The organism is Martelella alba (assembly GCF_006516955.1).
In the GTDB taxonomy this organism is placed as follows: domain Bacteria; phylum Pseudomonadota; class Alphaproteobacteria; order Rhizobiales; family Rhizobiaceae; genus Martelella; species Martelella alba.
Window position 1 is genome coordinate 1 of record NZ_VHLG01000004.1, and the last position, 57,671, is coordinate 57,671.

The window sequence follows — 57,671 nt, forward strand, 5'->3', positions numbered from 1 at the left end:
GCTTATAGACCTACCTAACCAATACCGTCAACGCATATTCCAAACTTTTTCCTAAAAATCGAATAACGCATTGGTTTTAAATCTTATTTTTGAGATCCCGGTCATGTAAAGCCCGCTATTGACGTTTACGCAAGCAGCGGCGAACCGCTTGCCTGGCCCTCGCCTGGCTCATCTGACTGTGGATGTCGGGAGCAAAAAAAGAAGCTCGCCTTCAAACCGCCTTTTTGGCATCCTCTTTTTGGGTTGGTATAGAGATTGCGCGCGCGTGATCGCCCGTTATATGGAATTATCGGGGGCCCGGCATGGGCGGTCGCATGGGCCTGGCAAGCCATGCGGTTTGACTTTCAGGGTTATTTTAGGCAAATGGGGCGTCAATCGATCCTGTTCGAATGACTGGCCACAAGACGGCAGCTAAATGAAAAAGAAGAAGAATCCGGTCCGTACTTTCGGCACGCAGCGGCCCATCCTTGCTGACGGGCGCCGTGTTCCGGATCGGCGTGAAATTTCGTTGCGCTGGCTGGCGGGCGCCTGCCTGACGGGCGTCACCAGCACGGTCCTGATGGCTGTTGCCCTTTCGGCCGCCGTTGACGGACGGCAACGCCTTGCCGCGCCTGCGGCCGCCTTTGCAAAATCCCGCATCCCGGATGCGGAAATTGATGGCAATGGCCAAACGCGTGGCAATCGGCTCGTTGCCATTCCCGTCTATGCCAAACCGTCCAACAAGCGCATTATCAACGTGCCGACCGTGGTGAAACAGGCTGATCGCGATGTTATTCATTACGAGCCTTTTTCCGAAGTGAAGATGGCACTCGCCGCCAACTACGGCGATATCCCGGATTATCCTGCCTTTGATCCTTTCGCGGTCTTTTCCACCGGCAACAAGACACCCTCTGCCTCGAGCGGTGACGTGATCTACGATGCCGACGTTGAAGGTGAGGTCGAGCTGAAGACCGTGGACTTCCCGCTTTCGGGAAGCGATATGCCCTTCGCTGGCTCGATGAGTGAGGACGACATCGCCGCGGTCATCACGCAGAACGAGAATGCCATTAGTGATGCTGCTGACGACGTATCGATGCTGGGTTATGTCGACCCCGACCGTTTTGATCCGGTTCCGGCAAGTGTCACGGCGATCGCGCCCGGCCTTGCCGCTCATGTCGTCAATGAAAACGTATCGGTCAGCCCGCTCCAGACGGTCATCACCCAGGATTTCAGCGATGACGTCCTGGCCGTCCGGCAACCGATCGACGCCAGTACCTTTTTGAAGGCGGCCGGCTATCCACCGCAACAAGCCGATGACATCGCCAGGATGTTCAAAACCCAGATAAGCTCATCGCAGCTTGCTGAAGGCGATGTTGTGCGGATAGGCCTTATCCGTTTCGGCAGGAATGTGCGCGTCGCCCGCGTCAGCCTCTACCGAAAAAACCGGCACGTCCTGACCATGGCGCTCAATGACAAGAACCAGTTTGTACGCGGAACCGAACCGGCTCTTTCAGAGGCCGTTGCCAATGCGGCAAACAGCCCTGATGACTTTATCATCGGGACGTCGCAAAAGCCCGTCAAGGTCTATGACGGCATATACCGTGCAGCCCTCTCCTATGGCCTGACGGACGACATGATCGCGGAACTGATCAGCCTGCTCGCCAGCAAGGTGGATCTACAGGCAACGGCCGGTCCTGACGATCATATGGAACTGTTCTTCTCGGACGCAGACCCCGAAGGCCGGGCCAGCGCGTCATCGGAACTTTTCTATATTGACGCACGCATCGCCGACAATGACATCCGGCTCTATCGCTACCGCGACCCGAAAACCGGCGAGGTCGACTATTTCGACCAGAATGGCGAGAGCATCAAACAATTCCTGCTGCGAAAGACCGTCCCCAACGGCGTCTTCACTTCAGGGTTCGGCATGCGCCGCCACCCGGTGCTCAAATATGCCCGCATGCATCCCGGCGTCGACTGGGCCGCTCCGGTCGGTACGCCGATCATCGCCGCCGGCGATGGTGTCGTGGAAAAGGCCGGCTGGGATGGCGGCGGTTATGGCAACCAGACCATCATCCGCCACGCCAATGGCTATGAGACGTCCTATAATCACCAGAGCAAGATCGAGTCCTGGGTCAAGCCCGGCGTGAAGGTTAAACAGGGTCAGGTGATCGGTCGTGTGGGCGCAACAGGCCTCGTTACCGGCGCACACCTGCATTATGAAGTCATCGTTAACGGCACGAAGGTGGACCCGATGAAGGTCCGCTTCCCCAATGCCGACCCGCTGACCGGCGATGCGCTGGTCCGCTTCGATGCCGAACGGGATCGGATTGACGCCCTTCTCGGCAATCAGAGTGACAACAAACTCGCCAGCCGCTGATCCCGTCGTCAGTTCTGCCCCCGGCACGACAGAAATATCTTACAGCTAAAGACGGTCTCAACCGCGCCTTCGCGCGATAGACCTGTGCCAAAAACCTGTTTTTATCTTTTTGTTTCCCGATTATGGCCAAAGATTGCCAGAATTTAATAATCGCAACCTCACTTTATTTGAACGCCCCCACCCCTTGAAACAATTGATTTTGTGAGCGGAACGCGTCTTCCCGCACCGATCAAGATGAACACTTGTTAATATTGTGGCCGGACTTTCGCCAAAATCTCGTCACGTAAATTCCGGGCGACGTCGCAGTCAGAAACGCCATGGCATCAGATCCAAACGCTTTCACCAGAAGAAGGGGAAGAAGCGATGAATAAGTTTTGCCCGATGCTGGCGGCCACAGCCGTCGGTACACTCATGCTTGCGTCCACGGCGATGGCCGACAACATGCAACCGACCGGCCTGTGGCTGACCACGGATTTTCCCGCGATCACGGAAAGTCTCGGCAAAGACGCTTCGATGGAGCTTTCGCTCACCAATTCCAACCTCCCGCCTGCCCGGGTCAATTTCGATGTTTCGGGACTTCCCGCCGGCTGGAATGCCGAATTTGACGGTTCGGGCAAGCCGGTCAACGCCGCAATGGTGGCCGAGGGCAAGAGCGAGAACGTCACGCTCAAGGTGTCCCCGGCTGGCGATGCCAAGGCCGGGACCTATCATTTTACTGTTGAGGGCAAGACCGATAGCGGCGAAATCCTGAAACTGCCGATCGCCATGACGCTAGCTGCGGGTGAACCCGACCATATCGATCTGTCGGCAAAGCTTCCGGCTCTCAAGGGCACGCCGACGTCCAATTTCGATTATGACGTCACCATCGACAACGACAGCGCGGAAGCAGCAACCCTGAACCTCGTCGCCGATGCACCGCCCGGCTTCACCACGGTGTTCAAGGAACAATATGGCAGCCAGGAACTGACCAGCCTGCCCTTCAAGGCTGGTGAATCCAAGACCATCAAGGTTTCGGTAAAGCCGCCGCGCGGTGCATCTGCCGGCCAGTATCCGGTGGTCATCAGTGCCGCAAGCTCGAAGACAGAAGGCAAGACCCAGCTGGAACTTGATGTCAGCGGCCAGCCCGAAATCGCACTTTCCGCCAAGGACGGCTTGCTTTCGGGCCGTGCCGAAGCCGGCAAGGAGCAGACCTTCAACTTCACAGTCGCCAATTCCGGCTCCGCCCCTGCTCAGGATGTCAAGGTCGCAGCCTCTGCCCCGAATGGCTGGAAGATCACCACCACGCCAGCCTCTGCCCCTGAAATCGATCCCGGCCAGTCGCAGGATTTCACTGTCGCCATGACACCGGCCGACAAGGCGATTGCCGGTGACTATGTCGTCAATATCCGTGCCGCGGGCCAGGGCGTCAATGACAGCCAGAAATTCCGCGTTACCGTTGCCACCTCCACCGAGTGGGGCATTGCCGGTCTTGGCCTGATCGCCGCCGCAGTCGTCGTGCTTGGTGCCGCCGTCACCCGGTATGGCCGCAGATGAGCGCGCCCGTCATCGAGGTTGAAAACCTCACAAAGCGCTACAGGAATACCGTCGCTGTCGACGGTATCAATCTCACCATCGGGCGGGGCGAGATCTTCGGCCTGCTCGGCCCCAATGGTGCCGGCAAAACCACAACGATCCTGATGTTGCTCGGCCTCACCGAACCGACCTTCGGCTCGGTACGCATTCTCGGGCATGACCCGCTGCGCGAGCCGCTCGAGGTCAAGCGCCGGGTCGGCTATCTGCCGGATGCAGTCGGTTTTTACGACCAGCTTTCGGCGCGTGAGAATCTGGCTTTCACGGCAAGGCTCGGCGGAATTGGCGCCGAGGATGCAAGCGCCAGGATCGAGCAGGCAATGGCACGAGTGCGCCTCACCGACGTGACAGACCGGCGGGTTTCGTCCTTTTCCCGCGGCATGCGCCAGCGGCTCGGCATCGCCGAGCTTCTGGTCAAGGGCAGCGAGGTCGCCATTCTCGATGAGCCGACGGCGGGTCTCGACCCGCAATCGACCCAGGAACTGCTCGAACTGATCGTCACCCTGTCGCGCGAAGGCATGACGATTGTTCTGTCCTCGCACCTTCTTTCAATGGTCCAGGCCATCTGCACCCGCGTGGCACTGTTCAACAAGGGCAAAGTCGGTCTTCTTGGCCGTGTCCCGGATCTGGCGAGCCAGGTCCTTGGTGGCGCCTATGTCATTGAGGCTGAGATTGCAGATATCGATCCTGAAGCCACGCTTTCCAACCTTGAGGGTGTCACCCGCGTGTCGCCAATGCAGTCGGGCCTGACGCGCATCGACGCCACCGGCGATGTGCGCAGCGCCGTCGCCAGAACGGTCGTCGAGGCAGGCGGAACGCTGAAGAGCCTGTCAATCAGCCGCTCCGACCTTGACGATGTCTATGCCCGCTATTTCGAGGAGGTGTCCCATGCCGCCTGACGCCACCACTGCCGATCAAAGCCCGGCCGTGCTTTCCGGCACCGGCCACAAGCCTTCGAAAGGATCACCCTTTCAGGGGCTCGCCACTGTTGCGCTGAAGGAAGCGGCCGATCATATGACCTCGCCGCGCATGCATCTGGTCATGTTGCTGATGGTGCTGACAGCGATCGGCGCGATCTATGCGGCGATCGGTCAGATCAAGAACACGGTGAGCGAGGATCCTTTCCTCTTTCTCAACCTGTTCACGCTCGCCAAACAGCCCTTCCCTTCCTTTGTCGCCCTGCTCAGCTTTCTCTTGTCGCTGGTCGGCATCACGCTGGGCTTCGACGCGGTGAACGGCGAATATAATCGCCGCACCATGAGCCGTATCCTGTCGCAACCAATCTATCGCGACGGGCTGCTCGCCGGCAAATTCCTCGGTGCATTGCTGGTTGTCGCCATCAATCTGATTGCGCTGTTCCTGCTGGTTACCGGCATGGGCATTCTGATGCTCGGCCTGCCGCCGTCAGGCGAGGAGGCATTGCGCGGTCTCGCCTTCCTGATCACCTGCCTTGCCTATTCCGGTGTCTGGTTGGCGGTGGCGATGCTGTTTTCAACCGTGTTCCGAACGCCGGCCACCTCGGCACTTGCCGCCCTCACGCTCTGGCTGATCTTCACATTGTTCTGGAGCATGATCGCACCGGGTGTCGCCAGCATCATCGCCCCCATCGATCCCTATAATCCGATGACGGCCATTCATCAGGCCGAGATCACCCAGGTGATCTCCCGCTTCTCGCCATCCACCCTGTTCGGCGAGGCGGCGACCGGGCTTCTCAACCCGGCAACACGGTCACTTGGTCTGGTCTTCATGAGCCAGATGCAGGGCGCCATCCCCGGCGCTCCGCTGCCGCTGGATCAGAGCCTGCTTCTGGCCTGGCCGGAGCTTGCCGGCCTGATTGCCGCCATGGTGATCGTTTATGCCATCGCCTATATCGCCTTCCAGCGGCAGGAAATCAGGGCCTGACACCGCAAGCGTCGTGCGATAGCGCCCCGTCGGATCGCGGTCCGGCGGGGCTTTTTTTGCCCGCTAACATTGATGCAAAAAGACCGCGCAGACAAAGCTGCGCGGTCTTCCTTCATTTGGCAAAATCGGCCCTTAAGCGACATCTTTCATGCTGCCGCTGACATAGAAGATCAGACGGTCCGAACCGGCGCTGACCTTCACATGCGCGCCATCCTCGATCTCGCCGCCGAGGATCTTTTCGGCCAGCGGGTCCTGGACGGTCTGCTGGATCACCCGCTTCAGCGGGCGGGCACCATAGGCCGGATCATAGCCCTTGTCCGCCAGCCAGTCGCGGGCGTCAGCCCCGAGATCAAGCGTGATCTTGCGATCGGCCAGCAGCGCTTCCAGACGCTTGAGCTGGATATCGACGATCGCGCCCATATCCTGACGATGCAGCCTGTGGAACAGGATGATGTCATCGACGCGGTTCAGGAATTCCGGCCTGAAGGCCGCGCGGACAACGCCCATGACCTGCTCGCGCGCTGCTTCCGAATCCTCGTTTTCGCCGAGCTGGGTCAGATATTCGGCACCGAGGTTCGACGTCATGATGATGATCGTGTTGCGGAAGTCGACCGTGCGGCCCTGGCCGTCGGTCAGACGCCCGTCATCGAGCACCTGCAGCAGCACGTTGAACACATCCGGATGCGCCTTCTCGATCTCGTCGAACAGCACGACCTGATAGGGACGACGGCGAACCGCTTCGGTCAGCGCGCCACCCTCGTCATAACCGACATAGCCGGGAGGCGCACCGATCAGCCGGGATACGGAGTGCTTCTCCATATATTCCGACATATCCATACGCACCATGGCCGTCTCGTCATCGAAGAGGAAGCGGGCCAGCGACTTGGTCAGCTCGGTCTTGCCGACGCCGGTCGGTCCGAGGAAGATGAACGAGCCGATAGGCCGGTTCGGATCCTGAAGCCCGGCCCGTGCGCGGCGCACGGCGCGCGAAACCGCCTGAACGGCATCGCCCTGACCGACAACCCACTGCGCCAGTTCATCTTCCATCCGCAGCAGCTTCTCGCGCTCGCCTTCCAGCATCTTGTCGACCGGAATACCGGTCCAGCGCGAGACGATCTGGGCGATGTTGTCGGGGGTGACAACCTCCTGCAACATGGCTTCCGCCGTCGTGGAATGATCTTCCTGCTCCGCTTCGGCCAGCTCTTTCTCCAGCTTCGGGATCGAACCATAGGCCAGTTCACCGGCCTTCTGGTATTCACCACTGCGCTGGGCGATCGCCAGTTCGTTGCGGGCTGCATCAAGCTGCTTCTTCAGATCGGCCGCCCGGTTGAGCTTGCTCTTTTCCGACTGCCAGCGCGCCGTCAGCGCGTCGGCCTGTTCGGTGAGCGAGGCAAGCTCGCCTTCGAGCCGGTCCAGCCGGTCCTTCGAGGCCTGGTCCGTCTCCTTCTTCAACGCTTCCCGCTCGATCTTGAGCTGGATGATGCGCCTGTCGAGTTCATCAAGCGCTTCCGGCTTGCTGTCGACCTGCATGCGCACGCGGCTTGCGGCCTCGTCCATCAGGTCAATCGCCTTGTCCGGCAGAAACCGGTCGGTGATGTAGCGGTTCGAAAGCGTCGCGGCCGCCACCAGCGCGCTGTCGGAGATGCGCACCTGATGGTGCTGCTCATATTTTTCCTTCAGACCGCGCAGGATCGAGATCGTGTCTTCCACCGTCGGCTCGTCCACCATGACGGGCTGGAAACGACGGGCAAGCGCCGGGTCCTTTTCGACATGCTGGCGATATTCATCGAGCGTCGTTGCACCGACGCAGTGCAGCTCGCCGCGGGCAAGCGCCGGTTTCAGAAGGTTCGACGCATCCATGGCGCCATCAGCCTTGCCGGCACCGACCAGCGTGTGCATCTCGTCGATGAACAGGATGATGTTGCCGTTTTCGGACTGAACCTCGTTCAGTACCGCTTTCAGCCGCTCCTCGAACTCACCGCGATATTTTGCCCCGGCAATCAGCGCGCCCATATCGAGCGCCATCAGCTTCTTGTCCTTCAGGCTTTCCGGCACATCGCCGTTAACAATGCGCAGCGCAAGACCTTCGGTGATCGCCGTCTTGCCGACGCCGGGTTCACCGATCAGAACCGGATTGTTCTTGGTCCGGCGCGACAGAACCTGGATCGTGCGGCGGATTTCATCATCGCGGCCGATCACCGGGTCAAGCTTGCCGTCTCTGGCCTCTTCGGTCAGATCGCGGGCATATTTCTTCAGAGCGTCGTAGGACTGTTCGGCACTGGCGCTGTCGGCCGTGCGGCCCTTGCGGATTTCGTTGATCGCCGTATTGAGCCCGTTCGGCGTGACACCGGCATTGGCAAGCGTCGTCGCCGTTGACGCGCTTTTTTCAACCGCAAGCGCCAGCAGCAGCCGTTCGACGGTGACGAAACTGTCGCCGGCCTTTTTGGCAGCGTCTTCGGCGGTGTTAAAAACCTTGGCGAGCGGCTGCGCCAGATAGACCTGGCCATTACCACCAGCCACTTTCGGCAATTTGGCAAGCGCTGCATCATTGGCGAAGCGCGCCTTGGCGGGATCACCGCCAGCACGCGTGATCAGCGACGCGGCCATGCCCTGCTCGTCATCGAGCAGAACCTTCAGAAGATGTTCGGGCGTGAACTGCTGGTGCCCTTCACCCAGCGCATAGGTCTGCGCTGACTGCAGGAAACCACGAACGCGCTCCGAATATTTTTCGACATTCATGTCTGCCTCCGTTCCCGCTCCGTCCTTCATCAAGCAACGGTGCGATCCATGAGATTGACCCCCAGTTCAAGCGGCGGGCCGTTTCAAGCCGACGGGCGAATACCCGCCGTTCGGATCAGATATGGTGGCGCGTTTCTGGCGTTTAAAGAGGGGCTTGGCGGATTTTGTTGCCGATATGCAACAGCACTTATTCGTGCCCTTAAGTATGGGCAAAAATGTCATTCTGGTCCCAGCCGGCAAGGTCCAGCCTGGCACGGGTCGGCAGGAATTCGAAGCAAGCGCCGGCAAAATCCATCCGCCCGTCGCGAATCAGCCGTTCCATCAGCTTGTCGCGTAAGCCATGTAGATAGAGGACATCGGAAGCCGCATATTGCAGCTGGGCATCCGACAGCGTCTCTGCCGCCCAGTCGGAGGATTGCTGCGCCTTGGAAATATCGACCTCCAGCATTTCCCGGAGGTTATCCTTCAGACCATGGCGATCGGTATAGGTCCGCGTCAGCTTCGAGGCGATCTTTGTACAGAACACATTTGCTGTCATCACGCCGAAAGTGTGAAACAGAACGGCAATATCAAAACGGCCGTAGTGGAAGATTTTCTGGCGATCCGGATCCGCCAGCATGGCGGTGAGATTGGGCGCTGCCGTCTGTCCGGCAGCAATCTGGATCACATCGGCCGTACCGTCGCCTGGCGACAATTGCACGACACACAGCCGGTCACGGCGGGGGATAAGGCCGAGCGTCTCGGTATCGATGGCGATGGCGCCGGTGTAGCGGGCGGCATCTTCGGCCGTAATGTCTTGTTTATGGACGCGGATTTGTGCTGCCATCCGTCTTCTCCGTTTCAATCTGCCATATTGCTGATCGGGTCATACCCTATCGAGCCCGGGCGCGAAAGCCGACGGCAGGACGTGGGCTTGCGCTTCACCTTGCGGCACGGCATTGTCCGTTCCGCCATTCAACCCCAAAGGGCGGCAGCATGACAGTGAAAGTCTACATGGCGGGTCCGGAAATTTTCTTCGAAAACGGGCTCGAAATCATCAAGATCAAGGCGGATATGGTGCGCGCGGCGGGGCTGGAGCCGCTTTCGCCCGGCGACAGGCCGCTGCCTCCCTGCGAAACGCCCTTCGAAACCGGTATGGCCATCAGCGCCTCGGATGAGGAGATGATGCTCGAATCCGACGCCATCATCGCCAATCTGACTCCGTTTCGCGGTATCTCTGCCGATCCCGGCACCATTTTCGAGGTTGGCTTCATGTGTGCGCTCAACAAGCCCGTCTTTGCCTATTCCAACATCGCCGACGGGCATACCGCCCGGCTGATGGACTATTATCGCAGCGCGGTGACGCGAGCCAGCGACGGATTTCTGCGTGGTCCTGACGGAATGATGGTCGAGGATTGCGACATGACCGAAAACCTCATGGTCGACGGCGGTATTCTGCGGCGACACGGCATCCTCACGGCAGCCGAAGATGCAACGACAGCCGCACTTGACGACCTGACGGAATTCCGTAAATGCCTCGTCAAGGCATCCGCGCGCCTGAAAGCGCTCGCCTGAGGGAGGAAAGCAGGGCAAAATCGGGCGGGACAGAACAGGAGGCATGCGATGACATTTCCGTACAGAACGCTGTGGGTACGCTATCGCGGCCTGTCGATCGCATTTCTCGTCACCGCCCTGCTCACGCTGGTCTTCGGCCTTAAATTCATTCTGTCCGTTTATTACTGGCATAATCCCGAACACCAGAGCATGCAGATCAGGGGCTGGATGACACTCGGCCACGTGGCGATGATGTACCATGTCAGCCCGGACGATCTGGCAGCAGAACTCAATCTGGCGCCCGGCAGTTTTCACCGTCAGACACTGGACCAGCTGGCGCGCGACAAGGGCATCACCACCGGCGCGCTTGAAGAGCAGATCATCATGATTCTGCCCGCGCTTGACGCAGACAAGGACCACCCGCATGAGTGACCAGATCCTGGCGCTGGTGCCACTCTATGGGGTGCCGGTGCTGGCACTTGCGGTGATGTTGTCCTGTATCGGCATTCCGATACCGGCTGCCCTTGTCATGCTGATCGGCGGCTCGATGGTGGCAACCGGGGAAATGAGCCCCGGCCCTTCTTATCTGGCCTCGCTGCTGGCCGCCACGGCGGGTGACCAGATCGGTTTCTGGGTCGGACGGCTCGGCGGCCGGCCAATGATCGAGAAATTCACACGCGACCGTCCGAAACGCGTGGCCATGGTACAGCGGGCCCATGATTTCACCGAGAAGCGCGGCGCATTGGCAATCTTCCTGACCCGCTGGCTGCTGGCGATGATCGGCCCCTATGTCAACCCGGTCGCTGGCGCTTCTGACATGCGCTGGCGAATATTCTCCATCGCCGCCTTTGCCGGCGAGATCATCTGGGTCGGCATCTATATCGGGCTCGGCTACACATTCTCGCACAACATCGTCGCCGTCGCCCAGATTGCCGGCAATGCCAGCGGCTTCGTCGCTGCCGGCCTTGCCACGCTGTTCCTCGGCTGGCGCATCACCCGTGTGCTGCACATGTCTTTGAAAAACGGCAAGCGGCGTTTCCTGAAGCCGCGTGGCCGGCGCTAAACAGCTAAACCGTCGATTTCGCCGAAACATAACCAAGATCGCCAGGATCCTGCAGCCTCCAGTAACGCTGAGGCTGCCGGACGGTTTCTGCCAGAAGCAATCGCCTCCCGGAACGCTCCGATTGCAGTGTGCCCCCCTTTGAAACATCCACCTTGGCCTTCCTGAATAGCGCTTTTTCAGCATCTCCAGGAGTGCTCCGCGCGATCCTCACCGTCTATTCCAGCAACAGGAAAAACCCCCCACCGGTTAGCCAGAGGAAATAATAATACATAATATTATTATCTCTTATATAATATATTTCAGAAAAATTGATGGATATAATAATCAATAAAAATTGTTATTTCGATTTTATACCTGTATTCTGATATCCACATAAGTCACAAGCAAGGAAAAACTGTGGTTATCTCAACCGAAACTCGTGGTATAAAATTACCGCATCGAAACGCACCTGCAGAACCACAACGTCAGGTTGCTTGCAATTCAAGAGGACCTCTCGTCGAGCTTGCCAGACGCGCGGGAAACAAGGAAAATGTCGCCCCCCGTACAGACAACCAGACGGATGCCCTGAGGCTGACAAACAATAACTGCAAGGCAATCGCAAAAGGCGGCTTTGGCCAGGTCTTCAGGGCCTCGGGCACCCCCTATAATAACGGCAATCCAGTCGCGATCAAAGTTCTGCACCGCAACGACGCAAAAGCTGTTGTTGAGATGGACAGGGAGGCAGCGACCGGACAAAAGCTCGGCCAAAGCGACAACATCGTCAAAATCTTCGGTAGAACCAGAGTCGTTCCGCCCGGACACGAGGCGGCATTTGGCCCTGTCGAAGCACTGGTGATGGAACATATTGATGGCCCGACACTCACTGAACTGCAGACACGTGCCAAGTATTTGTATGACCACAACATCATCTCGCACGAAGCATACTGGAGCGCGACCCAGTTCCTTCTGCGCGGCGTTGCCAAGGGCCTTTCCGACATGGCTGAAAAGAATTTTGTCCACACAGACATGAAAGGGGATAATGCAATTTATGACCGCCATAGCGGTACGGTCAAACTGATTGATCTTGGCGGTGCAGTAAAGACGGATCAGACAAACCACATTTGCTATACACCCGTGTTCGCCTCGCCGGAACAATGGAAATCCATGAATCTGGGGCACCCCTTGAGACCGGAAGAAAACCGCACGATCGATTCCTTCCCCGTAGGGCAGATGGCATATTTCGCCGGAGAAGGTCACCAGAGATATTTCGGCATCAGGCCAGACAAAGGTCACCGCAACTTCAAGGCCCAGGTCATGAATGAAATTCAACGGCGCGACGTCAGCCGCTCACATTGGCACCAGCCGTCCATTCCGATTGACCGCAACGCGCAGAACATGAATGGGCAGGTTTTACCCGCGGGCACCCATGGTGCGGATACTGCATATACGAGCTTCGTGAACAACGCGACGGCTTACTCCGCGAGATACCGGCCACCACCGCAGGACCTGGCAAAAGCGAAGTTTCTATCAGATCCGATGCTCAGCGACGACAAGGTCAAAGACGTGATAGAGCGCATTATGACCTTTGCAAACGCCGAAGTGAGGCCGCTCGTCAAGCCAAATCGCGACCGACCCAAAGCCGCAGAACCGGTATTATTCGAGCAAATGGTGCCGCGCCGGAAAAAACTCGAGCTCGCCGCCGTCGCAAATGCTGCTGCCAACAGTGCCCGCGCCAGAACCGCCCGAATTGCCGCGGCCGAACAGGCCCGTGCCGCAATCCCGCGAAAGGCTGTGGCCGAACATGGCCCCGCCAGAGAAATGAGAAATGCCGCGCCTCTCCGCCGCGACACCCCACAGGCGCCACCCCGTCTCAAGCGGGAGACGGTCGTCTAGCGCATGATTGCGAGAGCAGGCCTTGCCGTTCGGCAAGCATGAAATCAGTTTCAAACCCCTGGAACGCGGTGTGCCCGGACGGCCATGCCGCGTTCCTGTTGCTGCCAAAGACGGCAGACCGGCCATTCACCCGGCCCCCGCTCATACGCAGCGGAGAAATGTCTGATCCGCGCGCGGGAAGCGAGACGCTGGCGGCACAGACCGCCCGCACATAGCCGATAAACCTTCTTTCGCTTCCGCGTTTTCACAGGGTGACCGCCGCTTAAGGACACAATGCCGCGCAGTGACGGCCTGTCATCCCTCTGTCACTGCACGGCGCTAACCAGACCGCGCAGCCAAATTTTCAACGCATCCCGGAAAAGGTCATCATGCGCGCTCGTCTCACCCTTCTCGCCGCCGCGACATTTCTCGCCGGCACCGCCAATGCAGCCACCATCTACCCGCTCGACAGGGCGACCGTTCTTGTCGGTTCGCCGTTCGACTTCAAGGTCGAGCTGGACCAGACCTATACGCCAGATCAGGTCGAGGTCACGGTCAACGGCAAGCCTTATGCCGATATCTTCGGTTCTGAAGCCGAATTCATTGCCGATGAAAAAGGCAAAGACGATGCAAGCCTCGGCTCGGCGCTGATCCTGCGTGACCTGAGCCTCGCCGAAGCCGGAGACTACACCGTTGCCGTCAAGGCAGGTGATGAGGAAAAGACCGTGACCTGGACGGTCTATGGCACACCGGAAAAGCCCGTTGCCAAGAACATCATCTTCTTCCTCGGCGACGGTCTTTCCGTCGGTCACCGCACCGCCGCCCGCATCATGTCCAAGGGCATGACCGAGGGCAAGGCCGATGGCCGCCTCAACATGGATGATCTCGACCACATGGCCTTCATCGGCACCTCGTCGACCCATTCGATCGCCACCGATTCGGCAAACACCATGTCGGCCTATATGACCGGCCACAAGAGCCGGGTAAACGCACTTGGCGTTTATGCCGACCGCACCCCCCCGAGCCAGGACGACCCCAAGGTCGAGACCATTGCCGAGGCGCTGCGCCGCCAGACAGACAAATCGATCGGCGTCGTCTCCACCGCTGAACTGGAAGATGCAACACCGGCCGCGACCGTTTCCCACACCCGCCTGCGCGGCGACAAGGCCGATATCGTCGGCATGTTCTACAAGGTTCAGCCGGACGTCATGCTCGGCGGCGGCTCTGCCTATTTCCTGAATTCCGACGTGCCCGGCTCGAAGCGCAAGGACGACAAGGATTATATCGCCATGTTCAAGGACGCCGGCTATACCGTCGTCTCCACGGCAACCGAAATGAACACCGCAGATCAGGACGGTGCAACGAAGCTGCTCGGTCTGTTCCATCCCGGCAATATGGATGTGAAACTCGATCGTTCCTTCCTGAAAAAGGGCACTGTCGAGGAATATCCCGATCAGCCCGGCCTGCCGGAAATGACCAAGGTCGCGATCGACAATCTGTCAAAGAATGACAACGGCTTCTTTCTGATGGTTGAAGGCGCTTCCATCGACAAGATGAGCCACCCGATGGACTGGGAACGCTCAATCGTTGACGTTATCGAATTCGACAAGGCGATCGGTACGGCAATGGAATTTGCCAAGACCCATCCCGACACGATGATCGTTGTCACCGGCGACCACACCCACGGCGTCTCGCTGATCGGTACAATCGATGACAGCGTACCGGGTGATGACATGCGCGAAAAGGTCATGACCTATGACAGCGCCGGTTTCCCGAACTATGTCGATGCCAACAAGGATGGCTATCCCGACAGCGTTGATGTTTCGCGCCGGCTCGCCATCTTTGCTGCCGACTTCCCGGATTATTACGAGACCTGGGGGCCGAAGATGGATGGCCCGTTCGAGCCGACCGTCAAGGATGAAAACGGCAATTACGTCGCCAATGACGCCTATAAGGATGTTCCCGGCGCAACGCTGCGGATCGGCAATATTCCGAAGAATGCCTCGACTGCCGTGCACGCCGTCGATGACGTTGTTCTGCAGTCGACTGGCCCCGGTTCGGAAGGCTTCAAGGGCTATATGGAAGAATCGGATGTCTATGGCGTGATGGCGGATGCTTTCGCGCTGGGCACCAGCCAGAAGCAGGCCGATTAAGGCTTTGTCTCAGAAAACCGGGCGGGCCGCCCGCCCGGTTTTCTGAATTTCCAGACGGAACACCATGATGACGACGAAGGCTACCTCTCCCGTACTTTATTCGCGACGGCAGACGCTTGTTCTGAGCGGCGCGGCTTTGATCGCAGGGATCGCCCGCCCTGCCCTTGCCGCACCGCCGATTCTGGCCTTTGACGAGATTTACGGTGCCTATTCACCGCTTGGCATGACCTATTCCGACAAGACCAAGGCACTCACCGGGGAAGAGATCCGTATCCGCGGCTTCATGGCTCCGCCGCTGAAGGCCGAGGCGCAGTTTTTCGTACTGACGGAAATCCCGATGTCGATCTGCCCCTTCTGCTCGACCGACAGCGACTGGCCGGACAATATCATCGTCGTCTATCTTGACCGCCGGCAGACTTTCGTCCAGCCGAACCAGATGATTGAGGCAAAGGGCCGCCTGGAACGCGGCTCATGGAGCGATCCCGACACCGGCTTTGTCAGCCAGCTGCGCCTGCGCGAGGCGCGTTATTCGAAGGTCTAGACCCCGCCACCGTCATCTGGAAACATCCCATGCCCGCCCTTGAACTTCGCGATATTGCCGTTTCCTTTGAAGGCCTTGCAACACCGGTGCTTGCCATCGACAGGCTGGAAATTGCCGCCGGCGAGCATGTTGCCATTTCCGGTCCGTCCGGTTCGGGCAAATCCACCTTCGTCAACATCGTCACCGGCCTTGAACGCCTCAAGGGTGGACAGGCCATCTGGGGTGAGACCGACCTCGCCACGCTTTCCGAGAGCAGACGCGACCGCTGGCGCGGCGAAAATATCGGCCTGGTGATGCAGGATTTTCATCTCTTTTCCGGGCTTTCAGCGCTCGAAAACGTGCTTTTGCCAGCCCGCCTTTGCCACCGGCTCACGCCCGCGCTCAGGGATCGCGCGGCAGCGCTTCTCTCCGACGTCGGGTTGACCCGCGTCCGCCAGCAGGTCGAAACCATGTCACGCGGCGAGATGCAGCGCGTTGCCATTGCCCGTGCATTGCTGCGCGAACCTGCAATCCTTGTCGCCGACGAACCGACCGCCAGCCTTGACGCAGAGGCTGGCGCAGCCGTCGCCGGCCTGCTGCTTCAGCTTGCCGCCCGCCGGGAGACGACGTTGATCGTCGTTTCCCATGACGAACGCCTGCTCGAACCGATGCAGCGCCGTCTCAGATTCCGCACCGGCCGGATCGTCGCCGACGAATGGAGGCCCTGATCATGCTCCGTTTTATTGCCGCCGATCTCAAACGTCTGTGGGCCGGATCACTGGTGATCATTCTTCTCGTCACGCTTGCAACGGCACTCGGCGTTACCGTCACCCTGTCAGAACGAGCTCTGCGGCTCGGCAGTGCCCGCGCCTCTGAGAAATTCGATCTGATCATCGGGGCACCGGGCAGCGAAACCCAATTGGTACTGTCATCCGTCTTTCTGCAAGCCGCAGACCTGCCGTTGATGCCGGGTCATGTTCTCACCGATCTTGCCAGCAATCCTCAGGTCGACTGGGCAGCCCCAATCGGCTTCGGTGACAGCTATCAGAGCTATCCGATCGTCGGCACGACCAGCGCGCTGATTTCCGCAACAACGCCGGGTTTTATCTCTGGCGGCATGTTTGCCCATGAGGGTGAGGCCGTGATCGGCGCCGCCGTCAACCTGCCGCTCGGCGCTGAAATAAAGCCGATGCATGGCGATATCGAACATGGTGGCCACACCCATTCGGAGCTCGCCTATCACGTGACGGGAAAGGCGGGTTTCACCGGCACCGCTTGGGACCGTGCCATCATGGTGCCGATCCGCGCCGTCTGGGATATTCACGGGCTGGAAGAAGAACATGAAAACGAGGCCGATCATCCGGCCGATGGCGCCCATGAGGATGAACACCACGAAATCGACTCGACTGCTCCGCTCGATGAAGACTTTTCCCGCGCCGAACCACCGGGCCTGCCTGCCATTCTGGTGAAGCCAAAAACCATTGCCGATGCCTACAAGCTGCGCCAGTCCTATCGCGAGGATCACGAGACGCTGGCGGTGTTTCCCGCCGAAGTGCTGACGAAACTCTATGCCACGATGGGGGATGCGCGCCGCGTCCTCTCGGCCATTGCCATTGGCGCACAATTGCTGGTCGCCGCAGCGCTGATGATGGTGACCGTCATTCACATCGCCCAGCGCCGCCGCCAGATCGGCGCGCTCCGCGCCTTCGGAGCGCCGCGCGGCGCCGTTTTCACCATTGTCTGGAGCGAGTTGTTTGCGCTTGTCGGCACGGGCATTCTGCTCGGCTACGGCGCGGGATTTTGCGCTGCAAGAATGATTGCCGACAGCATCGCGACCGAACGCGGCTTCGCCCTGCCTGTCAGCTTCGAACAGGCAGATTTTGCTGGCATCGCCACCGTGCTCGCCGTTGCCGCGCTACTTTCGGCGCTTCCCGCACTGATGGCCTATCGGCAACCGCCCGCCGCAGCGCTTCGGGCTTGAATATTGCGCCGCGAAATCGATTTCGCAACTGCGAGATGGCGAGCAAGGCTTGACTCCCCTTAAACGTGGGAACATTTTCCCTCTGCGCCTGACCTATGCCCGCATTTTTGCGCCGTGATCCCTCCCAAAGCAGGCCCGAGCCCGAAAGTTTCCCTATGCAAGACATCGTCAATAGCGTCCTGCCTCTCTTTATCCTCATTCTGATCGGTTGGGCCATCGTCAGGATCAACTATTTCAAGGCCGACCATGCGGGCATGCTGACGAGCTTCGTCTTCAAAATTGCCCTGCCCATGCTTTTGATGCGCACCGTAGCGGAAGCCAATTTCGCCGATGCCAAGCCGCTGAAGATCTGGCTCTGCTATTTCGCGGCGATCGCCGTTTCATGGACGACGGCAGCATTGATCGCGCGCCGCTTCTTCGGCCGCGACCGCGCCTCCGGTGTTATTATCGGCCTTTCCGGCACCTTCGCCAATGCCGCCTTTATCGGCATTCCGCTGGTCAGCCACGTCGTCGGCAGCGAAGGGCTGATCGTGCTGTCGCTGGTGCTCGCCATCCACATGCCGGTGATGATGGTCACGGCGACCGTACTGGTTGAACACGCCAAGAGCCGCGAGGGCGGCGCGGTCAGCGCGCCGCGCCAGATCGCCTATACGGTTGCCCATAATCTGGTGACGAGCCCGATTGTCGTCGGGCTGTTTTTCGGTGCGATGATCCATCTGTTCAATATTCAGCTTGGCGGACCGGTGCTGACCGTGATCGACATGATCGCCAGCATGGCGGCCCCCGTGGCGCTGATCGCCATCGGTATGACGCTGACCCAGTACAAGGTCTCGGGCAATGTCGGGCTTTTCTCGGTCGTCACTTTCATCAAGCTGATGCTGGTGCCAGCGCTGGTCTATCTCTTCGCCGTACTGCTCGGCCTGCCGCCAGCGGCCAAGGCGGCGCTGGTGTTGACCGGCGCAACGCCTGCCGGCGTGAATTCCTTCGTGCTCGCCAACCAGTTCGGCACGGGCAAGAATGTCGCCGCCTCAACCATTACGCTGACCACCGCGCTCGGCGTCTTCACCGTCAGCTTCTGGGTGCTGATTCTGGGGCTCTGAGGCGTCCTATTCGCTTTTTGCCGGCGCTTCAGCCGCATCTCCCGCCGGCGCCGCTGCGGTATCGGCCGGCACCTGCACCTCGGGGAACGGCACGGGTGCATCCGAGGCTGTCTGCAGATAGGCCAGAAGATCCGCGCGATCCTTGTCGCTGGAAAGCCCGGCAAAGCCCATGGCCGTACCCGGCACATCCTTACGCGGCGCGGTAATGAAGGCATTCAGGTTTTCATAGGTCCAGTGTTTCTGCCCGCCTTCGGCGAACTCCTTCATCGGCGCCGAATAGGCAAAGCCCTGATGGCTGGCGACCGGCCGGTCGACCACACCGTAAAGATTGGGACCGACCTTATTCGGTCCGCCGCTTTCTATCGAATGGCAGGCCTGGCATCGCTTGAAGATCTGCTGCCCCTGATCCGCATTGGCATGGGCCAGCAGTTCGGCCAGCGGCGTTGCCGCAGGTCCCTTTGCTTTCGGCGTTTGCATCCCCTCCGGAACGGCGATTGCAAAGCCTTCCTTCTCCGGCAGGCGCGGGTCGAAAATCGCCTCGGAGACGAAAGAAACCGACATGAGCACGAATAACGTGCCCAGTAGCGCCGCCAGCACCATGTTCAGGTTAAAATTCATCGCTGTCCCGCTCCCTTGCGCCCGGCCCCTCAACCGGTGTCCCTTGCAATCTTATAGAACCTATGTCTTTTGATGCAGCGATGCAACGGCCATGGACAAGGAGCGCGTGAAGCGCCCTGGCTCAGACCACAGAAACAAGAGACATTCCGTGAGCAGTAACCTTTCCGACGAAACCATCATTCTCATTCCGGCCCGCATGGCTTCGACCCGGCTGCCCAACAAGCCGCTGGCCGAAATCGACGGCAAGCCGATGATCGTTCAGGTCGCCGAACGCGCCCGCGAGGCCGGCATGGCGCGCGTGGTCGTGGCCGTTGACGACGAACGGGTCTACAACGTGATCGCCGAAGCCGGCTTCGAGGTCGTCATGACCGGCAAGCACCATCAGTCCGGCTCGGACCGTATCTATGAGGCCTTGAAGAAAGTTGACCCGGAAGGCCGCGCCAAGACGGTGATCAACGTACAGGGTGATCTGCCGACGATTGATCCGAACACGATCCGTGCAGCGCTCAGGCCGCTTGAAAACCCGGCCGTCGATATCGCGACGCTGACCGTGGAGATTACCGACGAGTACGAAAAGACGGCCTCGCAGGTGGTCAAGGTTGTCGGCGCGCCGATCGGCGCCTACCGTCTGCGTGCCCTTTACTTCACCCGTGCAACCGCGCCCTGGGGTGAAGGTCCGCTCTATCATCACATCGGCCTTTATGCCTATCGCCGTGCGGCCCTGGAGCGCTTTGTCTCACTGCCACGCTCCTTCCTGGAAGAGCGCGAGAAGCTGGAACAGCTGCGCGCACTGGAACATGGCATGCGTATCGATGTCGAGATCGTCAACACCGTTCCGCTCGGCGTCGACACGCCGGAGGATCTGGAAAAGGCGCGCGCCATCCTTGAAAACCGGGACATTTCGGAATGATCACCAAAACCAATCGCATTTCATTCCAGGGTGAGCATGGCGCCAATTCGGACATGGCCTGCCGCGACGTCTATCCCGATATGGAGCCCTTGCCCTGCAAGACCTTCGAGGATGCTTTCCTGGCGGTTGAAAATGGCGATGCCGATCTGGCAATGATCCCGATTGAGAACACGCTTGCCGGCCGTGTCGCTGATATTCACTACCAGCTGCCGGATTCACGCCTGTTCATCGTCGGCGAATATTTCATGCCGATCCGCTTTCAGCTGATGGCGCTGCCGGGTGTCCAGCTTGAGGAAATCCGCACCGTTCACAGCCATATCCACGCGCTTGGCCAGTGCCGCAAGATCATCCGCCGCAACAAATGGAACCCGGTGATTGCCGGGGACACGGCAGGAGCAGCCATGCTGGTGCAGGAAAAGGGCGACCGCAGCATGGCGGCGCTCGCACCCCGGCTTGCATCCTCGCTTTACGGTCTGGATATCCTGGCGGAAAATGTCGAGGATTCGGAAAACAACATCACCCGCTTCGTCATCCTGTCGGACAAGGAAAAATGGGCCGTCGCCGGCCCGGACAAGAAGATCGTCACCACTTTCATCTTCAATGTCCGCAATATTCCTGCAGCACTCTACAAGGCGCTCGGCGGCTTTGCCACCAACGGCATCAACATGACCAAGCTGGAAAGCTACCAGATCGGCGGGCGCTTCATCGCAACCCAGTTTTATGCCGATATTGAAGGCCATCCCGACGAACCCGCTGTCGCGCGGGCGCTGGAGGAGTTGCGCTTCTTTTCCGAAAAAGTGCGCATTCTCGGCGTCTATGAAGGTCACCCGATGCGACGCCAGCTCCAGGCAACGGGGGAAGCCTGAAGCTGGCGCAGACCACCTCCAAGCGGGAAGGCGGTCTGAAAGCGTGCTGGCAAGCCATCCGTAATGGATGCGGCAGACCGGCAAGGGGTGAGGCGATTACGGACGTCAGCGACAATTTCGCCATTTCCGTTCACCCCTGAACACCTGTTGCAAAAATCGCAGAAGATCATGACGAAAAATGTCCCGAACCTTGATTGTTTCGGGACATTTATTTTTATTTTTCAAAAAGTTACTAGATATGAAAAGGCCTTGTCCGCGCGGCGCGAAAATCCGCAACGCGCGCCAGCCAAGGATCAGGCCGGCCAGTCGATAAAATCACGCATCAGCCGATAGGCGATCGCGCCTTCCGGCGGCGCATTGATGCCGTCAGGATGCCTGTCTTCCAGAATGGCTTTCAGTTCATCGCGCGAGAACCAGCGGCAATCTTCAAGCTCGGATTCATCGCGGGTGATGTCAAAGCTCTCCGCCTTGCCATAGCAGCCCAGCATCAGCATATGCGGCATCGGCCAGGGCTGGGAGGCGTGATAGCGCACCGGACCGACGCGAATGGCCGATTCCTCGAAGGTTTCGCGGCGCACGGCATCCTCCAGAGTTTCGCCGGGTTCCAGAAAACCGGCAAGGCAGGAATAGCGCCCCGGCTCGAAGCGCGGCGAGCGACCAAGCAACACACGGTCGCGTTCCTCATCCACCACCAGCATGATCGCCACCGGATCGGTGCGCGGAAACATCATATGACCGCAGGCCGTGCATTGCCGGCGAAAGCCACCGGCTGCCCCCTCGCTCGGCGCACCGCAGACACCGCAGAAACGATGATTGCGGGTCCAGGCAGACAGGCTGCAGGCCAGCGCGAAAGCGCCGAGCGTCGCCTCGTCGAACAGCCCCTCGGAATACATCGACCGCGCGCTTGTGGCCTTCAGATGCGCCGGCAGTGCCGCCGGGTCGAGATCAAGATCGATGGAAATCAATGGCGCGCCGGAAGGTGCGTGGCCGATGAGAACGGCGCTTGAGCGATCCGGCGACAGATCAACCAGTTCGTAACGGGCGAAATAGGGGTCAAGCACCTGGCGTTCGTGCTTGACCACGACCTTGCCATCGGCAAAGGCAAAGAAGCGCGCTTCGGGATCGGCAGCGGCCTTTTGCAGGGCATCTTCTCCACGATGTTCAGAATCACGAATGATCCGGCAGCCGGCAAAGGCCGTCAGCGCACTCGCATCACGGTGCGGCCCATAATTTTCGAAGAGTGGTGTCATTTGCTCGACAGAGCCTCCAGAAATTGTCGCGACAGCGCATCCATATCCTCCGGCGCGCGTGCCTTGGCCTCGCCATAGCCCCAGATCGGACCCGGCCAGTTTGTATCACCCTCGAACCGGGCGACGATATGAACATGAAGCTGACGGACGATATTGCCAATGGCCGCAATATTGATTTTCTCCGCGCCTGTCATCTGTTTGAGCGCCGCTGCCGCCTCGTTGATTTCAAAGGTCAGCATGGTCTGGTCAAGCGGCGTAAGGTCGAAAATCTCCTCAACATCCTGACGCTGCGGCACGGCAATCAGCCAGGGCCAGCGCGCATCACGTGAAAGTCGTATCTGACAGAGCCCGAGACAGGCGACGAGAACGCTGTCCTCGGCCAGACGCTCGTTGATTGTAAACCGCTCCATGCCCCTCGCGCTCCTTCACTCCCGTTCTTATTCGCGCCGGCCGCTCCCCCCCGGAAACGGTAGACCGGCAGTGACCCTGCTCGTCTCGCCAAGGCTTTGGATTGATTGAACCACTGCGACGGCAGCCGATCAAGCAAATAGCGATATGGCGGCGCCGAACAGCCGCCAATTCGCCCCATTGCGGGCCCCGGCCTGTCAATCCCAAAGATTTTTCCACTGAACGCTTGCATTCAACAGGCAAATTGCCGATATGTGCCGCGGGAGGTTGGTGGTGGACGAGCCACTCGCCAACCGGGTCAGGTCCGGAAGGAAGCAGCCCTAACGAGCCCGGCACGGGTCGCCGTGCCAGCCTCCCACCTTGTCAAGCCGGGCGTTGAAACTTGCATTTCCCTGTCGCAATTCACGCTCAGCTCTGCCAGACTACCTGTCGGGCCGGCCGACGCTGACATGCGCCTCGGGCCGCTGGACAGGCCGGCAACCGGCCTTTTGGCCCGGGAACAACAGGAACCTGGCGACGGTTGAGAATGGGCGAAGACAAAACCACGGACACGACCAGCACGAATTCTTCCGCCGGCGGATATCGCGTTCTTGCGCGTAAGTACCGCCCCAAGGATTTCTCCGATCTCATGGTCGGTCAGGAGCCGATGGTCAGAACCCTGACCAACGCCTTTGAGACCGGCCGCATCGCCCAAGCCTATATGCTGACGGGTGTGCGCGGCGTCGGCAAGACGACGACGGCCCGTATTCTCGCCCGTGCTCTGAATTACAAGACCGCAACCATCGACCGGCCGACAATCGCGCTTTCCGAGCTTGGCGAACATTGCCAGGCGATCATGGACGGCCGCCACGTCGATGTGATCGAAATGGACGCCGCCTCTCATACCGGTATCGATGACATACGCGAGATCATTGATCAGGTGCGCTACCGGCCGAGCATTGCGCGCTACAAGGTCTACATCATCGACGAAGTGCACATGCTCTCGACCCAGGCCTTCAACGGCCTTTTGAAGACGCTTGAAGAGCCGCCGGAACATGTGAAATTCATCTTCGCGACCACGGAAATCCGCAAGGTTCCGATTACCGTTCTGTCGCGTTGCCAGCGCTTTGACCTGCGCCGCATTCCGGCCGCCGATCTGGTAAGGCTTTACACCACGATCTGCGCCAAGGAAGGCGTGACCATCGAGGACGATGCCGTCGCCATGATCGCCCGCGCAGCCGAAGGTTCGGCGCGTGACGGCCTGTCGCTGCTCGATCAGGCCATTTCCCATGGCGGCGGACATGTAGAAGCAGCGCAGGTGAGCAGCATGCTCGGCCTTGCCGACAGGGCGCGCATCGTCGATCTGTTCAGCCATATCGTCTCCGGCGATGTCACCGCGGCGCTGGCGGAATTCGAAGCACAGTATGAAGCCGGGGCCAATCCGGTCATCGTGCTGACGGATCTTGCCGATTTCACCCATCTGGTGACACGGCTGCGTTATGTGCCCGATGCCGGTTCTGATGTTTCGCTGAGCGAGGTCGAGCGCGAGCGAGGTCTTGAATTTTCAACGACAGTGCCTGTTTCGGCGCTGTCGCGCATCTGGCAGATGCTGCTGAAAGGCATTCCCGAGACGGAAAATTCCGCGCGCCCCTATGGCGCCGCCGAAATGGTGCTGATCCGGCTTGCCCATGCGGCTCACCTGCCCTCGCCGGAAGATGCTGCCCGCCGTTTGCTGGCGCTTGAAAATGGCGAGGCCACAGCACCGCCGCGGCCCAATGGCAGCACAAAGGCAGGCGCGACCGGTGGCGGTGGCGCGGCAAGCGCCGTCTCATCCGCCAGCACGGCTGCGCCCGCCCGCCCCTCCGCCACCGTGACCATGCTGCGCCCGGACCGCAATACCGTCGTCGTGCCGGAAATTGCGGTCAGGCCGGAACCGGAGCCGGAACCCGTTGCCCCGCCGCCACCGTCAGAGCCTTCGCGCAAATTCAACCTGCGCAATCTCCAGGATGTCTGCGACCTGTGCAGCAAGCACCGCTCGATCAAGCTGCGTGCCGAAATTCGCAATTTTGTTCATCTGGTGCGCATGGAACCGGGCCGGATCGAGGTCAATCTCGAAGAGGGCGCGCCGCGTTCGCTGACCCAGGAGCTGGGATCGAAGCTGAAGGAATGGACCGAGGAAAGCTGGTTCGTTTCCATCAGCAATGACCAAGGCCAGCCGACACTCGTCGCGGCAGAAGCCGCCGCCCGCGAGGCGCTGTTCCGCGATGCCCGCGCCGATCCCGATGTGATTGCCATTCTCAAGACTTATCCCGGCGCGGTGATCCGCGATGTGCGCATCCGTCCGGGCGAAGAGAGTACGGAACTTGAAGAAGGTGCACCGGACGCTGCCGTCAACGAAGACGGTGATGTGCTGCCCGGCGACGATCTTGACGACGACAACTGACAACAGAAAAACACGAAGCAGGAGATTTTCATGCGCGATCTCATGGGCATGATGGGCAAGATGAAGGAAATGCAGGCCAAGATGGAGCAGCTGCAAAGCGACATCGCCGCAATCGAGGTTGACGGCGTTTCCGGCGGCGGCCTTGTCAAGGTCAAGATGACCGGCAAGGGCGAACTCATCTCCATCAAGATAGACCCTTCGCTTCTTTCCGAAAGCGAAGGCGAAATCCTCGAAGACCTGATCGTTGCCGCCCACCGCGATGCCAAGGATCGCGCCGAGGAAGCCGCTCAGGAGATGACCAAGGAACTGACCGCCGGCCTGCCGATCCCGCCCGGCATGAAGCTTCCTTTCTGAGGCAAGAGCCATGACAATCGCAGCGCTCGCCCTTTTCGCCATTACGCTTGTGGTCGCCGCCGGCTCGCCGGGGCCGAGCGTTGCAGCCCTTGTGGCCCGGGTTCTCACCCGTGGCGCGAGAGACGTGCTGCCCTTTCTGGCAGCCATGTGGCTGGGTGAAGCGCTGTGGTTGACGCTTGCCGTCTTCGGCCTTGTGGCCATTGCCGAGCGCTTCCACGATATCTTCGTCGTGATCAAATGGGCTGGCGTCGCATATCTCGCCTATCTGGCCTGGAAGATGTGGGTGAGTGACCCTCAAGCCCATGGCGAGGACCTGCCGCAGGCAACCTCACCGATCAAGATGTTCCTGACCGGGATGAGCGTGACGCTCGGCAATCCCAAAATCATGATGTTCTATGTCGCCCTTCTGCCAACCATCATCGATCTCAACCGCGTCAGCGTGCTGGGCTGGGCCGAACTGACGGTGACACTGCTGCTGGTACTTGCCTGTGTCGACCTGTCCTGGGTCTTCATGGCGTCGCGGGCGCGGCGCCTGCTTAAAAGCCGCCGCGCCATGAAGATCGCCAATCGGGCCAGCGCCGGTGCCATCGCCGGTGCGGCCGTGGCGATTGCCAGCCGCTGACGGCTGTCATGTCGCTTCTGGCGTGCCGTCTCGTATTGCATCGGCAAAAAGGCACAGCATCCGCTCGAAATCCGCAACATCTGCGTCACTCCAGCCCGAAAACAGCGCGGCCATGAAACGGTCGCGCGTCGTATCGATCCTCGCAAGCATCGCGCGCCCTTCTTCACTCAGAAACGCCTCGCGCACCCGGCGGTCCTGCCTGCCCGCCCGCCGCTCGGCCAGACCAAGCGCCTCAAGCTTGCCGATCTGGCGGCTGACCGTGGTGTAATCGCGGCCGACGCGATCAGCGAGTTCGACAACGCCGATTGGCCCGTATCGCCCGGTCAGAACCAGAAGCGGGAACAACGCCCGATCAAGATCAATGCCGGCCGCCTCAACCATCCGCTCATCGCGGTCCGGCCTGTTCATCACGCCCATGATATCAAGAATGGCACCATGAATGGCACGCATTCGCGCGACATTGTGTGTATTTTGCACATTTTTTCCTTGCAGGCTTCCAAATTCGAAACTATGTGTATTTTGCACATTTAAAAGATTTCGCCAAGCAGGCAGTTCGCACCACTGAAGTGGAAGGAAGACCCCATGAAGGCAGCGAAAGTCACCGGGCCCGACAGCCCTCCCATTCTTTCAGAAAGACCGCTTCCCGAGCCGTCTGACGGCCTCCTTCGCATCCATGTCAGCGCTTCAGCGATCAGCCAGGTCACCCGCAGTCGCGCCGCAGGTCGCCATTACAGCGCCTCAGCCCATTATCCTTTTGTCCCAGGGGTCGACGGCGTTGGCCGCACAGAGACTGGCGCACGAGTCTATTTCCTCTTTCCTCAAGCGCCGCATGGCAGTCTGGCGGAGATGACGCTGGCCACGCCGGACAATCTCATCCCCCTGCCTGACAGCATTGATGATGTGACCGCCGCCGCGCTCGCCAACCCCGCCATGTCCTCCTATGCGGCACTGACTGAACGCGCACGGATCCAGCCCGGCGAAACCGTGTTGATCAATGGCGCCACCGGCACATCAGGTCGTCTCGCAGTCCAGATCGCACGCCATCTCGGCGCCTCACATGTCATCGCCACGGGCCGAAACGCCAGCGCTCTGCAGGAACTCAAGGCGCTGGGCGCGGACCGAACTGTCAGCCTCGCCCAGGCCCCTCAGGCTCTTGCAGCCGATATCGGGGATGTTTTTTCAGCCGGCATCGATATCGTTCTCGATTATCTCTTCGGGCCCAGTGCCGAGACCATTCTTGCGGTGGCATCAAAATTTGCTCATCCGCTCCGCTACGTCGAAATCGGTGCGATCGCTGGCGCTGAAATCACCCTGCCGGGGGCATCCCTGCGCGCATCCGCCATCACGATGATGGGCAGCGGCTTCGGCAGTGTCGCACCGGAACGGCTGCGCGCAGCAATTGTCGGCGTGTTCGCGGCCTTCAAGCCGGCTGGCCTTAAAATTGCGACAACAACATTCCCGCTAGAACAGATCGAACAGGCATGGGCGAGTGACAACCCCACAAGCCGAACGGTGATAACCGTGGGCTGACCAAAGCGCCCCCTTTCATTCGTTGCAGAACCGCTCTATTTGAAGGCCATGGCAAAACGAGTCACCGGCCCTGAAATCGAAAAACTGATCCAGCTCCTGGCCAAGGTTCCGGGGCTTGGCCCCCGTTCGGCCCGGCGCGCGGCGCTGCATCTGATCAAGAAGCGCGATCAGCTGATGGGGCCGCTTTCAGGCGCGATGCAGGATGCCTATGACAAGGTCAAGATCTGCTCTACCTGCGGCAATGTCGACACGACCGATCCCTGCACCATTTGCACCGATCCGACCCGCGATCATGGCCTGGTCATCGTTGTCGAGGATGTCGGTGATCTCTGGGCGCTGGAACGCGCTGGCGCCATGAATGCCGCCTATCACGTGCTCGGCGGCACGCTGTCGCCACTGGATGGCATCGGCCCCGAGGACCTGACCATTGCCGCCCTCATCAATCGGGTGAAGGATGGCGCGGTTCGCGAACTGATCATCGCCGTCAATGCCACGGTCGAAGGTCAGGCGACCGCCCATTACATCACCGATCAGCTCGACGGGATCGACGTGAAGATCACCCGGCTTGCCCATGGCGTGCCGGTGGGCGGCGAACTGGATTATCTCGATGAGGGAACGCTGGTGGCAGCGCTTCGCGCCCGCACCTCACTGTGAGCCCGTCACCCAGACCGGGACCATTTCTGACCCATCTTTGGTAAATCACTGAAAACGCTGTGTCTGGCATTTTCACCTGTGTTTTTTTCGTTAAACTCTTACCTGTAACAATGCGCGGACCTGCATCAGGGTCTTTGCAGACAAGAAGACGTGAACGGATTACCGGGGGAGAAGCTCTTGCCAGCAACCATTTCATCCATTTGGCCGGGTAACCTGCTGCTTGCTGTCCTTGCATTCATGATCTGGCTGCTGCCCTGTCCACCGATCCATGCCGAAGACCTCCTCGTCGCCCAGGCCGCCACAGCCGAAACCGACGCCAAAACCGAAGCAGCCCTTAAGATCGACGATCACAGTCCGCTTTATCGCCAGATGATCGGCAACCCGATCTCGCCGCCAGACACCAGCTCACCACGGGCAACGCTGGAGAGCTTTCTGCTGATCATGCATGAGGCCAACAGCGAGTGGATCGCAGTGCGGAATCACTTCTTCGACAGCAAGGAATTCTTCCTCTCCGGCGCCGAACGCAGCAAGCTGACCCAGGTCCGCGCTTTGCTCGACAAGGCCAGTGAAACCCTGGATCTGTCGCAGATACCCGCCACAGCCCGTGATCGCGCTGGTGTGGAGACCGTGCTGCAGCTTCAGGAGATCCTTGATCGCATCTACCTACCATCGCTTGAAGATGTTCCCGGCGAGAGCCCCGATGCCGAGGCAAATGCATCGGAAAGCGACAGCGCCAGCCTGCCTGAGCGCTGGAAGATACCGGGAACCGACCTCGTCATCGCCAAGCAGACTACGGGCGAGGATGTGGGCAAATATCTCTTCACCACCGATACGGTCGGCCGTATTGGCGATGATTATAATCTCGTCCGCGCCCTGCCTGTGCAAGCCGATCACGGCGAAGATCTTTATGACTATTATGTCTATACGCCGGGCAATCTGGTCGCGCCTAAATGGTATGACTACATCCTCAAAGGTCCCAAATGGCTTCAGAACAAGAGCCACGGGCAAGCCGTCTGGCAATGGATCGGCCTCGTTGCGCTGTGCGGCCTCTTTGTCATGACTATCGTGCTTTATACACGCTGGCGGCGGATGCGCGCCATCCCGCTGAACCAGTCGCTGCGCCAGCTGCGCCATGTCGTGCAACCGGCGCTGGTCATTATCGCAGCCAATCTGTTCCGCTATCTGTGCGAGGAACAGATCAACATCACCGGGCCTCTACTGCAATTCACCACAACGGCAACCTCCGCCATTGTCTGGGCCTCCTGCGCCTGGCTCACCTATCAGATGTTGCAGCTTTTCTATCTCTGGGCAGTGCGTAGTCAGGCGATCACCCGCACCAGCCTTGATGCCAGCCTGGTGCGTACCGGCTTCCGCGTGCTTTCCTTTGGCGTCGCCATTCTGATTGCGGGTTATGGCGCAACCCGGATCGGCATTCCGATCTATGGTGTTGTCGCCGGTCTCGGCGTCGGTGGTCTCGCCATCGCGCTGGCCGCCCAGCCGACGATCGAAAACCTGATCGGCGGCGTGATCCTCTATACTGATGGGCTGGTCCGGGTGGGTGAGTTCGTCTCCTTTGCCGATGTATCCGGCACGATCGAGGAGATCGGCATCCGTTCGACGCGGATCCGCGCACTGGACAGGACGCTGATCACCATCGCCAATTCCGATCTCGCCAAGACCAAAATCATCAATTACAGCCAGCGCGACGTCTTCCTGTTCCGCCATGCCATCGGCCTGCGCTATGAGACCAGCAATGCGGCGCTGACAGCGATCTGCGAAAAGATCAAGGCGATGCTGGAGGAACACAAGGATGTGCGCCCGGACCCCTTGCGCGTGCGCGTCGTCGGCTATGGCGATTTCTCGATCAATATCGATGTTTTCACCACCGTACTGGCCTCAGATATGAACGCTTTCCTGGCTATTCAGGAGGAGCTGCTGCTGTCGATCCGCACCATTGCCGAAGAAAACGGCAGCGGATTTGCGTTCCCTTCCTCCACGCTCTATCTCACCCGTGACGATGGCGTCGGCGAAGAACCTGACTTCACAAAGGACGTCGCAACGGAAACCGAAGCCGAGGCCCCGCCCAAGGCAACCTCATGAGAAAAGCCGGCGGTTTCCCGCCGGCCCAGAGCGCTGACAGACCTCGCCCCCTTCGCTGACGTCGTGCCTGTGCTTGGTCCACAGGCATCCAGCGTCCTCGCAACGAAAGACTCCGCCTATTCAACGTCTTATAGATATGGATCCCCGTGACAAGCACAGGGATGACGACGGCGCGCGCGGCGGCTCCACCCCAAACAGGCAAGCTGAAGGCCGGTCACAAATGACCGGCCTTGCCTATCCTTTCAACGTCAAAACAGCTTACTTTGCGTCCGGCCAGGCGGTCGGATCGGTATCAAGATCCGGGAAGTTCTTCGGATCGAAGACCGGACGATGATTGCCTGCGGCAAGCTGCGCGCGGAAATCATTGATCAGCCGCAATGCGATCGGGAACAGCATCATCATCGCCAGAAGATTGACGATGGCGAGCACGCCCATCATCGGATCGGAGAAATTGAACACCGCCGTTGCGCCCGGCGCCACAGCGCCAATGAAGACAATGACGATAACGGCAAGACGGAGAATATGGGTCGCCACCTTCTTGCCTGTCATGAAGGTCAGGGCATTCTCACCGAGATAGTAGTTGTAGATGATCGACGAGAAAGAGAACAGGAAGATCGCCACCGTCAGATAATATTGCGCCCAGCTGCCGACATGGCTGACCATGGACTGCTGGGTAAGGGCGACGCCATCGACATTTTCCGCACCCGGCTGATAGACATCGCCGAGCAGAATGATGAAGGCGGTGCAGGAGCAGACCACCATCGTATCGATGAAGACCGAGAAGCTCTGGGTGATGCCCTGGCTGACCGGATGGCGCACATAAGCCGTCGCGGCGACATTCGGCGCTGAACCAAGACCTGCTTCGTTGGAGAACAGACCGCGACGCAGACCATTGGCAACCGCCGCCCCGACACCGCCGGCAACCGCCTCACGAATGCCGACTGCATTGGCAACGATCTCCCAGATCACCGCCGGCAGCGAGGTGATGTTGAGCAAGATGATCAGCACCGCCATGGCGATGTATCCAAGGGCCATAACCGGAACGATGATATCCGAGGCCTTGGCAATGCGATGAATGCCGCCATAGATAATGCCCCCGGTGATGATGGCAAGGAAGATACCGGTGGCGAAGCGCGGGATGCCGAGGCTGTCAGCGGCAGCACCCGCAACGGTATTGCCCTGGAAAGCATTGAAGCCGATAGCGAAGGAGGCAATCAGGCAGATTGCATAGATCACGGCCAGCCAGCGATAATTCCTGCCAAGGCCGTGAATGATCGCAAAGGCAGGACCGCCTCGGTAATCCCCGCTTGGCATGGTGCGCTTGAAGGCCTGGGCCAGCGTCGCTTCGATCAGACCTGAACACATGCCGATCAGGGCAATGACCCACATCCAGAACACAGCGCCCGGCCCGCCGGCTGTGATAGCAACGGCAACACCGGCAATATTGCCGCCGCCGACGCGGCCACCGATCGAAACAAACAGCGCCTCGCGTGCACTGATCTTCGACGGATCTCCGTCCTCATCGCCGAACAACACACCGAACATCCGCTTGAAGAAGCGGAACTGAACGAATCCGGTCGAAATTGTAAAAAACACACCAAAGATCACCAGAAACGGGACAAGCGCCCATCCCCAGGTCAAATTATTAATGGCGTCGAAAATGGTATTGAAAAAATCCATGCACTTGTCCCCTTGTAACGCACGAACGGCCAATAGGCATCCGACTGCGGACTTACTTTTTTATGAGAGTATTTCCTCGCCCGAAAGCTCGTTTATTGGCCTGTTTTACAGCGTAGCAGACAAACGCTAGCGCTCTCCATTCTCGAGAGCAAGCTCTACCAATCTCAATTCAGACCCATTGTGGCCTGTGTCGCCGCATCGGGCGCCTTGCAGCCATAGACCTCGCCCCAGCGGCATACATCTTTAAGTTCGCGGGTCTTTTCGTCCGACCAGTCCGGCGGATTCAGGATTTCCAGCCAGGCATCGATATAGTCGCGCGCGACGTAATTATGACCGTAACCTTCAGGTAACGCTTTGGAAAGTGCCATATCGACCGCAAGCTGAAATTCTGTGACGATTGGAAAATATCTGAGTTTTTCGGATACGTCGGGCGCAGGCGGCTCACGCATCCAGCGCGGCTTGTGGAAAAACGAGTCCGGCTCGAAAAAGACAATCGGATCGGAAGCATATTGCAGGAAAATGATTCGCGTTCTGCCCCAGTCGGGGCCCTCGCGGGCGGCCTGAGCATATTGAGAGGCGAAGCGAACCACTTCTCCCGTGCCGATCTGCGGCAGGACATAGGGCGACCCCGGATCACGGCTATCAACAGTGCGGTTCCACAAATCCGACGGAAAGGGCGGCCCGGCCCAAAGCGCGCCATCAACCGGCTCGTTGATCATATCAAACATATCGAAGGAATACATGGACGACCAGGCGCCGAGGCTGATCCCGTGCATATAGAGCTTGGGACGATGATCGGCCGGCAGGCTGCGCCAGTAATCATACACGACCCGCATTGTCGCGGTTGCCTGATCCAGCCCGGTGCGGGTTTCAAAGATCAGCGCCAGCGGCGACTGCAGATAGGAATATTGCACGGCAACGGAGGCCGCATCACCGTTTTCGATATATTCAAATGTATCCAGCGCACCCGGATCGAGCCAGCCTGTACCTGTCGGGCTCATCACCAAAAGCGCCTTGCGGTCAAAGGCTTTCAGTCGGATAAGCTCTTTCAATGCGAGTTCTGCCCGCGCCATCGGATCATCATCCTGAGAGCGCCCGACATAAACGCGGATGGGCTGTTTCGCCGGCGTGCCGGAAAAGGCAGCGATATCGGAGCTGTTCGGCGCCCCGGTCACATAGTTCCGGCCCGGCTGCCCCATTGCCGCCCAGCTGACAAGCGAGGCGGCACTGCCGGCAATCATCGGGTCGGTTGGCTGCGGCGGCGCCGTCTCGAACAGATCCTGCGCCGTCTCGTAGCTATTGTCGAGAAAATCGATCACCGCAGGCAGCACCCAGTCGCGCGAGGCGAAAAAACTGACGAAGAGTACGATCACCAGCCCAAGCAGGCTCGCCGCACGCGGACGCATGATCCGGTAGAGCCGGAAGCGCAGCAGGTCGAAGACCCGTTGCACAAGCGTTCCGATGACAAACAGAACGGCGAAGATGACAATGGCCAGACCGAGAATGCCGAAATAGGCCGTGTTTTCGACCGGCTCCATGCCAACCCGCAGACGCACCGAATTCTGCCAGTCCGGTGCCATCGCCATAAAGACGATCAACAGGATGAGCGCCAGCACAAGGATACCAACGCGCAGATAAAGCCGCAGCGCGCCGCGTGGCTCCCAAAGTTCCATGCCGCGCCAGACCGACACCGTCAGGCGGCCGATCATATAGCCAATTGCGGTAACAAGCCCGGCCAGCGCCCCCTGAACAGCATAGCTGCGCGGAATCAGCGACGGGGTGAATGAAAAGGCAAAAAAGACCAGTCCCAGCGCCAGCGAAAACAGGCTGATTGACAGGAAACTGGCTTGATTGTCGTCGTCCGTCACTGCTCTTCCCTCTCACTTTGCGCCGTATTTCTGCGCGAACCGTTATAGTTCCAGAAGTGCCGCAACCTTGTGTTTGAATGCATCGCGGCCCGTATCGGCAGCCGTCAGAATTGCTTTCACGTCAAAAAAGTCCATCGTTGCGAACTGACCGACCGGCGGGGCGACATAGAGATCCGGCCCTCCGCATTTCAGCTTTTCAAGCACGATCGACCGCTGGGTGATGCTAAACGAGCCCGCCCAGGTCTCCAGCGAACCGGGAATATCGGTCCCGTCGCGCGGAAGCGATCCCGTCACATCGATCCCGACGGTGACATAACGCTCGCTGTCGAGCACATCAAAAGGCGTCGGATTGACGAAGCCGCCATCAATCAGAACCTTGTCGCCGATGACGACCGGCGTCAGAAGCACTGGCAGCGCCGCCGAGGCGGAAATGGCCGGCAGCAATGCGCCACTTTCCAGAACAGCCTGGCTCTGGCGATAGAAATCGGTTGCAACCACACGGAGCGGGATTGAAAGGCCAGAGAACATCTCCGGCAGAACAGGCGGCAGAACCGCCTCGAACAGGACTTGCGGATCAATAACGGCTGGTCGCATGAGATTGAACAGCGAGGCCCAGGTATTGGTGCCGTTGAGCAGGAGTTTGCGCAACAGCGGCTCTTTCTCGTCAAACAGTTCCAGCGTGCTTTCGCGGATTTCCCTGCCGCTCATGCCCGCAGCGTAAAGCGCCGCCATGATGCCGCCCATGGATGTGCCGGCAAGCTGCGCCGGACGCACGCCCATCTCGTCCAGACATTCCAGATAGGGGATGTGGGCAAAGCCCTTGGCCGCGCCGCCGCCAAGCGCCAGCGCGATCCCATTTTTCTTGGCAACCGGAAGCGGCACCTCCTCGGCCCTTGACCGAGACATGGCTCCACTGGCCACCACGGCAGCACCAGCAGCCATCAGAAAATCGCGTCGCTCAAACATATCGCCTTGAAACCAATTAAAGAAATGCCTTTCGACTATAGTAAGCAGCTTTAGCGGAGGCAAGCACCCTGCAGGCTGGAACTATAGCTGAAACACGTCTTCTATATTGATTTCACAGCAAAAAACGAAAAGCTGGACTATTTTTGACTGTCGATCGGCCCGATACTGTCTTTAGCGCCAGCCAAGGCCAGGTGCGACATATTTCAGGATCGCTTCGATGACATGGGCATTATAGGCAACGCCAAGCTGGTTTGGCACGGTCAGAAGCAGCGTATCCGCCTCGGCAACCGCCTCATCACCTTTCAGTTCCTCAATCAGCCGGTCCGGTTCGGCGGCATAGGATCGCCCGAAAATCGCCCGCGTATTCTCGTCGAGATAGCCAATCGAATCCTGACTGTCGCCGCGACCGAAATAGGCGCGGTCCATATCGGAAACGAGTGCGAAGATAGAGCGGGAAACGGAAACCCGCGGTGTGCGGTTATGTCCGGCCTCCTTCCAGGCAGCGCGATAGGCGCGGATCTGGTCGGCCTGCTGCTTGTGGAAGGGTTCGCCCGTCTCATCGTCCTTCAGGGTCGAGCTTTGCAGGTTCATGCCAAGTCTGGCCGCCCAGACAGCGGTCGCATTGGAACCGGCGCCCCACCAGATACGCTCACGCAGCCCCTCGGAATGGGGCTCCAGACGCAACAGGCCTGGCGGATTGGGAAACATCGGACGCGGATTGGGCTGGGCGAACCCTTTGCCCTGAATGACATCGAGAAACACTTCGGCGTGACGGCGGGCCATGTCGGAGGCATCCTTGCCCTCCTCGGGCGCATAGCCGAAATAACGCCAGCCATCGATCACCTGCTCGGGTGAACCGCGTGAAATGCCAAGCTGAAGCCGCCCATTGGCAATCAGATCGGCAGCGCCGGCATCTTCAGCCATATAGAGCGGATTTTCATACCGCATGTCGATGACACCCGTTCCGATCTCGATCGTGTTTGTTTTGGCACCGACAGCAGCCATAAGCGGAAAGGGCGACCCCAGCTGGCGGGCAAAATGGTGAACACGGAAATAGGCGCCATCGAGACCGAGTTCCTCGGCGGCAACCGCAAGATCGATCGACTGCAACAAGGCATCCTGCGCCGAGCGGGTGCCCGATTGCGGCGAATTCTGCCAGTGGCCGAAGGAGAGGAATCCGATTTTCTTCATGGCAATGGGTCCGCGCTTGTCAACATTTTCGCCTTTCATCGCATGATGCGGCGGCCTTCGGCAACGACTGACCACGTCACCTGCGGTAAACACAGCGTCACCGGACATAGAGCGCCCGGCAAGGGTCAGTGCGGCTGCATTGCGACATCATGGCGCAATCTTGCCGAAATCGGCACTGCTGTGGGCTGCAGATCATGTGACACAGCGCCTGCTACCGGCCGCCCACGTCATTCATAAACATATTTTTAAAAATCAAACCAAAAACCTATCTATTTGTATTACACTCATATTCCTGTCTTTTCATGGCCCGTTTCCGCCGGCTCAGACGCGCAGTGCACGACCGACAGCCCCTGCGGCCATGTTTGCGCCAAACAACAATTTCCTATATCCGCGTGATAGCGGGCCGCTTCAGGGCTGCATACCGATTCTGCGAAAGAGCCCATGACAACAAAGAAAACGGCAGAAAACAGCAAAAAGGTAGGGAGACTGCCCGCTCTGGCACGCCGGCGCGGCGTCAAGGGCATTCTCGTCGTGATCGTTCTGGCTGGTGTGATGATTTACCACTTTGCACCGGATTTTCTGCCGCAGGACGTCATGAAAAAGCAGGTTGAGGCGACCCTGAGCGACTGGGTCGGCGCCAAGGTTGTTGTCGGTGGTGATGCCGAGATATCCTTTCTGCCGCGCCCCAAGGTGACCGTAACCAGCATTGCAGCGGCACGCCCGGACGGGGCAGGCCCTCTCATGTATGGCAATGCCAAAAGCATGACGGCGCATTTCGGCATTTTCTCGGCACTGCGCGGCAAGGCGGTCCTGTCCGACCTGACGGTCGATGGCGGCGTGCTTGTCATCGAGGATACATCTGGCTCAACCGGCGCACCACAGGGCATGCTGGCCAGGATGGTCGCCAAACCGTCTGGCTCGGGCATCACCAAGGCCCTCGGATCGGTCAAGTTCATCGAAACCAAACTCGCTCTGGACCATCAGGGCAAGACCCAGATCATCAACGGCATTAATGGCGAACTTAAATGGGACCGGGTTTCAGGCCCCGTTTCGGCGACGGGCAGCGCGCTCATCGACGGCACAGCAACCCATTTCGAGATCAAGGCCGACACGCCATTCGCGCTCTTGCGCGGTGACCAGAGTTCCATCTCGCTCAAGGTTTTCGATGATCAGATCACCACAAGTTTCAACGGCCACGCGACCCGCGCCAAGCCCTATTTTCTTGATGGAACCGTCTCGGTCGAAACCAGAGATGTGAAGCGGCTGGAAGATCTGTTGCAGATTCCGATGCCGATGCTGGACAATGTCGTCAGCATGTCCGTCTCCGGCACGCTTGGCCGCAGCGACAGCTCGCTGCGCTTCTCGCCTGCGACTGTCGTAATTGACGGGACGTCCGGCAACGGCATACTCGACATTGCCCGCGATGAGGCAAGCGGCACTCTGCGCGGCATGGCGACGCTGGCCTTTGGCGACGTGAAGCTCCCCAATATCCGCACCACCCTGCCAGGCTGGATCGACGACGTGACCGCCTTTGCCGGGCGCGGCGGCCGCAATGCACCGGCTCTGCCCGCGCTTGATCTGCGGCTCTCGGCGCCAAGTGTCGCGCTTGGCGACATCACCCTCAAAGACGTCGCCGCCAGCATTTTCCGCTCCACAACGCAGACCAGCTTTGATATTGCCGACAGCCAGCTTGGCGAGGGAACACTCTCGGCCCATGTTGGCATTACCGCCGGCAAACAGGGGGCCATACAGTTCACCGCCGACAATGTGGATTCGTCCACCTTCCTCCGCCAGCTCGGCGTCAGCTTGCCAATCACTTCGCCGCATCTGAGCATTGATGCAGCCCTACAGGCACCCGTGCCCTTCTCGGACCTCGATCGCAAGAAAATCAGCGGTACCGTCAAATTTTCCGCCACCGACGGGACGATCTCCGGACTGGATCTGGCACAGCTGTTCAAGCGCGCGGAAACCCAGCGCGCCTTTTCGCTTGGTTTCGACAGCAGCGTCAGCCTCCCCTTCAGCAAGCTCACCGGCACCGCCAGGATTGATGGCGTGATTGTCACGCTTGCTGGCCTCAAGCTCCAGTCGGACATCGGCATCATCACGCTGAGCGGGACGCTCAATACGCTGAACGGTGCCTTCGACATCACGCTCAGCCACGTGACCGACGAGAACACCGGCACAGAACCGGTCGTCGTCAAAATCAGTGGCAATGCGATCGCCGCCCTTGCCATCAGCCAAGCGCCAAAGCAGCCCTGACAGCCCGTGCCCGGAGCATAGGTCAAAAGTCAAAGCGAGACAGGCCGCCTGTCATATCATCAAGCGCCAGCGGCCGCGTGAGAGGAGGCTCTGCCCGCGCGAGACATCCTGGCCGCTCGCAAAGGCGGCAGGCCGGGCCTATTTCCGTCGCGCCGCCCGCCCCTGGCAATGCATCGGCGTAAACCACCTCGTCAGAACGCTCCGCCGCCAGTCCGATGAGAACCGCAGTGCGCCGGACCGGCTCGGCAAAGCCGGCCCTTGGCCCATCCAGCGTCCGCGAAAGCGTGAGATAACCTCCCCCATCCGGCAGAACCGTGCGGGCTATGTCGATCCGGCCTGGAGAAGAAAAAGCATCATAGATGCCGAGTTTTGGACACTCACCGCCAAATTTCTCATGCGGAAAGCCCTTTGCACCCAGACGGCGCAGCACGTGGCCTGCCTGATCGACCTCCATCAGGAAAAACGGAAGGCCCGCATTTTCCGGACGCTGCAGGCTGACAAGCCGCGTCACGGCCTGCTCAAACGACACGCCAAAGCGGCTGCGCAGGAGATCAATGTCAAAGTGGACACGGCGCGCCGCCTCGACAAAGGCACCATAGGGCATCAGCAACGCCAGCGCGGCATAGCGGGCAAGCTCATGGCGCAGCAGGCGGCGCTCCTCGTCGCCCGAAGGTGAGAGCGCCTGAATGGCGGTTTCAAGCGCGGCGGGCATGGCAAGAAACACAGCTTCGATGGCAAGTTCACGCATTTGATCGGCCGGCGACAATCGCCCGGAAATGAACAACCGCATCGTATGACGATCAAAGCGCCGGCTATGGTCGCTCATGACGTCGGCCGGCAGCACCCTGACCGCAATACCATGCGTCTGCCGCAACCATGCCTTCAGCGCCGCCGCCATGTCATCGACCGGACCGAGCGCGTGATGCATTGCCTCGGCCTCGCGATCCAGCGCATCGAAAAACCACGGATGACGGGAAAGCGTATCGCGAACGGCATCATAGGGCAGCCGCGCGGCGGCAAGCTCCGTCTCATGCCCTTCGCGCGCCAGAAGTGCGGCAAGATCCGAAAGCCGGTCGGACTGCTCTCGATAGGCCCGATACAGTTTGACAATGCCGATCGCCGCATTGGGTGCGGCTTCGGCCACTTCAAGCAATTCCTGATCCCCCGGCAACTCCCCCACCAGAAGCGGATCGGAAAAGACCGCCTTCAGTTCCGCCATGGCCCCGCCGCTCTCTCCCCTGAGCGCGGTAATATCGACATCATAGACCGCTGCCAGCTTCATCAGCAACTGCACCGTCAAGGGCCGTTGATTGCGTTCGATGAGATTGAGATAGGACGGCGAAATGGCCAGTGCCTCCGCCATGGCCGTCTGGGTCAGTTCGAGACTGTTGCGAACACGGCGCAAACGCGGCCCGGCAAAAATCTTGTTCTCAGCCACCCTGCACCTCCCAGTCACAGAATGAGACAAAACATATTTCCAAGGATATTTACATAATTTACAAATTAACAAAACACAATTGCAAAGCCTGTGACAACATAACCCGTTTTCCGGCACCGATATTCGCTCTCTTCTCGCAGAAACGCAGCGCATGCTGTAAATATTGTCACATCGAAAACTGACGATGCGCAGTTTCAAAACCCTCTGGATACGGGAGACAGAGGGCGTGATTTTAAGGAGGAGAGAGATCATGACCGATTTTTACAATCTTGTTGAAACAGCCCCTGCCGGCCGCTTTGACGGTATCGAACGCCCCTATGGGATTGACGATGTCCGGCGGCTGCGCGGTTCGGTTCCGATCCGCTACACGCTGGCCGAACAGGGTGCCAACCGGCTCTGGCAGCTCATCCATTCGGAAGACTTCGTCAACGCACTCGGCGCGCTTTCGGGCAATCAGGCCATGCAGATGGTCCGGGCTGGACTGAAGGCGATCTATCTGTCTGGCTGGCAGGTTGCCGCCGATGCCAATACCGCTTCCGCCATGTATCCGGACCAGTCGCTCTACCCGGCCAATGCCGGTCCGGAACTGGCCCGGCGGATCAACAAGACGCTGCAGCGTGCCGACCAGATCGAGACATCGGAAGGCGGCGGCCTTTCGGTCGACACATGGTTCGCGCCGATCGTTGCCGATGCGGAAGCAGGCTTCGGCGGCCCGCTCAACGCCTTCGAGATCATGAAGGCCTATATCGAGGCGGGCGCGGCCGGTGTTCACTTCGAGGACCAGCTGGCCTCCGAGAAGAAATGCGGCCATCTCGGCGGCAAGGTGCTGATCCCGACGGCGGCCCATATCCGCAACCTGACGGCAGCCCGGCTTGCAGCCGACGTCATGGGCGTTCCAACCCTTGTCATCGCCCGCACCGATGCCGAGGCCGCCAAGCTCCTGACCTCCGACATTGACGAACGCGACCGGCCGTTTGTCGATTACGACAAGGCGCGCACGCCGGAAGGGTTCTACCATGTGAAGAATGGCCTTGAAGCCTGTATCGCCCGCGCCGTTTCCTATGCGCCCTATTGCGATCTGATCTGGTGCGAGACGTCGAAGCCGGATCTGGACCAGGCACGCAAATTTGCCGAAGGGGTCCACAAGGTCCATCCGGGCAAGCGTCTCGCCTATAATTGCTCGCCCTCGTTCAACTGGAAGAAAAATCTGGACGATGCGACCATTGCCAGGTTCCAGCGTGAGCTGGGCGCCATGGGCTACAAGTTCCAGTTCATCACCCTTGCCGGTTTCCATCAGTTGAATTTCGGCATGTATGAGCTGGCCCGCGGCTACAAGGACCGGCAGATGGCCGCCTATTCGGAGCTGCAACAGGCCGAATTTGCCGCCGAAGCCAATGGCTACACCGCTACGAAACACCAGCGCGAGGTCGGCACCGGCTATTTCGACGCCGTTTCGATGGCAATCACCGGCGGCCTGTCATCCACCACCGCAATGCATGATTCCACCGAGGCCGCCCAGTTTCAGCCGGCAGCAGAGTAAGACCCGCAAAGCCCCGGCGGGAGCGGGGCCGTAAAACCCTATGGCAAGGAGGAGCAAGCCATGAACCCGAAGATCAACGTCAAGGAAAGAACCGAAACCCAGGGCGCCACCATGAACGCCGAGCGCCAGGCCGCAATCCGCATGATCGCCAATGATCTGCACCGCCTCAATCAATCGGTCATGCGTGCGGTGGAGGCAGGCCTTTCGGTCGAACTCATCCGCTCGGCACGCCATCACGGCGGCAAGGGGAATTGGGGGGACCTGATGGTCCCCGTCATTTTCGCCGACGACACGGCAGAACCCGACGACCTCGAAAAAGTCTGATCCTCCGGGGGTATCCCTGCTGCCCCCGGCAGATCCGGCCGCCACCAAAGGCGGCCGGGTTACCCCTGCATCAATCTGACACTATTCAACGGTACAAAAGCACCATGATCGGCGCTATACTTACCTGTAATTGCCGATGTCAGGAGAGGGGAAACAGATGAGCGATACCACACCATCAGGCCGTGCCCACCGCGTCGTGGGATTTCAGGACGCATTCAAACTTGTATTTTCAAACTACGCCAATTTTCGCGACCGGTCATCGCGGGGCGCGTTCTGGTACTGGGTGCTGGCAAGCTGGATTGTCAGCGTCATCCTGTCGATGATTGACTACGGCCTCCTTGGCGCATCCGATAATGTCGGCATTCTGGGCGGCATCTGGAGTCTTGCCATCATCGTCCCCAATATCGCCATCGGCGCCCGCCGCCTGCACGATATCAACCGCACCGGCTGGTGGCAGCTTCTGGCGCTTACGGTTATCGGCTCGCTCGTTCTGATTTACTGGTTCTGCCAGCCGGGACAGGCCGAGGCAAACCGCTTCGGTCCGGACCGTGAAGCCGGGCGCGACTGAGGCTGTCTATTCCTCCTGTTCGCCAGCCGCACCGATAGCCGTGCCGGCAGCAAAGCCGGAAGACCAGGCCCACTGGAAATTATAGCCGCCAAGCCAGCCGGTGACGTCGACGCATTCGCCGATGAAATAGAGCCCCGGCACCGTCTTCGCCTCCATGGTCCGGGAGGACAGTCCGCGCGTATCGACACCGCCAAGAGTGACCTCGGCGGTGCGATAGCCCTCCGTTCCGGCCGGCTTGATCCGCCAGTCCTGAACCGAGGCTGCAAGTGTACGCAGGGCCTTGTCCGGCAGATCGGCAAGCGCACCGGAAAGCGCGGCCCTTTCGGCAAAAAACTGTGCCAGCCGCTTCGGCAGATGGGCGGCGAGCGCCGTTACCGGGGTCTGCCGGCCATTGTCGCGCTTGGCCGCGATCAACGCGTCTGCCAGATCGAGATTCGGCAGGATACGGATCACGATCTCTGCACCCGGTTGCCAATAGGATGAGATCTGCAGGACGGCAGGTCCGGACAACCCGCGATGGGTGAAAAGCAGCGCCTCGCGAAAACGCGTTCTGCCGCAGCCAAGCTCCGCCGGAACGCCGATACCGGCAAGCGGTGCCAGCAGCGTCTGCAGGCCGGGCTCCAGCGTGAACGGCACCAGACCGGCCCTTGTTTCGACGAGGCCAAGACCAAACTGTTCGGCCACCTGATAGGAAAGCCCGGTTGCCCCCATTTTCGGGATCGACTTGCCGCCAGAGGCCATGACCAGCTTATCGGCCGTGATGTCGCCCGGCCCCGCCATAAAGCGAAACCGGCCGTCGGCATGGGTAATTGCACCGATCTCGGTCGCAAGCCTGAGATCAACCCTGGCCCGGCGGCATTCGCCGGTCAGCATATCGACGATTTCCTTCGCCGAACCATCACAGAACAACTGGCCAAGTGTCTTTTCGTGATAGGCAATGCCGTGGCGTTCGACCATGTCGATAAAATCAGCTGGCTGGTAGCGCGACAGTGCCGATTTGGCGAAATGCGGGTTTTCGGACAGGTAATTTTTCGGCCCGGCGTGAATATTGGTGAAATTGCAGCGGCCGCCGCCGGAAATGCGGATCTTTTCCCCTGGCGAACGGGCGTGATCAATCAGCACGACGCGCTTTCCCGCCTTACCCGCTGTCAGAGCGCACATCAGCCCCGCCGCACCGGCGCCAATGATCGCGACATCAAAATATTCCATGGCCTGTCCTGCCTTTTACCGCCATCAGGCTTGTCCGTCGGGACGCAAAGAAAGTCAACGTTTCCCCTCGCCAAGTCGCAATGCGCCGCTATGATAGATTGAGATAGCAAACCGCGACCGGCGAGAATCATGCCCAGCAAAAAACCGACACTGAAAACAGCAGGCAAAATCAGCAAATCAGCGGCCACGCCGCCCTTCGTCAGAAATCTCCGCGGCGTTGAGAGCTTCAAGGATGCCGCCAAATGGCTTGGCTATCGCGGCATTGAGGATATCGAATGCATCACCCCCGATCTCGCCGGCGTGCCGCGCGGCAAGATGATGCCGACTTCGAAATTCACTTCCAACACCTCGCTCGCCTTGCCCTCGGCGCTTTACCGGCACACGATCTCCGGCGATTACCCGGAAGAAAGCGGCAATTTCCGCTATGAGCCGCGCGACAGCGACCTGAAACTGGTGCCCGACCTGTCGACACTGTCCGCCGTGCCGTGGGAATCAGACCCGACCGCGCAGGTAATCTGCGATGTCGTTGGCGCCGATGGCCGCGAAGTGGCCTATACACCGCGCAGCGTGCTGAAGCGGGTGATCGACCTTTATGCAGAGCGTGGCTGGAAGGCGGTGGTTGCACCGGAAATCGAGTTTTACCTCGTCGCCCGCAATGATGATCCGGACCTGCCGCTGGCGCCGCCGATCGGCCGTTCCGGCCGGCCGATCGTCGCCGGTCAGGCCTATTCGATCGCCGGCATCAACGAATTCGACGAGCTGATCGATGATATCTATCATTTCTGCGAGGGCCAGGGGCTGGAGATTGACACGCTGATCCATGAGGAAGGTCCGGCGCAGCTGGAAATCAATCTGCGTCACGGCGATCCGCTGGAGCTGGCCGATCAGGTATTCTTCTTCAAGCGCACGATCCGCGAGGCCGCGCTGAAACACGAAACCTTCGCCACCTTCATGGCGAAGCCGATGCAGGGCCAGCCCGGCTCCGCCATGCATATTCACCAGTCGGTCGTCGACATTGAAACCGGTCAGAATATCTTCACGCTGGATAATGGGGATCCGTCACCGGAATTCTTCCATTTCATCGGCGGCATGCAGAAATATGTGCCCTCCGCGCTGGTGATGATGGCCCCCTATGTGAACTCCTACCGACGCCTGACACCTGACATGGCCTGCCCGGTCAACACGGCCTGGGGCTATGACAACCGTACAACCGCCTTCCGCATTCCAGTTTCCGAACCTTCGGCCCGGCGGATCGAAAACCGTCTGCCCAGCTCGGACGCAAACCCCTATCTGGCACTGGCGGCGTCGCTCGCCTGCGGCCTGCTCGGCATCATGAACGCCGTTGACCCATCCGCCCCATCGGCAGACACCGCCAATGAAGGCGCGATCGATCTGCCGCGCGGACTGCTGGAAGCCGTGGCGCTGATGGAGAGCGAGCCGGCACTTGCGACCATCCTGTCCCAGGAATTCATCGATCTTTACGCCGGCATCAAGCGCGGCGAATTTGAGACATTCATGCAGGTCATCAGCCCGTGGGAGCGTGAATTTCTGCTACAAAGTGTCTGAATCGGTTGTATTTTGGCGCAACACTTGCGTTTGGTTAGAAATGGCGACATGTCTGGAGTGAGGCCGGACGTTTAGAAAGGACCGCTCCTGGAACAATGGAACGGCCGGATGTGTGGAGTACCGAGCGATGAAATGGCAAAGTCCGATTGCACCGGGGCTTTCCTGGTATCAGGCGACTGTGCCGGAACGGCTGACCTATCCGGCACTTGACGGTTCGACCAGGGCCGATGTTGCCATTGTCGGCGGCGGTTTTACCGGTCTTCAGGCGGCCTGCCAGCTTGCCAGAGATGGCACCGATGTCGTGCTGATCGATGCAGCCCGCTTCGGCGACGGCGCATCAGGGCGGAATGGTGGCCAGCTCGGCACCGGTCAGAACTGGTGGCCGGAAGAGATGGAAAAGAAGATCGGCTTCGAACGATCCCGGGCGCTGTTCCGGATGGCCGAAGATGCCAAGAGCTTCGTTCTTGATTTTGCCAAGCAGAACGATATTGCCGTTGATTTCAGGCTTGGCCAGATCTCCGTCGCGCACAAACGCAACATGGATTACGACTTTCATCACCATGTTGATGCCATGGCAGAGCGCTATGACTACCCGCATCTGGCCTTTTTAAGCCGCGCCGAAACGGCGCAGAAAATCGGCTCGAAGCGCTATTTTTGCGGCATGCGCGATGGCGGCACCGGCCATATTCACCCGCTAAAGCTTCTGGTCGGCATTGCCAAAGTTGCGGCCAGCGCCGGTGCGCGCCTCCATGAAATGACCAGGGCGGATGATATTGAACAGCGCGACGGAAAGCTGGTGGTCAAGACCGAAACAGGTGAGATTACCGCCGATCGCGTACTGATTGCCGGCAATGGCTATATCGAACAGCATTTCGACGCCAAGACCGCGGCGCGGGTCATGCCCATACGCTCCTTCATTGCCGCCACCCCGCCGCTGAAGGATCACAAGTCGATTCTGCCGGGTGGTGAGTCGGTCGATGACAGTCGCTTCGTCGTGCGCTATTTTCGCAAGACCGTCACAGGAGAACTTCTTTTCGGCGGCCGTGAGGCCTATACGAAAGATGCGCCGGGCGATATTTCCAAACATCTGCGAAGGCAGATTGCTGAAATATTCCCGCAGCTGAGCGACGTGGAAATCACCCATGCCTGGGGCGGTACGATCGGCATCACCATGCCGCGCAAGCCGCTGGTTCACGACATCATGCCCGGCGCTACGGCGATTGGTGGCTTTTCCGGCCATGGTGTGATGCTGTCAAATTACTGTGGTAAGCTCTATGCCGATGAAATCAGCGGACGCAGCACAAGTCTTGAGCTTTACCGCGAACTGGAGATCCCCGCCTTCCCCGGAGGCAGGGCTCTGCGCCGACCGTTACTGTTCCTTGCGCTCAGTTGGTTTGCGCTCCGTGATCGTTTCTGAGACAGCCGTTTTCGAAAAGGGCTGGCTTTTTTAAATCGATTTGATAATAAGTGATCAACCGTTGACGATTGAGAGAACATATGGCCACCAGCAGTCAAATCATCCCCGTCGAACCCTTTGACTATGTGGTTTTCGGTGCCACCGGAGATCTCACCGAGCGCAAGCTCCTGCCTGCACTCTATCACCGACAGATCGCCGGCCAGTTCACCGAGCCGACCCGCATCATCGGGGCGTCCCGCTCCGAACTGACGTCGGAAGACTTCCGCAAACATGCCCAGAAGGCGCTGAAAGAGCACCTCATGCATGGTGAATATGATGATGAGGAAGTCAGGAAATTTCTTGCCCGCATCGAATATGTGCCGGTTGACGCTACCAGCAGCAAAGGCTGGGACGCGCTGAAAAAGCTGCTCGACGAGGGCAAGGATCGCGTCCGCGCCTTCTACATGGCCGTAGCTCCAAGCATTTTCGGGCCGATCTGCGATGGCATCCGCGACCATAAGCTGATCACCAAGCAGACCCGTATCGTGGTTGAAAAGCCGCTGGGGCGCGATCTGGAATCGGCGCTCGCGCTCAACAACATGATCGGCAAGGTCTTCCACGAAGAACAGGTCTTCCGTATCGACCACTATCTTGGCAAGGAAACGGTGCAGAACCTGATGGCACTGCGCTTTGCCAACGCCCTTTACGAGCCGCTGTGGAACGCCAACCATATCGACCACGTGCAGATCACGGTCGCCGAGGAAGTCGGTCTTGAGGGGCGCGCGGGCTATTACGACAAGTCCGGCGCACTGCGCGACATGGTGCAGAACCATATTCTCAACGTGCTCTGCATGGTCGCCATGGAAACCCCATACTCGATGGATTCCGAAGCCGTTCGCGATGAAAAGCTGAAGGTTCTGCGCTCGCTGAAGCCGATCAATGCCGACAATGCCGGCTATCTGACGGTGCGTGGCCAGTATCGCGCCGGCGCCTCCAAGGGCGGTCCGGTCAAGGGCTATCTCGAAGAGCTTGACGGTGAGAGCAATACCGAGACCTTTGTTGCCATCAAGGCCGAGATCGATAACTGGCGCTGGGCCGGCGTGCCATTCTATCTGCGCACCGGCAAGCGTCTTGCCAGCCGCGTCTCGGAGATTGTCATCACCTTCAAGCCGATCCCGCACTCGATTTTCGAACCGGCCGCCGGCCGCATCGTCGCCAACCAGCTGGTGCTGCGCCTGCAGCCGGATGAAGGCGTGAAGCAGTGGCTGATGATCAAGTCGCCGGGCCCGGGCGGTATGCGCCTGCGCCACGTTTCGCTCGATATGGCTTTTGCCCAGGCCTTCGATGTGCGCAATCCGGATGCCTATGAACGGCTGCTGCTCGATGTTATCCGCTCCAACCAGACGCTGTTCATGCGCCGCGACGAGGTTGAAGTGGCCTGGAACTGGGTCGATCCGATCCTGAAAGCCTGGGAAGAAACGAGCCAGCCCGTGCAGGGCTACACAGCCGGCACATGGGGGCCGAGCAAATCCATCGCCCTCATCGAGCGTGACGGCCGGACCTGGCACGAGCCCAACTGACCACAGGACAAAACAGTCAGGATTCGAGATGACCAAGACAATGCACAGTTTTAGCGACCGGTCGGAACTGGCCACCGCCCTGGCCAATGCTGTTGCCGCAAAGCTCGAACTGGCAATTGCAGCAAAGGGAACCGCGTTCATCGCGGTTTCCGGCGGCTCTACGCCGAAGATGTTTTTCCAGACCCTGGCAAACGCACCGATTGACTGGCCGAAGGTCACGATTACGCTTGTCGATGAGCGCTTCGTGCCGGAAGACAGCCCGCGCTCCAACCATAGGCTTCTGACAGACAATCTTTTGACCGGTCCCGCAGCAAAGGCCAGGATACTACCGCTTTACCAACCGGTTGATACCGCCGAACAGGCTGCAGAGATCGTAACCGGCAAGGCGGCAGAGCTTGCGCCCTTCGATGTCGTGATCCTTGGCATGGGAACCGATGGCCACACGGCCTCGTTCTTCCCCGGCGGCGACACACTGGCACGCGCTCTGGACAAGAACACGCCGCCCGGCGTCATGGCACTACATGCCGATGGTGCGGGCGAAGCACGTATGACCTTCACCTTTTCCTCGCTCGAGAATGCGGGCCTTCTGGTTCTGCATATTGAAGGGCAGGAAAAGATGGATGTCCTGAACAAGGCCCTTGATGGCCAGGACGAGACCGAAATGCCGATCCGCGCGGTACTGATGCGGGCCTCGTCTCCCGTGGAAATTTACTGGGCGCCCTGAGCGAAGTATTCATTCAGCCGGGCGCGTCCTTCATCTAACTGATACAGGAAAGCCCATGTCCGCCGATCCTCGCATAGCAAAGATCACCGCTCGTATCATCGAACGGTCAAAACCGACCCGCGAAGCCTATCTTGACCGTGTCAACCAGGCCGTTTCCAAGGGCGTCCATCGTTCTGTCCTGTCCTGCGGAAATCTCGCCCATGGCTTCGCCGTCTGTTCCCCCGCCGACAAGCAGGCATTATCGGGTGATAGCGTGCCCAATATCGGCATCATCACTGCCTATAATGACATGCTGTCGGCACACCAGCCCTTTGAGACCTTTCCCGCACTGATCCGCGAAGCCGCCAGCGAAGCCGGCGGTGTTGCCCAGGTCGCAGGCGGCGTGCCCGCCATGTGCGATGGCGTCACCCAGGGCCAGCCCGGCATGGAGCTATCGCTGTTCTCCCGCGATCTGATTGCCATGGCTGCTGCCGTCGGTCTCTCGCATAACATGTTCGACGCCGCCCTGTTCCTCGGCGTCTGCGACAAGATCGTTCCCGGCCTTGTCATGGCGGCGCTGACCTTTGGCCATCTGCCGACGATTTTCGTACCGGCAGGCCCGATGACCTCCGGCCTGCCCAATGACGAGAAGTCGCGCATCCGCCAGCTCTACGCTGAAGGCAAGATCGGCCGTGCCGAACTGCTTGAAGCAGAATCGAAGTCCTATCACGGCCCCGGCACCTGCACCTTTTACGGCACCGCCAATTCCAACCAGATGCTGATGGAGATCATGGGGCTGCACATGCCCGGCTCCTCCTTCATCAACCCGAATACGCCATTGCGGGATGCATTGACCAAGGAAGCCGCAAAACGTGCACTTGCCATGACGGCGAGCGGCAATGAATTCACCCCGGTCGGGGAAATGCTCGACGAGCGCTCCTTCGTCAACGGCGTTGTCGGCCTGCATGCCACCGGTGGATCGACCAACCACACCATGCATCTTGTTGCCATGGCGCGCGCTGCCGGCATCAAGCTGACCTGGCAGGATATTTCGGAATTGTCCGATGTCGTGCCGTTGCTGGCGCGCGTCTATCCTAACGGCCTTGCCGATGTGAACCACTTCCACGCCGCTGGCGGCATGGGCTTTCTGATCAGCCAGCTGCTGAAAGCAGGCCTGCTGCATGATGATGTCCGCACCGTCTTCGGCGAAGGCATGGCGGCCTATGCAATCGACGTCAAGCTCGGTGAAAATGGCACGGTCAAGCGCGAGCCGATCGGCGAAACCAGTGCGGACCCGAAGGTTCTCACGACGTTTGACAAGCCGTTCCAGGCCAATGGCGGGCTGAAAATGCTCTCCGGCAATGTCGGCAAGGGCGTGATCAAGATCTCCGCCGTCAAGCCCGAACGCCGTATCATCGAAGCCCCCGCCATGATCTTCCACGATCAGCAGGAGCTTCAGGATGCCTTCAAGGCCGGCAGGCTGGACCGCGATTTCATCGCCGTTGTCCGGTTCCAGGGCCCCAAGGCATGCGGCATGCCGGAACTTCACCGCCTCACGCCGCCGCTTGGCGTACTTCAGGACCGTGGCTACAAGGTTGCGCTTGTCACCGATGGCCGCATGTCAGGCGCATCCGGCAAGGTGCCCGCCGCGATCCATGTGACCCCGGAAGCCAAGGATGGTGGACCGATCGCAAAGATCCGAGAAGGCGACATGATTCGCCTCGATGCTGAGACGGGAACACTCGAAGTGCTGGTGCCTGCCGAGGAGTTTGACGCAAGGCCGGCCGTTACCGCGGATCTGTCTCAGAATGAGTATGGCATGGGCCGCGAACTTTTTGCCCCTTTCCGCCAGCATGTCGGCACAGCCGATGAAGGCGCCAGCGTGATTTTCGCCTGACAAGACCATACGATCCCGAACATGAAAGAGGCGCCCGCTACGGGCGCCTTTCCTTTTGCGTGATACCGCGTTTCTTGTCAAAAAGCCCAACAGCCTGCCTGAACACGCTGAAACGGTGATGGTGGCCAGCAGTTCAAAAGAAGCGAAGAACGTCAAAATCATAGTTTCTCCCCATCTGAAACATAGTCCAGCCACTTTTCAATGCATAATGTGTTAGTATAGTTATATCTTTAATATATTTTTACTGTATCACTTAAGCAACACATTGGGATTACAGCAATAGAACGTCGCAAATATAATTGCCTCGACGAAACAACGCTCCTATTTGATCGTTATCGAAATGAACGACAACAGGGAGTTCACTCAATGAAAAAGTTTCTTCTTGCCTCCGCCGCACTGGCCACCATGACTGGCTCCGCTTTTGCCGCTGACATCGTTACGCCTGCTCCGGTTTACACACCGCCGCCGGTATCCACCCCCGTTGCGCAGCAGTTCAACTGGTCGGGCTTCAAGGTCGGTGCCACGGGCGGCTGGAACTGGAATCAGCAGAAGTTCAGCGCCAAGGACATTAATAGCAGCAGCCACGAGAGCAACAGCGGCACGATCGGCGCCTTTGCCGGCTACGATTACCAGTTCAGCAATAATGTCGTCCTCGGTGTCGAAGGTGATGTCACCTACAACCCCGACAACAATGCCAAGTTCACCTACGCACAGGGCCAGAGCGGCAAGATGGGTTACGACTGGGAAGGCTCGATTCGCGGCCGCCTCGGTTACGCCTTTGACAACACCCTGCTCTACACCACGGGCGGCTGGGCCATCGCCGATGGCTACAACCTGGCGAATGGCACCAAGAAAGAAGACACCTACAATGGCTGGACCATTGGTGCCGGTGTTGACTACGCCTTTACCAACAACATCTTCGCACGTGTCGAATACCGTTACACCGACTATGGCAACGGCAGCAGCAGCGACCATGGCAGCCTCGCAGATGTCCAGGGCAAAGACCTGACCTCCAACCGCGTTATGGCTGGTATCGGTGTGAAGTTCTGATTTTGGCCAGCGAACGCGGAGCGCGTTTGCCAGCCAAGCAGGCGGCCGTCCTCCCGGCCGCCTGATTTATACATGGATTTGTAAAATAGCTCCGAGGGGGGGGCTCGGCGCCGTTGCGCCGATGTTGTGGAAAGGCCTGGAGCTTTGCTCCGGGCTTTTCCCGTATGGATTAACTGTCGCCTTTCCCGGCCCAGACAGTCCAACGCAATCTTGCACACCCGCCCCCCCCTTCTGCCAAGGACTTGGCGCCAATCGCAAAAGCCAACGCGAAATGAAAATTTCGAAAAGATACCAACTAAATAAAATTGAAATAACCATAATACATTTCAGTTATATTTACGTATCAATTGAGCAACACAGTCTATTTTAGACCGTATATATTTATAATTATATTTGTTAAATAACATCCTCGCTCATAATCGGTCCTCATCGAAATAAATGATGACAGAAAGCCCGAGAAATGAAAAATATACTTTTGTCTACCGCAATATTAATGACCATGACAGGGTCAGCATTTGCAGCAGATTTTATCACCCCCGAACCGGTCTACACACCCCCGCCGGTCTCCGCTCCCGCCTATAGCGGCCATAACTGGACTGGCTTCAACATCGGTGTCATGGGAGGCTGGAACTGGAATCAAAGCAAGCTCAACCGTTCGAAAACCGGAGATCTGGTCTCCAAGAAAAACAACAATAGCGTGTTTGGCGCATTTGCTGGCTATGACTACCAGTTCAGCAACAATGTTGTGTTGGGTGTCGTTGGTGACATCAACTACAATCCAAACAACAAGACAAGATACTTCAGTTCAACTACCTTCGAAAACCCTCATTTCCAGATATCATCAGCTGCTGGTAACGGCTATAATTGGGAAGGCTCTGTTCGCGGTCGCCTGGGTTATGCCTTTGACAACGCCTTGATCTACGCCACGGGCGGTTGGGCGTTCGCCAACAATATGGTCAGCACGAGCTTGACGGTTAACGATACAACATCGGGCAGCAAACACAGCAGCTTTGACAATGGCTGGACGTTTGGCGCCGGCTTGGATTACGCCTTCACCAACAAGCTCTTCGCCCGTGCGGAATATCGCTACACCAATTTCGGCGAGGGCACCCCTTACTTCGGCGTCAGGTCCAAAGATTTTGTTTCAAACCGCGTCATGTTTGGCATTGGTATGACATTCTGATCGAACAGGGGGGTGACCTGAAGCCATCGCCGCCTGATCTCTCGCCAAATTGTGGGGACAATTTCCCTGGGGGACGTGCGGCGTCTATGATGCCGATACAAGGGAAAGGCCCGGGACATTCTGCTCCGGGCCTTTCCTGTTTTCCGCTCTGGCCTCAAGGGACCAAATGATCAGCCCTTCGGATAGAGATAGCTGCGGCCGCTTTCGTCAAACAGATGCAGCTTGTCAGGCTCGGCGACAAAACGCATCGGATCGCCCGGCTTACCGCCGTGAATGCCCGGAAGCTTGACGATGATCGGGTCATCATCAACCAGCTTGCCTTCAATATAGATCAGCGTCACTTCGCCAAGCGCTTCAAGGATCGAGACGGTTCCCTCAAACAGGAAGTCCTCGCCGACGGCAGCCTCCTGCACATCTTCGGGACGAACACCGAAGGAAACAGGCTTGCCGACATCGCTTTCCGGCGTCTTGACCGGCACCTCGACACGCTTGCCGTCCCTGAGCTCGATCTCCGTTGTGTCTCCGGCCCGTGTGATCACCGCCGGCATGATGTTCATGGCGGGCGAGCCGATGAACTGAGCAACGAAGAGATTGGCCGGACGTTCGTAAAGCTCCAGCGGCGGGCCGACCTGCTCGATATAACCGCCAGACAGAACGACAATCCGATCCGCAAGCGTCATGGCCTCGACCTGGTCATGCGTGACGTAAATCATCGTTGTGTCGGGCATGGAATCGTTGAGCTTGGCAATCTCGATACGCGTTGCGACGCGCAGGGCCGCATCAAGGTTCGACAGCGGCTCATCGAACAGGAACACTTTCGGATTGCGGCAGATCGCACGTCCGATGGCAACACGCTGGCGCTGGCCACCCGAGAGCGCCTTGGGCAAACGATCGAGATAGGGAGTGATCTGCAGCATATCAGCTGCCTTGCGCACCCGCGCATCAATCTCCTGCTTGGTTTCCTTCGCGATCCGCATGCCAAAGGCCATATTGTCATAGACAGACATATGCGGATAAAGCGCGTAGGACTGGAACACCATGGCAATTCCGCGCTTGGATGGCGGAATGTCGTTGACCACCTGTCCGTCAATGAAGATCTCGCCGCCGGAAATTTCTTCCAGCCCCGCGATCATGCGCAGAAGGGTCGACTTGCCGCAGCCCGAAGGCCCGACAAAAACGACAAATTCACCAGGCGTGATATCGAGGTCTACACCATGGAGCACCTCAACCTTGCCATAGCTTTTCTTGACTTGTTTCAGCGTAACGCCAGTCATGTTTCGCCCCTTTCCTTCAGTTTCCAAGGCGGGCGAAGAAAGCGCCCCAGGCCGGAAGTTCAATTGTGCCGCCATCGACCCTGCTGCTAGCAAAGCCGTGCTCCTCCGCACTGAAGGCGACAAGGTTTTCATCTGGCAGGTCCGCCGTCTGGGCTTTTTCTGCCATGTTGAAGAGTGCACAAACAGTTTCACCTTCGAAACTGCGCGTAAATGCCAGTAGCGTGTCGCTGCCTGTCGTCAGGAAAGTGATCTCGCCCTTGGCAAAGGCCGGGTGCTGCCGGCGGAATGCAATGAAACGACGATACTGCTCCAGCACCGAAGCCGTATTGCCCTGCTGCACGTCTACTGACTTCATCACATGTTCAGGCGCCACGGGCAGCCAGGTCTTCTCGGCCGTCGAAAAGCCGGCATTATTGGCGCCGGACTGCCAGACCATCGGCGTGCGGCAACCGTCACGCCCCTTGAACTCCGGCCAGAATTCGATGCCATAGGGATCCTGCAGATCTTCATAGGCAATATCGGCCTCGGTCAGGCCGAGCTCCTCGCCTTCGTAGATGCAGACAGACCCACGCAGCGTCATCAACAGGGCGCCCAGCATCTTGGCATAGGCAACCTCGTCTTCCACCCCCTCGCCCCAGCGCGTCAGATGGCGGATAACGTCGTGATTGGAAAAGGCCCAGCAGGCCCAGCCTTCAGGGGCTGCCGCGTCAAAGGCATTGATCGATTCAATCACCCGCTGTGGCGTCACCTTCTGCGGGGCCAGGAACTCGAAGGCATAACACATCTGCATCTTGTCATTGCCGGACGTGTATTCGCCGACGATCTCAAGCCCGCGCTGCGAATCGCCCACTTCACCCACAGCAGCAATCGCCGGATATTCCTCCATCACCGCCCTGAGACGCTTCAGGAATTCCAGGTTTTCCGGACGGCTCTTGTCATAGACATGAAGCTGATAGTTATAGGGATTAACCGCAGGGGCCGTGCTGTCATTGCGCAGTTCCGGCGCAAGCGGCGGGTTGTCACGCAATTCCTTGTCGCAGAAATAGAAGTTGATCGTGTCGAGGCGAAAACCATCGACACCGCGTTCCAGCCAGAAACGGGCAACATCCAGCAGCGCGTCCTGCACCTCCAGATTATGGAAGTTCAGATCCGGCTGCGAAACCAGGAAGTTATGCATGTAATACTGCAGCCGGCGCGAATCCCACTGCCAGGCCGAGCCGCCGAAGATCGACAGCCAGTTGTTTGGCGCCGAACCGTCGGGCTTGGCATCGGCCCAGACATACCAGTCCGCTTTGGCATTATCGCGGCTGGCACGGCTTTCGACGAACCATGGATGCTGCTCGGATGTATGCGAGAGCACCAGATCGATCATGATCTTGAGGCCAAGACCATGGGCCTTGGCGATCATTTCGTCAAAATCGGCGAGCGTGCCGAACATCGGGTCGATGTCGCAATAATTAGAGACATCATAGCCGAAATCCTTCATCGGCGATGTGAAGAAGGGCGAAATCCAGATTGCATCAGCACCGAGCCCGGCAATATAGTCGAGCCGGTTGGTGATGCCCTTGACGTCGCCGATCCCGTCGCCATTGGTGTCCTGAAAGGAACGCGGATAGATCTGATAGATCACCGCACCGCGCCACCAGTCCTTGTCGACACCCTTGGTTGCTTGTTCGTTGATTGACATTTTCTTGTTCTCGAAACGGTTGAAGCTTTGGGGCCAGGGGCGTTTAGCCGCCCTTGACCGAGCCAGACAGGAGACCACGAACCAGGAAGCGGTTCAGCGCGAAGAAGACACAGAGCGGCACGATCATCGAGACGAAGGCCGAGGCCGTCAGGATTTCCCAGTTGCCGCCACGCGAACCGAGCAATTCGCGCAGGCGGGCCGTCAGCACCAGGGTCTTTTCGCTGTTATCCAAAAAGACGGTTGCAACCAGAAGGTCGTTCCACGTCCACAGGAACTGGAAAATTGCGAAGGAGGCCAGTGCCGGATAGGATAGCGGCAGGATGATCTTGTTGAAGATGGTGAAGTCATTCGCACCGTCGACACGGGCCGATTCCATGATCTCGCGCGGCAGACCGGCGATATAGTTGCGTAGCAGATAGATCGCCAGCGGCAGACCGAAACCCATATGCGCCAGCCATATGCCGACATAGGTCTTTGAGGGCACGCCAAAGAAATTGCCAATGCCATTATACATTCGCAGCAGCGGGATCAGCGACATTTGCAGCGGAACAACCAGAAGACCGACAACAATAGCCAGCAGCAGGTTGCGCATCGGAAACTTCATCCATGCCAGTGCATAGGCTGCATAGGCGGCAACCAGAATCGGGATCACCGTCGATGGCAGCGCCACCGTGAGCGAGTTCAGGAAGGACTGGCCGATGCCCTCAGAGCCAAGAACATTGCGATAATTATCCAGCGTGAAAACCGGCGGCGTCGTTGCCGTGATGAAGATGCGCTGGCCGCGCTTGCCCTCAAAGGCGGTCGGCGAGGCGATGGTGAAATCGCCATTCTTGGCCACAGTCAGCGTCTGGCCGTCCTTGAGATCGGCCGTGTCGCCAACATTGTACTCATCGGGCTTCAGCGACGATGTGCCGAAATGGGAGACATGGCCCTTTCCGCCTTCCAGCGCATTGCCGGTGATGATGAAGGTGCCGTCTGCCTGCTCGATCTGGGCATCAGCGGCTGGAGCGCGGTAGACGAGGTTCTGCGTCGAGGACGACAGCGCCGTCCACCAGCCGGACGCGACGATCTGATCCTTGTCACGCAGCGACGTCACAAGCAGACCGAATGTCGGCACCGTCCACAAGATCACCAGCAGAAGCACGGTGATATGCGAGAACCAGACCAGGGGCGATTTTTTATGGGCATGCATATCAGCGCCCCTCCATCTGCTTGTTCGCATTGCGAATGTTCCAGACCATGATCGGAATGACGAGGACCATGATGACAACGGCGATTGCCGCGCCACGGCCAAAGTCACCGCCACCGCGGAACATCCAGTCGAACATGAGATTGGCAAGCACCTGCGTATTCCACTGGCCGTTGGTCATGGTGAGAACGATATCGAAAACCTTCAGCACGGTGATGGTGATCGTGGTCCAGACCACGGCGATCGTCGGATAGATCTGCGGGATCATGATCTTGAAGAAAATCTGAAAGCCGTTGGCGCCATCGATAACGGCCGCTTCGATCGTTTCTTCAGGAATACCGCGCAGCGCCGCTGACAGAAGCACCATGGCGAAGCCCGTCTGGATCCACAACAGGATGATCATCAGGAAGAAATTGTTCCAGAATGGCGTCGCGATCCACACCTGTGGATCACCGCCAAACCCGACAACAATGGCGTTCAACAGGCCGATCTGGTCACTGCCAGCACCGCGATAGTCATAGACGAACTTCCAGATCACCGCCGCACCGACAAAGGAAATGGCCATCGGCATGAAGATCATCATCTTGGCGATATTGCCC

Annotated in this window: 48 protein-coding genes and 1 other RNA gene (1 of these 49 running past the window's edge); 33 read left to right on the plus strand and 16 right to left on the minus strand. The window is 59.0% G+C overall.

Annotation, left to right across the window (positions count from 1 at the left end; translation table 11 throughout):
- Nucleotides 1-415: 415 nt before the first annotated feature.
- The 4 genes from FJU08_RS08740 to FJU08_RS08755 all read left to right on the plus strand — a co-directional run bounded on the left by FJU08_RS08740 (nt 416) and on the right by FJU08_RS08755 (nt 5,830).
- Nucleotides 416-2,359: a M23 family metallopeptidase gene (locus FJU08_RS08740; protein ID WP_141148627.1), complete on the plus strand. Its 1,944-nt coding sequence runs from the start codon at nt 416-418 to the stop codon at nt 2,357-2,359.
- 363 nt (nt 2,360-2,722) lie between these two features.
- The gene (locus FJU08_RS08745) at nt 2,723-3,892 is read left to right on the plus strand and encodes a COG1470 family protein (protein WP_141148628.1); all 1,170 of its coding nucleotides are present in this window, start codon (nt 2,723-2,725) and stop codon (nt 3,890-3,892) included.
- Nucleotides 3,889-4,827, plus strand: a complete 939-nt coding sequence (locus tag FJU08_RS08750) for an ABC transporter ATP-binding protein (protein WP_141148629.1) — start codon at nt 3,889-3,891, stop codon at nt 4,825-4,827. The genes FJU08_RS08745 and FJU08_RS08750 overlap by 4 nt, the downstream gene beginning before the upstream one ends.
- Nucleotides 4,817-5,830, plus strand: a complete 1,014-nt coding sequence (locus FJU08_RS08755; RefSeq protein ID WP_141148630.1) for an ABC transporter permease — start codon at nt 4,817-4,819, stop codon at nt 5,828-5,830. Before FJU08_RS08750 ends, FJU08_RS08755 begins: the two co-directional genes overlap by 11 nt.
- Before the next feature lie 132 nt (nt 5,831-5,962).
- Here FJU08_RS08755 and clpB read toward each other — a convergent pair whose 3' ends face one another.
- Nucleotides 5,963-8,569, minus strand: a complete 2,607-nt coding sequence (gene clpB / locus FJU08_RS08760; protein ID WP_141148631.1) for an ATP-dependent chaperone ClpB — start codon at nt 8,567-8,569, stop codon at nt 5,963-5,965.
- A 199-nt stretch (nt 8,570-8,768) separates the two neighbouring features.
- Nucleotides 8,769-9,395, minus strand: coding sequence for a ribonuclease D (locus tag FJU08_RS08765; protein WP_141148632.1), 627 nt, complete (start codon nt 9,393-9,395; stop codon nt 8,769-8,771).
- 149 nt (nt 9,396-9,544) lie between these two features.
- Between FJU08_RS08765 and FJU08_RS08770 the strand changes: the two genes are divergently transcribed.
- The 9 genes from FJU08_RS08770 (at nt 9,545) to FJU08_RS08810 (ending at nt 18,770) form a co-directional block, all read left to right on the plus strand.
- The gene (locus FJU08_RS08770; protein ID WP_141148633.1) at nt 9,545-10,123 is read left to right on the plus strand and encodes a nucleoside 2-deoxyribosyltransferase; all 579 of its coding nucleotides are present in this window, start codon (nt 9,545-9,547) and stop codon (nt 10,121-10,123) included.
- 48 nt (nt 10,124-10,171) lie between these two features.
- On the plus strand, nt 10,172-10,534 hold the full coding sequence (locus FJU08_RS08775; protein WP_141148634.1) for a hypothetical protein: 363 nt from the start codon (nt 10,172-10,174) through the stop codon (nt 10,532-10,534).
- Nucleotides 10,527-11,165 (plus strand): DedA family protein, encoded by a 639-nt coding sequence (locus tag FJU08_RS08780; RefSeq protein WP_141148635.1) that lies wholly within the window; start codon nt 10,527-10,529, stop codon nt 11,163-11,165. The genes FJU08_RS08775 and FJU08_RS08780 overlap by 8 nt, the downstream gene beginning before the upstream one ends.
- Nucleotides 11,166-11,561: 396 nt before the next feature.
- A complete protein-coding gene (locus FJU08_RS08785) occupies nt 11,562-13,037 on the plus strand; it encodes a protein kinase domain-containing protein (protein WP_181409790.1) in 1,476 nt (491 codons plus the stop codon).
- Between the two features lie 368 nt (nt 13,038-13,405).
- A complete protein-coding gene (locus FJU08_RS08790) occupies nt 13,406-15,169 on the plus strand; it encodes an alkaline phosphatase (RefSeq protein WP_141148637.1) in 1,764 nt (587 codons plus the stop codon).
- A 67-nt stretch (nt 15,170-15,236) separates the two neighbouring features.
- Nucleotides 15,237-15,710 carry a hypothetical protein gene (locus FJU08_RS08795; RefSeq protein WP_407943693.1) on the plus strand — a complete coding sequence of 158 codons (474 nt, stop codon included), beginning with the start codon at nt 15,237-15,239 and terminating at the stop codon, nt 15,708-15,710.
- Between the two features lie 29 nt (nt 15,711-15,739).
- Nucleotides 15,740-16,417: an ABC transporter ATP-binding protein gene (locus FJU08_RS08800; protein ID WP_141148638.1), complete on the plus strand. Its 678-nt coding sequence runs from the start codon at nt 15,740-15,742 to the stop codon at nt 16,415-16,417.
- A gap of 2 nt (nt 16,418-16,419) precedes the next feature.
- Nucleotides 16,420-17,670 carry an ABC transporter permease gene (locus FJU08_RS08805; RefSeq protein WP_141148639.1) on the plus strand — a complete coding sequence of 417 codons (1,251 nt, stop codon included), beginning with the start codon at nt 16,420-16,422 and terminating at the stop codon, nt 17,668-17,670.
- Between the two features lie 155 nt (nt 17,671-17,825).
- Entirely contained in the window at nt 17,826-18,770 is a 945-nt protein-coding gene (locus FJU08_RS08810) for an AEC family transporter (protein ID WP_141148640.1), read from the plus strand.
- A gap of 6 nt (nt 18,771-18,776) precedes the next feature.
- On the opposite strand, the gene FJU08_RS08815 is transcribed toward FJU08_RS08810, so the two are convergent.
- Nucleotides 18,777-19,388: a c-type cytochrome gene (locus FJU08_RS08815; protein WP_141148641.1), complete on the minus strand. Its 612-nt coding sequence runs from the start codon at nt 19,386-19,388 to the stop codon at nt 18,777-18,779.
- 148 nt (nt 19,389-19,536) lie between these two features.
- On the opposite strand from FJU08_RS08815, the gene FJU08_RS08820 reads away from it, so the two are divergent.
- Nucleotides 19,537-20,298, plus strand: a complete 762-nt coding sequence (locus FJU08_RS08820; protein ID WP_268932130.1) for a 3-deoxy-manno-octulosonate cytidylyltransferase — start codon at nt 19,537-19,539, stop codon at nt 20,296-20,298.
- A complete protein-coding gene (locus tag FJU08_RS08825) occupies nt 20,295-21,164 on the plus strand; it encodes a prephenate dehydratase (RefSeq protein ID WP_141148643.1) in 870 nt (289 codons plus the stop codon). Before FJU08_RS08820 ends, FJU08_RS08825 begins: the two co-directional genes overlap by 4 nt.
- Before the next feature lie 293 nt (nt 21,165-21,457).
- Here FJU08_RS08825 and nudC read toward each other — a convergent pair whose 3' ends face one another.
- Together nudC and FJU08_RS08835 are read right to left on the minus strand one after the other, a co-directional pair.
- Complete coding sequence (gene nudC / locus FJU08_RS08830; RefSeq protein WP_141148644.1) at nt 21,458-22,414, minus strand: NAD(+) diphosphatase; 957 nt, start codon at nt 22,412-22,414, stop codon at nt 21,458-21,460.
- Entirely contained in the window at nt 22,411-22,824 is a 414-nt protein-coding gene (locus tag FJU08_RS08835; protein ID WP_141148645.1) for an HIT family protein, read from the minus strand. The genes nudC and FJU08_RS08835 overlap by 4 nt, the downstream gene beginning before the upstream one ends.
- A gap of 260 nt (nt 22,825-23,084) precedes the next feature.
- Here FJU08_RS08835 and ffs point away from each other — a divergent pair.
- From ffs to FJU08_RS08855, 4 genes are all read left to right on the plus strand, one after another.
- An RNA gene (gene ffs, locus FJU08_RS08840) (signal recognition particle sRNA small type) lies at nt 23,085-23,181 on the plus strand.
- A gap of 167 nt (nt 23,182-23,348) precedes the next feature.
- Nucleotides 23,349-25,244 carry a DNA polymerase III subunit gamma/tau gene (locus tag FJU08_RS08845; RefSeq protein WP_141148646.1) on the plus strand — a complete coding sequence of 632 codons (1,896 nt, stop codon included), beginning with the start codon at nt 23,349-23,351 and terminating at the stop codon, nt 25,242-25,244.
- A 30-nt stretch (nt 25,245-25,274) separates the two neighbouring features.
- Nucleotides 25,275-25,598, plus strand: a complete 324-nt coding sequence (locus FJU08_RS08850; protein ID WP_141148647.1) for a YbaB/EbfC family nucleoid-associated protein — start codon at nt 25,275-25,277, stop codon at nt 25,596-25,598.
- A gap of 10 nt (nt 25,599-25,608) precedes the next feature.
- Nucleotides 25,609-26,220, plus strand: coding sequence for a LysE family translocator (locus FJU08_RS08855; RefSeq protein ID WP_141148648.1), 612 nt, complete (start codon nt 25,609-25,611; stop codon nt 26,218-26,220).
- A 6-nt stretch (nt 26,221-26,226) separates the two neighbouring features.
- Here FJU08_RS08855 and FJU08_RS08860 read toward each other — a convergent pair whose 3' ends face one another.
- Nucleotides 26,227-26,697, minus strand: coding sequence for a MarR family winged helix-turn-helix transcriptional regulator (locus FJU08_RS08860; protein ID WP_235890640.1), 471 nt, complete (start codon nt 26,695-26,697; stop codon nt 26,227-26,229).
- A 105-nt stretch (nt 26,698-26,802) separates the two neighbouring features.
- On the opposite strand from FJU08_RS08860, the gene FJU08_RS08865 reads away from it, so the two are divergent.
- The 3 genes from FJU08_RS08865 (at nt 26,803) to FJU08_RS08875 (ending at nt 30,504) form a co-directional block, all read left to right on the plus strand.
- Nucleotides 26,803-27,750: a quinone oxidoreductase family protein gene (locus tag FJU08_RS08865; protein ID WP_141148649.1), complete on the plus strand. Its 948-nt coding sequence runs from the start codon at nt 26,803-26,805 to the stop codon at nt 27,748-27,750.
- A gap of 48 nt (nt 27,751-27,798) precedes the next feature.
- On the plus strand, nt 27,799-28,404 hold the full coding sequence (gene recR, locus FJU08_RS08870; protein WP_141148650.1) for a recombination mediator RecR: 606 nt from the start codon (nt 27,799-27,801) through the stop codon (nt 28,402-28,404).
- 177 nt (nt 28,405-28,581) lie between these two features.
- A complete protein-coding gene (locus tag FJU08_RS08875) occupies nt 28,582-30,504 on the plus strand; it encodes a mechanosensitive ion channel family protein (protein WP_141148651.1) in 1,923 nt (640 codons plus the stop codon).
- Between the two features lie 258 nt (nt 30,505-30,762).
- Here the strand turns inward: FJU08_RS08875 and FJU08_RS08880 are convergent, their stop codons facing one another.
- The 4 genes from FJU08_RS08880 to FJU08_RS08895 all read right to left on the minus strand — a co-directional run bounded on the left by FJU08_RS08880 (nt 30,763) and on the right by FJU08_RS08895 (nt 36,209).
- Nucleotides 30,763-32,184, minus strand: a complete 1,422-nt coding sequence (locus FJU08_RS08880; RefSeq protein ID WP_141148652.1) for an alanine/glycine:cation symporter family protein — start codon at nt 32,182-32,184, stop codon at nt 30,763-30,765.
- A 164-nt stretch (nt 32,185-32,348) separates the two neighbouring features.
- Entirely contained in the window at nt 32,349-34,052 is a 1,704-nt protein-coding gene (locus FJU08_RS08885; protein WP_141148653.1) for an alpha/beta hydrolase, read from the minus strand.
- 42 nt (nt 34,053-34,094) lie between these two features.
- The gene (locus FJU08_RS08890) at nt 34,095-35,018 is read right to left on the minus strand and encodes a patatin-like phospholipase family protein (RefSeq protein ID WP_141148654.1); all 924 of its coding nucleotides are present in this window, start codon (nt 35,016-35,018) and stop codon (nt 34,095-34,097) included.
- A 171-nt stretch (nt 35,019-35,189) separates the two neighbouring features.
- Nucleotides 35,190-36,209, minus strand: coding sequence for an LLM class flavin-dependent oxidoreductase (locus FJU08_RS08895; protein WP_141148655.1), 1,020 nt, complete (start codon nt 36,207-36,209; stop codon nt 35,190-35,192).
- A gap of 441 nt (nt 36,210-36,650) precedes the next feature.
- Between FJU08_RS08895 and FJU08_RS08900 the strand changes: the two genes are divergently transcribed.
- Entirely contained in the window at nt 36,651-38,468 is a 1,818-nt protein-coding gene (locus tag FJU08_RS08900; RefSeq protein ID WP_141148656.1) for an AsmA family protein, read from the plus strand.
- A 22-nt stretch (nt 38,469-38,490) separates the two neighbouring features.
- Here FJU08_RS08900 and FJU08_RS08905 read toward each other — a convergent pair whose 3' ends face one another.
- Nucleotides 38,491-39,906: a helix-turn-helix domain-containing protein gene (locus tag FJU08_RS08905; protein ID WP_141148657.1), complete on the minus strand. Its 1,416-nt coding sequence runs from the start codon at nt 39,904-39,906 to the stop codon at nt 38,491-38,493.
- Nucleotides 39,907-40,156: 250 nt separating this feature from the next.
- Here FJU08_RS08905 and aceA point away from each other — a divergent pair, with 250 nt between their 5' ends.
- The 3 genes from aceA to FJU08_RS08920 all read left to right on the plus strand — a co-directional run bounded on the left by aceA (nt 40,157) and on the right by FJU08_RS08920 (nt 42,338).
- On the plus strand, nt 40,157-41,446 hold the full coding sequence (aceA, locus tag FJU08_RS08910; protein ID WP_141148658.1) for an isocitrate lyase: 1,290 nt from the start codon (nt 40,157-40,159) through the stop codon (nt 41,444-41,446).
- Between the two features lie 60 nt (nt 41,447-41,506).
- Nucleotides 41,507-41,770 (plus strand): SMc00767 family acetate metabolism repressor, encoded by a 264-nt coding sequence (locus FJU08_RS08915; protein ID WP_141148659.1) that lies wholly within the window; start codon nt 41,507-41,509, stop codon nt 41,768-41,770.
- A gap of 157 nt (nt 41,771-41,927) precedes the next feature.
- Nucleotides 41,928-42,338 carry a DUF805 domain-containing protein gene (locus FJU08_RS08920; protein WP_210245218.1) on the plus strand — a complete coding sequence of 137 codons (411 nt, stop codon included), beginning with the start codon at nt 41,928-41,930 and terminating at the stop codon, nt 42,336-42,338.
- A 6-nt stretch (nt 42,339-42,344) separates the two neighbouring features.
- On the opposite strand, the gene FJU08_RS08925 is transcribed toward FJU08_RS08920, so the two are convergent.
- Complete coding sequence (locus FJU08_RS08925; protein WP_141148660.1) at nt 42,345-43,547, minus strand: BaiN/RdsA family NAD(P)/FAD-dependent oxidoreductase; 1,203 nt, start codon at nt 43,545-43,547, stop codon at nt 42,345-42,347.
- A 129-nt stretch (nt 43,548-43,676) separates the two neighbouring features.
- Here FJU08_RS08925 and FJU08_RS08930 point away from each other — a divergent pair, with 129 nt between their 5' ends.
- The 7 genes from FJU08_RS08930 (at nt 43,677) to FJU08_RS08960 (ending at nt 52,922) form a co-directional block, all read left to right on the plus strand.
- Nucleotides 43,677-45,113: a glutamine synthetase family protein gene (locus tag FJU08_RS08930; protein WP_141148661.1), complete on the plus strand. Its 1,437-nt coding sequence runs from the start codon at nt 43,677-43,679 to the stop codon at nt 45,111-45,113.
- Between the two features lie 127 nt (nt 45,114-45,240).
- Nucleotides 45,241-46,530, plus strand: a complete 1,290-nt coding sequence (locus tag FJU08_RS08935; RefSeq protein ID WP_141148662.1) for an NAD(P)/FAD-dependent oxidoreductase — start codon at nt 45,241-45,243, stop codon at nt 46,528-46,530.
- A gap of 80 nt (nt 46,531-46,610) precedes the next feature.
- Entirely contained in the window at nt 46,611-48,089 is a 1,479-nt protein-coding gene (zwf, locus tag FJU08_RS08940; RefSeq protein WP_141148663.1) for a glucose-6-phosphate dehydrogenase, read from the plus strand.
- 28 nt (nt 48,090-48,117) lie between these two features.
- A complete protein-coding gene (pgl, locus tag FJU08_RS08945; protein ID WP_141148664.1) occupies nt 48,118-48,813 on the plus strand; it encodes a 6-phosphogluconolactonase in 696 nt (231 codons plus the stop codon).
- Nucleotides 48,814-48,868: 55 nt separating this feature from the next.
- On the plus strand, nt 48,869-50,689 hold the full coding sequence (gene edd, locus FJU08_RS08950) for a phosphogluconate dehydratase (RefSeq protein ID WP_141148665.1): 1,821 nt from the start codon (nt 48,869-48,871) through the stop codon (nt 50,687-50,689).
- Between the two features lie 366 nt (nt 50,690-51,055).
- On the plus strand, nt 51,056-51,739 hold the full coding sequence (locus FJU08_RS08955) for an outer membrane protein (protein ID WP_141148666.1): 684 nt from the start codon (nt 51,056-51,058) through the stop codon (nt 51,737-51,739).
- Nucleotides 51,740-52,199: 460 nt separating this feature from the next.
- Complete coding sequence (locus FJU08_RS08960) at nt 52,200-52,922, plus strand: outer membrane protein (protein WP_141148667.1); 723 nt, start codon at nt 52,200-52,202, stop codon at nt 52,920-52,922.
- A gap of 170 nt (nt 52,923-53,092) precedes the next feature.
- Here FJU08_RS08960 and FJU08_RS08965 read toward each other — a convergent pair whose 3' ends face one another.
- The 4 genes in view from FJU08_RS08965 to FJU08_RS08980 are tightly spaced (at most 43 nt apart) and all read right to left on the minus strand, a layout consistent with a single transcriptional unit that may run on beyond the window.
- On the minus strand, nt 53,093-54,196 hold the full coding sequence (locus tag FJU08_RS08965; protein WP_141148668.1) for an ABC transporter ATP-binding protein: 1,104 nt from the start codon (nt 54,194-54,196) through the stop codon (nt 53,093-53,095).
- A 16-nt stretch (nt 54,197-54,212) separates the two neighbouring features.
- Nucleotides 54,213-55,883: a beta-galactosidase BglA gene (bglA, locus tag FJU08_RS08970; protein ID WP_141148669.1), complete on the minus strand. Its 1,671-nt coding sequence runs from the start codon at nt 55,881-55,883 to the stop codon at nt 54,213-54,215.
- Between the two features lie 43 nt (nt 55,884-55,926).
- Entirely contained in the window at nt 55,927-57,075 is a 1,149-nt protein-coding gene (locus FJU08_RS08975; RefSeq protein WP_141148670.1) for a carbohydrate ABC transporter permease, read from the minus strand.
- Between the two features lies 1 nt (nt 57,076).
- On the minus strand, nt 57,077-57,671 hold the 3' portion of the coding sequence (locus FJU08_RS08980) for a carbohydrate ABC transporter permease (RefSeq protein ID WP_407943698.1). The gene runs 386 nt beyond the window's last position; the window shows 595 of its 981 coding nt (coding positions 387-981); the start codon falls outside the window, past its right edge — the gene reads right to left on this strand; it ends in the stop codon at nt 57,077-57,079.

What these genes read in the sequence shown, in the direction of transcription:
- FJU08_RS08740 (WP_141148627.1), top strand. Translation starts at nt 416, where the DNA reads ATGAAAAAGAAGAAGAATCCGGTCCGTACTTTCGGCACGCAGCGGCCC.
- FJU08_RS08745 (WP_141148628.1), top strand. Translation starts at nt 2,723, where the DNA reads ATGAATAAGTTTTGCCCGATGCTGGCGGCCACAGCCGTCGGTACACTC.
- FJU08_RS08750 (WP_141148629.1), top strand. Translation starts at nt 3,889, where the DNA reads ATGAGCGCGCCCGTCATCGAGGTTGAAAACCTCACAAAGCGCTACAGG.
- FJU08_RS08755 (WP_141148630.1), top strand. Translation starts at nt 4,817, where the DNA reads ATGCCGCCTGACGCCACCACTGCCGATCAAAGCCCGGCCGTGCTTTCC.
- clpB (WP_141148631.1), bottom strand. Translation starts at nt 8,569, where the DNA reads ATGAATGTCGAAAAATATTCGGAGCGCGTTCGTGGTTTCCTGCAGTCA.
- FJU08_RS08765 (WP_141148632.1), bottom strand. Translation starts at nt 9,395, where the DNA reads ATGGCAGCACAAATCCGCGTCCATAAACAAGACATTACGGCCGAAGAT.
- FJU08_RS08770 (WP_141148633.1), top strand. Translation starts at nt 9,545, where the DNA reads ATGACAGTGAAAGTCTACATGGCGGGTCCGGAAATTTTCTTCGAAAAC.
- FJU08_RS08775 (WP_141148634.1), top strand. Translation starts at nt 10,172, where the DNA reads ATGACATTTCCGTACAGAACGCTGTGGGTACGCTATCGCGGCCTGTCG.
- FJU08_RS08780 (WP_141148635.1), top strand. Translation starts at nt 10,527, where the DNA reads ATGAGTGACCAGATCCTGGCGCTGGTGCCACTCTATGGGGTGCCGGTG.
- FJU08_RS08790 (WP_141148637.1), top strand. Translation starts at nt 13,406, where the DNA reads ATGCGCGCTCGTCTCACCCTTCTCGCCGCCGCGACATTTCTCGCCGGC.
- FJU08_RS08795 (WP_407943693.1), top strand. Translation starts at nt 15,237, where the DNA reads ATGACGACGAAGGCTACCTCTCCCGTACTTTATTCGCGACGGCAGACG.
- FJU08_RS08800 (WP_141148638.1), top strand. Translation starts at nt 15,740, where the DNA reads ATGCCCGCCCTTGAACTTCGCGATATTGCCGTTTCCTTTGAAGGCCTT.
- FJU08_RS08805 (WP_141148639.1), top strand. Translation starts at nt 16,420, where the DNA reads ATGCTCCGTTTTATTGCCGCCGATCTCAAACGTCTGTGGGCCGGATCA.
- FJU08_RS08810 (WP_141148640.1), top strand. Translation starts at nt 17,826, where the DNA reads ATGCAAGACATCGTCAATAGCGTCCTGCCTCTCTTTATCCTCATTCTG.
- FJU08_RS08815 (WP_141148641.1), bottom strand. Translation starts at nt 19,388, where the DNA reads ATGAATTTTAACCTGAACATGGTGCTGGCGGCGCTACTGGGCACGTTA.
- FJU08_RS08825 (WP_141148643.1), top strand. Translation starts at nt 20,295, where the DNA reads ATGATCACCAAAACCAATCGCATTTCATTCCAGGGTGAGCATGGCGCC.
- nudC (WP_141148644.1), bottom strand. Translation starts at nt 22,414, where the DNA reads ATGACACCACTCTTCGAAAATTATGGGCCGCACCGTGATGCGAGTGCG.
- FJU08_RS08835 (WP_141148645.1), bottom strand. Translation starts at nt 22,824, where the DNA reads ATGGAGCGGTTTACAATCAACGAGCGTCTGGCCGAGGACAGCGTTCTC.
- FJU08_RS08845 (WP_141148646.1), top strand. Translation starts at nt 23,349, where the DNA reads ATGGGCGAAGACAAAACCACGGACACGACCAGCACGAATTCTTCCGCC.
- FJU08_RS08850 (WP_141148647.1), top strand. Translation starts at nt 25,275, where the DNA reads ATGCGCGATCTCATGGGCATGATGGGCAAGATGAAGGAAATGCAGGCC.
- FJU08_RS08855 (WP_141148648.1), top strand. Translation starts at nt 25,609, where the DNA reads ATGACAATCGCAGCGCTCGCCCTTTTCGCCATTACGCTTGTGGTCGCC.
- FJU08_RS08865 (WP_141148649.1), top strand. Translation starts at nt 26,803, where the DNA reads ATGAAGGCAGCGAAAGTCACCGGGCCCGACAGCCCTCCCATTCTTTCA.
- recR (WP_141148650.1), top strand. Translation starts at nt 27,799, where the DNA reads ATGGCAAAACGAGTCACCGGCCCTGAAATCGAAAAACTGATCCAGCTC.
- FJU08_RS08880 (WP_141148652.1), bottom strand. Translation starts at nt 32,184, where the DNA reads ATGGATTTTTTCAATACCATTTTCGACGCCATTAATAATTTGACCTGG.
- FJU08_RS08890 (WP_141148654.1), bottom strand. Translation starts at nt 35,018, where the DNA reads ATGTTTGAGCGACGCGATTTTCTGATGGCTGCTGGTGCTGCCGTGGTG.
- FJU08_RS08895 (WP_141148655.1), bottom strand. Translation starts at nt 36,209, where the DNA reads ATGAAGAAAATCGGATTCCTCTCCTTCGGCCACTGGCAGAATTCGCCG.
- FJU08_RS08900 (WP_141148656.1), top strand. Translation starts at nt 36,651, where the DNA reads ATGACAACAAAGAAAACGGCAGAAAACAGCAAAAAGGTAGGGAGACTG.
- aceA (WP_141148658.1), top strand. Translation starts at nt 40,157, where the DNA reads ATGACCGATTTTTACAATCTTGTTGAAACAGCCCCTGCCGGCCGCTTT.
- FJU08_RS08915 (WP_141148659.1), top strand. Translation starts at nt 41,507, where the DNA reads ATGAACCCGAAGATCAACGTCAAGGAAAGAACCGAAACCCAGGGCGCC.
- FJU08_RS08920 (WP_210245218.1), top strand. Translation starts at nt 41,928, where the DNA reads ATGAGCGATACCACACCATCAGGCCGTGCCCACCGCGTCGTGGGATTT.
- FJU08_RS08925 (WP_141148660.1), bottom strand. Translation starts at nt 43,547, where the DNA reads ATGGAATATTTTGATGTCGCGATCATTGGCGCCGGTGCGGCGGGGCTG.
- FJU08_RS08930 (WP_141148661.1), top strand. Translation starts at nt 43,677, where the DNA reads ATGCCCAGCAAAAAACCGACACTGAAAACAGCAGGCAAAATCAGCAAA.
- FJU08_RS08935 (WP_141148662.1), top strand. Translation starts at nt 45,241, where the DNA reads ATGAAATGGCAAAGTCCGATTGCACCGGGGCTTTCCTGGTATCAGGCG.
- zwf (WP_141148663.1), top strand. Translation starts at nt 46,611, where the DNA reads ATGGCCACCAGCAGTCAAATCATCCCCGTCGAACCCTTTGACTATGTG.
- pgl (WP_141148664.1), top strand. Translation starts at nt 48,118, where the DNA reads ATGACCAAGACAATGCACAGTTTTAGCGACCGGTCGGAACTGGCCACC.
- edd (WP_141148665.1), top strand. Translation starts at nt 48,869, where the DNA reads ATGTCCGCCGATCCTCGCATAGCAAAGATCACCGCTCGTATCATCGAA.
- FJU08_RS08955 (WP_141148666.1), top strand. Translation starts at nt 51,056, where the DNA reads ATGAAAAAGTTTCTTCTTGCCTCCGCCGCACTGGCCACCATGACTGGC.
- FJU08_RS08960 (WP_141148667.1), top strand. Translation starts at nt 52,200, where the DNA reads ATGAAAAATATACTTTTGTCTACCGCAATATTAATGACCATGACAGGG.
- FJU08_RS08965 (WP_141148668.1), bottom strand. Translation starts at nt 54,196, where the DNA reads ATGACTGGCGTTACGCTGAAACAAGTCAAGAAAAGCTATGGCAAGGTT.
- bglA (WP_141148669.1), bottom strand. Translation starts at nt 55,883, where the DNA reads ATGTCAATCAACGAACAAGCAACCAAGGGTGTCGACAAGGACTGGTGG.
- FJU08_RS08975 (WP_141148670.1), bottom strand. Translation starts at nt 57,075, where the DNA reads ATGCATGCCCATAAAAAATCGCCCCTGGTCTGGTTCTCGCATATCACC.